Source organism: Nakamurella endophytica, assembly GCF_014646215.1.
Taxonomy (GTDB): Bacteria; Actinomycetota; Actinomycetes; order Mycobacteriales; family Nakamurellaceae; genus Nakamurella; species Nakamurella endophytica.
The window spans coordinates 1-57091 of sequence record NZ_BMNA01000008.1 but is presented as its reverse complement, the minus strand read 5'-3'; the positions used below and the strand labels follow the sequence as shown (position 1 = coordinate 57091).

At 75.1% G+C, this 57091-nt stretch carries 52 protein-coding genes and 1 pseudogene (1 of these 53 cut by a window edge); 29 read left to right on the top strand and 24 right to left on the bottom strand.

Features of this window, described 5'->3' with window-relative positions; translation table 11 throughout:
* On the bottom strand, positions 1-36 hold the 5' portion of the coding sequence (locus IEY37_RS16390) for an Fpg/Nei family DNA glycosylase (RefSeq protein WP_188943457.1). 849 nt of this gene lie to the left of the window's left edge; 36 of the gene's 885 nt are visible here — the first part of the coding sequence; the start codon lies at positions 34-36; its stop codon lies beyond the left edge, outside the window.
* Between the two features lie 52 nt (positions 37-88).
* Here IEY37_RS16390 and IEY37_RS16385 point away from each other — a divergent pair, with 52 nt between their 5' ends.
* Entirely contained in the window at positions 89-931 is an 843-nt protein-coding gene (locus tag IEY37_RS16385) for a PhzF family phenazine biosynthesis protein (RefSeq protein WP_188943456.1), read from the top strand.
* A gap of 22 nt (positions 932-953) precedes the next feature.
* Here the strand turns inward: IEY37_RS16385 and IEY37_RS16380 are convergent, their stop codons facing one another.
* A complete protein-coding gene (locus IEY37_RS16380; protein ID WP_188943587.1) occupies positions 954-1769 on the bottom strand; it encodes an EamA family transporter in 816 nt (271 codons plus the stop codon).
* 140 nt (positions 1770-1909) lie between these two features.
* Between IEY37_RS16380 and IEY37_RS16375 the strand changes: the two genes are divergently transcribed.
* Entirely contained in the window at positions 1910-2851 is a 942-nt protein-coding gene (locus IEY37_RS16375; protein ID WP_188943455.1) for a LysR family transcriptional regulator, read from the top strand.
* On the opposite strand, the gene IEY37_RS16370 is transcribed toward IEY37_RS16375, so the two are convergent.
* Positions 2801-3085 (bottom strand): helix-turn-helix domain-containing protein, encoded by a 285-nt coding sequence (locus tag IEY37_RS16370; protein ID WP_188943454.1) that lies wholly within the window; start codon positions 3083-3085, stop codon positions 2801-2803. The two genes, IEY37_RS16375 and IEY37_RS16370, sit on opposite strands and share 51 nt — an antisense overlap.
* A gap of 67 nt (positions 3086-3152) precedes the next feature.
* Here IEY37_RS16370 and map point away from each other — a divergent pair, with 67 nt between their 5' ends.
* Positions 3153-3917 carry a type I methionyl aminopeptidase gene (gene map, locus IEY37_RS16365; protein WP_188943453.1) on the top strand — a complete coding sequence of 255 codons (765 nt, stop codon included), beginning with the start codon at positions 3153-3155 and terminating at the stop codon, positions 3915-3917.
* Between the two features lie 96 nt (positions 3918-4013).
* A complete protein-coding gene (locus IEY37_RS16360) occupies positions 4014-5237 on the top strand; it encodes a GNAT family N-acetyltransferase (RefSeq protein ID WP_188943452.1) in 1224 nt (407 codons plus the stop codon).
* Positions 5238-5266: 29 nt separating this feature from the next.
* Here IEY37_RS16360 and IEY37_RS16355 read toward each other — a convergent pair whose 3' ends face one another.
* Positions 5267-5716 (bottom strand): hypothetical protein, encoded by a 450-nt coding sequence (locus IEY37_RS16355; RefSeq protein ID WP_188943451.1) that lies wholly within the window; start codon positions 5714-5716, stop codon positions 5267-5269.
* A 161-nt stretch (positions 5717-5877) separates the two neighbouring features.
* Here IEY37_RS16355 and IEY37_RS16350 point away from each other — a divergent pair, with 161 nt between their 5' ends.
* The 3 genes from IEY37_RS16350 to IEY37_RS22270 all read left to right on the top strand — a co-directional run bounded on the left by IEY37_RS16350 (position 5878) and on the right by IEY37_RS22270 (position 9854).
* Entirely contained in the window at positions 5878-6891 is a 1014-nt protein-coding gene (locus IEY37_RS16350) for a chemotaxis protein CheB (protein WP_188943450.1), read from the top strand.
* Positions 6884-8866: a CheR family methyltransferase gene (locus IEY37_RS16345; protein ID WP_188943448.1), complete on the top strand. Its 1983-nt coding sequence runs from the start codon at positions 6884-6886 to the stop codon at positions 8864-8866. Before IEY37_RS16350 ends, IEY37_RS16345 begins: the two co-directional genes overlap by 8 nt.
* Positions 8867-8963: 97 nt before the next feature.
* Positions 8964-9854: an ANTAR domain-containing protein gene (locus IEY37_RS22270; protein ID WP_229674520.1), complete on the top strand. Its 891-nt coding sequence runs from the start codon at positions 8964-8966 to the stop codon at positions 9852-9854.
* Positions 9855-9876: 22 nt separating this feature from the next.
* Here the strand turns inward: IEY37_RS22270 and IEY37_RS16335 are convergent, their stop codons facing one another.
* The gene (locus IEY37_RS16335; protein WP_188943447.1) at positions 9877-10374 is read right to left on the bottom strand and encodes a hypothetical protein; all 498 of its coding nucleotides are present in this window, start codon (positions 10372-10374) and stop codon (positions 9877-9879) included.
* A gap of 65 nt (positions 10375-10439) precedes the next feature.
* Between IEY37_RS16335 and pip the strand changes: the two genes are divergently transcribed.
* The 3 genes from pip (at position 10440) to IEY37_RS16320 (ending at position 14587) form a co-directional block, all read left to right on the top strand.
* Positions 10440-11405, top strand: coding sequence for a prolyl aminopeptidase (gene pip / locus IEY37_RS16330; RefSeq protein WP_188943445.1), 966 nt, complete (start codon positions 10440-10442; stop codon positions 11403-11405).
* A gap of 163 nt (positions 11406-11568) precedes the next feature.
* Positions 11569-13257, top strand: coding sequence for a glucose-6-phosphate isomerase (gene pgi / locus IEY37_RS16325; protein WP_188943443.1), 1689 nt, complete (start codon positions 11569-11571; stop codon positions 13255-13257).
* Positions 13258-13420: 163 nt separating this feature from the next.
* The gene (locus IEY37_RS16320) at positions 13421-14587 is read left to right on the top strand and encodes a S53 family peptidase (protein WP_188943441.1); all 1167 of its coding nucleotides are present in this window, start codon (positions 13421-13423) and stop codon (positions 14585-14587) included.
* Positions 14588-14669: 82 nt separating this feature from the next.
* On the opposite strand, the gene IEY37_RS16315 is transcribed toward IEY37_RS16320, so the two are convergent.
* Both IEY37_RS16315 and msrA read right to left on the bottom strand, forming a co-directional pair.
* Positions 14670-15248, bottom strand: coding sequence for a mismatch-specific DNA-glycosylase (locus tag IEY37_RS16315; RefSeq protein WP_188943583.1), 579 nt, complete (start codon positions 15246-15248; stop codon positions 14670-14672).
* Positions 15249-15303: 55 nt separating this feature from the next.
* On the bottom strand, positions 15304-15981 hold the full coding sequence (gene msrA, locus IEY37_RS16310; RefSeq protein ID WP_188943438.1) for a peptide-methionine (S)-S-oxide reductase MsrA: 678 nt from the start codon (positions 15979-15981) through the stop codon (positions 15304-15306).
* 245 nt (positions 15982-16226) lie between these two features.
* On the opposite strand from msrA, the gene IEY37_RS16305 reads away from it, so the two are divergent.
* Complete coding sequence (locus IEY37_RS16305; RefSeq protein ID WP_188943435.1) at positions 16227-17660, top strand: SAM-dependent methyltransferase; 1434 nt, start codon at positions 16227-16229, stop codon at positions 17658-17660.
* 39 nt (positions 17661-17699) lie between these two features.
* On the opposite strand, the gene IEY37_RS16300 is transcribed toward IEY37_RS16305, so the two are convergent.
* Positions 17700-19034 carry a UDP-glucose dehydrogenase family protein gene (locus IEY37_RS16300; RefSeq protein WP_188943433.1) on the bottom strand — a complete coding sequence of 445 codons (1335 nt, stop codon included), beginning with the start codon at positions 19032-19034 and terminating at the stop codon, positions 17700-17702.
* A 152-nt stretch (positions 19035-19186) separates the two neighbouring features.
* On the opposite strand from IEY37_RS16300, the gene IEY37_RS16295 reads away from it, so the two are divergent.
* Entirely contained in the window at positions 19187-20194 is a 1008-nt protein-coding gene (locus IEY37_RS16295; RefSeq protein WP_188943431.1) for an aldo/keto reductase, read from the top strand.
* 78 nt (positions 20195-20272) lie between these two features.
* Here the strand turns inward: IEY37_RS16295 and IEY37_RS16290 are convergent, their stop codons facing one another.
* Entirely contained in the window at positions 20273-21382 is a 1110-nt protein-coding gene (locus IEY37_RS16290) for a glycoside hydrolase family 76 protein (protein ID WP_188943428.1), read from the bottom strand.
* Between the two features lie 389 nt (positions 21383-21771).
* Between IEY37_RS16290 and IEY37_RS16285 the strand changes: the two genes are divergently transcribed.
* Together IEY37_RS16285 and IEY37_RS16280 are read left to right on the top strand one after the other, a co-directional pair.
* Positions 21772-22635, top strand: a complete 864-nt coding sequence (locus tag IEY37_RS16285) for a sugar ABC transporter substrate-binding protein (protein ID WP_188943426.1) — start codon at positions 21772-21774, stop codon at positions 22633-22635.
* Positions 22632-23795: an ABC transporter permease gene (locus IEY37_RS16280; protein WP_188943423.1), complete on the top strand. Its 1164-nt coding sequence runs from the start codon at positions 22632-22634 to the stop codon at positions 23793-23795. The genes IEY37_RS16285 and IEY37_RS16280 overlap by 4 nt, the downstream gene beginning before the upstream one ends.
* Positions 23796-23860: 65 nt before the next feature.
* Here the strand turns inward: IEY37_RS16280 and IEY37_RS16275 are convergent, their stop codons facing one another.
* Positions 23861-25054: a calcium:cation antiporter gene (locus tag IEY37_RS16275; protein WP_188943421.1), complete on the bottom strand. Its 1194-nt coding sequence runs from the start codon at positions 25052-25054 to the stop codon at positions 23861-23863.
* On the opposite strand from IEY37_RS16275, the pseudogene IEY37_RS22850 reads away from it, so the two are divergent.
* Positions 25048-25575, top strand: a pseudogene (locus IEY37_RS22850) (nucleoside hydrolase); the annotation flags it as partial. The gene IEY37_RS16275 and the pseudogene IEY37_RS22850 sit on opposite strands and share 7 nt — an antisense overlap.
* 61 nt (positions 25576-25636) lie before the next feature.
* Positions 25637-25972: a hypothetical protein gene (locus IEY37_RS22260; RefSeq protein ID WP_505850484.1), complete on the top strand. Its 336-nt coding sequence runs from the start codon at positions 25637-25639 to the stop codon at positions 25970-25972.
* Positions 25973-26054: 82 nt separating this feature from the next.
* Here IEY37_RS22260 and pruA read toward each other — a convergent pair whose 3' ends face one another.
* Complete coding sequence (gene pruA / locus IEY37_RS16265) at positions 26055-27677, bottom strand: L-glutamate gamma-semialdehyde dehydrogenase (RefSeq protein WP_188943420.1); 1623 nt, start codon at positions 27675-27677, stop codon at positions 26055-26057.
* A gap of 116 nt (positions 27678-27793) precedes the next feature.
* Complete coding sequence (locus IEY37_RS16260) at positions 27794-28735, bottom strand: proline dehydrogenase family protein (RefSeq protein WP_188943581.1); 942 nt, start codon at positions 28733-28735, stop codon at positions 27794-27796.
* A 300-nt stretch (positions 28736-29035) separates the two neighbouring features.
* Here IEY37_RS16260 and IEY37_RS16255 point away from each other — a divergent pair, with 300 nt between their 5' ends.
* Positions 29036-29539, top strand: a complete 504-nt coding sequence (locus IEY37_RS16255; RefSeq protein WP_188943419.1) for a YflT domain-containing protein — start codon at positions 29036-29038, stop codon at positions 29537-29539.
* A gap of 108 nt (positions 29540-29647) precedes the next feature.
* Here IEY37_RS16255 and IEY37_RS16250 read toward each other — a convergent pair whose 3' ends face one another.
* From IEY37_RS16250 to IEY37_RS16235, 4 genes are all read right to left on the bottom strand, one after another.
* Positions 29648-30544, bottom strand: a complete 897-nt coding sequence (locus IEY37_RS16250) for an anti-sigma factor (RefSeq protein ID WP_188943417.1) — start codon at positions 30542-30544, stop codon at positions 29648-29650.
* The gene (locus IEY37_RS16245; RefSeq protein ID WP_229674516.1) at positions 30531-31097 is read right to left on the bottom strand and encodes an RNA polymerase sigma factor; all 567 of its coding nucleotides are present in this window, start codon (positions 31095-31097) and stop codon (positions 30531-30533) included. The genes IEY37_RS16250 and IEY37_RS16245 overlap by 14 nt, the downstream gene beginning before the upstream one ends.
* A 131-nt stretch (positions 31098-31228) precedes the next feature.
* The gene (locus IEY37_RS16240) at positions 31229-31699 is read right to left on the bottom strand and encodes a class F sortase (protein WP_188943415.1); all 471 of its coding nucleotides are present in this window, start codon (positions 31697-31699) and stop codon (positions 31229-31231) included.
* A gap of 539 nt (positions 31700-32238) precedes the next feature.
* Positions 32239-33048 (bottom strand): DUF4397 domain-containing protein, encoded by an 810-nt coding sequence (locus IEY37_RS16235; protein ID WP_188943413.1) that lies wholly within the window; start codon positions 33046-33048, stop codon positions 32239-32241.
* Positions 33049-33443: 395 nt separating this feature from the next.
* On the opposite strand from IEY37_RS16235, the gene IEY37_RS16230 reads away from it, so the two are divergent.
* Positions 33444-34046 carry a TetR family transcriptional regulator C-terminal domain-containing protein gene (locus IEY37_RS16230; RefSeq protein WP_188943412.1) on the top strand — a complete coding sequence of 201 codons (603 nt, stop codon included), beginning with the start codon at positions 33444-33446 and terminating at the stop codon, positions 34044-34046.
* Positions 34047-34060: 14 nt separating this feature from the next.
* On the opposite strand, the gene IEY37_RS16225 is transcribed toward IEY37_RS16230, so the two are convergent.
* Positions 34061-34213, bottom strand: a complete 153-nt coding sequence (locus tag IEY37_RS16225; protein ID WP_188943410.1) for a VOC family protein — start codon at positions 34211-34213, stop codon at positions 34061-34063.
* Between the two features lie 182 nt (positions 34214-34395).
* Between IEY37_RS16225 and IEY37_RS16220 the strand changes: the two genes are divergently transcribed.
* Positions 34396-36582, top strand: a complete 2187-nt coding sequence (locus IEY37_RS16220; RefSeq protein WP_229674515.1) for a bifunctional lysylphosphatidylglycerol flippase/synthetase MprF — start codon at positions 34396-34398, stop codon at positions 36580-36582.
* 24 nt (positions 36583-36606) lie between these two features.
* Here IEY37_RS16220 and arr read toward each other — a convergent pair whose 3' ends face one another.
* Positions 36607-37014, bottom strand: coding sequence for an NAD(+)--rifampin ADP-ribosyltransferase (gene arr / locus IEY37_RS16215; protein WP_308426397.1), 408 nt, complete (start codon positions 37012-37014; stop codon positions 36607-36609).
* A 598-nt stretch (positions 37015-37612) separates the two neighbouring features.
* On the opposite strand from arr, the gene IEY37_RS16210 reads away from it, so the two are divergent.
* Together IEY37_RS16210 and IEY37_RS16205 are read left to right on the top strand one after the other, a co-directional pair.
* Complete coding sequence (locus IEY37_RS16210; RefSeq protein ID WP_188943406.1) at positions 37613-38428, top strand: SDR family NAD(P)-dependent oxidoreductase; 816 nt, start codon at positions 37613-37615, stop codon at positions 38426-38428.
* Positions 38429-38560: 132 nt separating this feature from the next.
* A complete protein-coding gene (locus IEY37_RS16205) occupies positions 38561-39661 on the top strand; it encodes an inositol-3-phosphate synthase (protein ID WP_188943404.1) in 1101 nt (366 codons plus the stop codon).
* Between the two features lie 106 nt (positions 39662-39767).
* Here the strand turns inward: IEY37_RS16205 and IEY37_RS16200 are convergent, their stop codons facing one another.
* Positions 39768-41684: a TM0106 family RecB-like putative nuclease gene (locus IEY37_RS16200; RefSeq protein WP_188943402.1), complete on the bottom strand. Its 1917-nt coding sequence runs from the start codon at positions 41682-41684 to the stop codon at positions 39768-39770.
* Positions 41685-41881: 197 nt separating this feature from the next.
* Between IEY37_RS16200 and IEY37_RS16195 the strand changes: the two genes are divergently transcribed.
* The 4 genes from IEY37_RS16195 (at position 41882) to IEY37_RS16180 (ending at position 44829) form a co-directional block, all read left to right on the top strand.
* Entirely contained in the window at positions 41882-42400 is a 519-nt protein-coding gene (locus tag IEY37_RS16195; protein ID WP_188943400.1) for a DUF6474 family protein, read from the top strand.
* Positions 42401-42492: 92 nt separating this feature from the next.
* On the top strand, positions 42493-43038 hold the full coding sequence (locus IEY37_RS16190) for an MFS transporter (protein ID WP_188943398.1): 546 nt from the start codon (positions 42493-42495) through the stop codon (positions 43036-43038).
* Between the two features lie 307 nt (positions 43039-43345).
* On the top strand, positions 43346-44170 hold the full coding sequence (locus IEY37_RS16185) for a YcnI family copper-binding membrane protein (RefSeq protein WP_188943395.1): 825 nt from the start codon (positions 43346-43348) through the stop codon (positions 44168-44170).
* Positions 44167-44829, top strand: a complete 663-nt coding sequence (locus tag IEY37_RS16180) for a copper resistance CopC family protein (RefSeq protein WP_229674514.1) — start codon at positions 44167-44169, stop codon at positions 44827-44829. Before IEY37_RS16185 ends, IEY37_RS16180 begins: the two co-directional genes overlap by 4 nt.
* A 107-nt stretch (positions 44830-44936) precedes the next feature.
* On the opposite strand, the gene IEY37_RS16175 is transcribed toward IEY37_RS16180, so the two are convergent.
* From IEY37_RS16175 to IEY37_RS16165, 3 genes are all read right to left on the bottom strand, one after another.
* Positions 44937-45998, bottom strand: a complete 1062-nt coding sequence (locus IEY37_RS16175) for an LLM class flavin-dependent oxidoreductase (protein WP_188943392.1) — start codon at positions 45996-45998, stop codon at positions 44937-44939.
* Positions 45999-46014: 16 nt separating this feature from the next.
* Positions 46015-46629 (bottom strand): DUF6069 family protein, encoded by a 615-nt coding sequence (locus IEY37_RS16170; protein WP_188943390.1) that lies wholly within the window; start codon positions 46627-46629, stop codon positions 46015-46017.
* Positions 46630-46776: 147 nt separating this feature from the next.
* Positions 46777-48090 (bottom strand): sensor histidine kinase, encoded by a 1314-nt coding sequence (locus IEY37_RS16165; RefSeq protein ID WP_188943388.1) that lies wholly within the window; start codon positions 48088-48090, stop codon positions 46777-46779.
* Between the two features lie 105 nt (positions 48091-48195).
* On the opposite strand from IEY37_RS16165, the gene IEY37_RS16160 reads away from it, so the two are divergent.
* The 3 genes from IEY37_RS16160 to IEY37_RS16150 all read left to right on the top strand — a co-directional run bounded on the left by IEY37_RS16160 (position 48196) and on the right by IEY37_RS16150 (position 51163).
* On the top strand, positions 48196-48876 hold the full coding sequence (locus IEY37_RS16160; protein ID WP_188943386.1) for a response regulator: 681 nt from the start codon (positions 48196-48198) through the stop codon (positions 48874-48876).
* A gap of 213 nt (positions 48877-49089) precedes the next feature.
* The gene (locus IEY37_RS16155; RefSeq protein ID WP_188943573.1) at positions 49090-49581 is read left to right on the top strand and encodes a cation:proton antiporter regulatory subunit; all 492 of its coding nucleotides are present in this window, start codon (positions 49090-49092) and stop codon (positions 49579-49581) included.
* A 145-nt stretch (positions 49582-49726) separates the two neighbouring features.
* Positions 49727-51163: a cation:proton antiporter gene (locus IEY37_RS16150; protein ID WP_268238026.1), complete on the top strand. Its 1437-nt coding sequence runs from the start codon at positions 49727-49729 to the stop codon at positions 51161-51163.
* Positions 51164-51231: 68 nt separating this feature from the next.
* Here IEY37_RS16150 and IEY37_RS16145 read toward each other — a convergent pair whose 3' ends face one another.
* Positions 51232-54414, bottom strand: coding sequence for a VWD domain-containing protein (locus tag IEY37_RS16145; RefSeq protein WP_188943384.1), 3183 nt, complete (start codon positions 54412-54414; stop codon positions 51232-51234).
* A gap of 139 nt (positions 54415-54553) precedes the next feature.
* Positions 54554-55687 (bottom strand): cobalamin-independent methionine synthase II family protein, encoded by a 1134-nt coding sequence (locus tag IEY37_RS16140; RefSeq protein ID WP_188943382.1) that lies wholly within the window; start codon positions 55685-55687, stop codon positions 54554-54556.
* Positions 55688-55926: 239 nt separating this feature from the next.
* On the opposite strand from IEY37_RS16140, the gene IEY37_RS16135 reads away from it, so the two are divergent.
* Positions 55927-57030, top strand: coding sequence for a hypothetical protein (locus IEY37_RS16135; protein ID WP_188943380.1), 1104 nt, complete (start codon positions 55927-55929; stop codon positions 57028-57030).
* The last annotated feature ends 61 nt before the right edge of the window (positions 57031-57091 follow it).

The following is a 57091-nucleotide window of genomic DNA, read 5'->3' as shown; positions in this document are numbered from 1 at the left end:
CTCGGCGAGCGCCGTGACCTCGGGCAGTTCGGGCACGCGCCCATCCTGCCAGCGGACGGTGCGCCGCGCGTGCCGCAGACTGTCCGGCATGCAGGTGCTGCGCTACGCCGCCTTCACCGCGGACCCCGCGGGCGGCAACCCGGCCGGTGTGGTGCTCGACGCCGCCGGGGCGGCGGACGCCGACATGCTGGCCGTGGCGGCCGAGGTCGGTTTCTCCGAGACCGCGTTCGTCACCGGGCGGGACGCCGCCGGCCGGCTCGAGGTCCGCTACTTCAGCCCGCTGGCCGAGGTGCCGTTCTGCGGGCACGCGACCATCGCCACCGGGGTCGCGCTGGCGGAGCGGGACGGTCCCGGCGCGGTCACCCTGGTCACCCGGGCCGGCGTCGTCGAGGTGTCCACCCGGCGCGGACGGGACGGAGCAACGTCGGCCACGCTGGTCAGCGTGCCGCCGCGGACCCGGCCGCTGCCCGACGACGTGCTCGGCGACCTGCTGGCCGCGCTGCGCTGGCGAGTCGACGAGCTCGACCCGGCACTGCCGCCCAGGGTCGCGTACGCCGGCGCCCACCACCCGGTGCTCGCCGCGGCGACCCGCCGCCGGCTCGCCGAGCTGGACTACGACTGGACCGCGCTGCAGGCCCTCATGGCCCGGCACGACTGGACCACGGTGGACCTGGTGTGGCGGGAGTCGCCGACGGTGTTCCACGCCCGCAACCCGTTCCCGCCGGGCGGTGTGGTCGAGGACCCGGCGACCGGTGCGGCGGCGGCCGCGCTCGGCGGCTACCTGCGCGAGCTCGGGCTGCTCCCCGTCCCGGCGACCGTCACCGTGCACCAGGGCGACGACCTGGGCAGACCCGGCGTGCTGACCGTCGACATCGGCGCCGACCCCGCTGCTGGCATCGCCGTCACCGGCGCGGCCGTCCGGATGCCCTGATCCCCGGACCGGGCCGTCGGGGTCAGGCCACCGTCGCCGGTTCGGCCGGCGCCCGACCGCCGGCCCGCTCGGCGCCGATCCCCGCCGTCACCACCAGCAGCAGGCCCACCACCGGCAGCAGGCCCGGTGCCTGGTGCAGCAGGAGGAACCCGACGAGCAGGGCGATCGCCGGCTCCAGGGACATCAGCGTCCCGAACGCCGCGGTGGTCAGCCGCCGGAGCGCCAGCATCTCCAGCGCGAACGGCACCACCGGCAGCAGCACGGCCAGGGGCAGGCCGAGCAGCAGCACCGGCAGCGAGATCCGGCCGAACACCGCCGGTCCGGCCACCGCGGTGGCGACCAGACCGGCGACCGTCATCGACACGGCCAGCCCGGACAGGCCCGTCACCTGGTCCCCGACCCGCTGGGTCAGCAGGATGTAGGCCGCCCAGCACACCGCCGCGCCCAGCGCGAAGCCGACCCCGACGACGTCGACGCCCCCGTGCCAGGGCTCGGTCAACAGCACGACGCCGGCCGCGGCGACCGCCGGCCACGCCCGTCCCGCGCCGCGGGCCCGGGTGACCGCGACGCCGAGCGGCCCGAGGAACTCCAGCGCGCTGGCCGTGCCCAGCGGCAGGTGGTCGACCGCGGACATGAACAGCAGGGTGACGCCCGCCGTCGCCACCCCCAGCAGCGCGCAGGCGCCGAGCGCGCCGCGGGTGAAGGACGACGGCCGGGGGCGCACGAGTGCCAGCAGCACGACGGCCGCCCAGACCAGCCGCAGCCAGGCGGCGCCCTCCGGGCCGATGCGGTCGAACAGGCCCACGGACAGCGCCAGCCCGAGCTGCACGCAGGTCATCGACGCGACGGCCATCCCGGCGCCGGTCCGGCTGGAGCTGCTCACGGCACCCACTCCAGCACGGGTCGACCGTTCACGTCCACGTCGTCCCGGCGAGCACACCGTTCACAGAACCCGAACGATCAGGCAGAGTGGCCGCCGTGGAGACCCGGCGGCTGCGGTACCTGCGCGAGCTCGACCGGCTCGGTTCCATGCGCGCCGTCGCCGCGGACCTCGGGGTCACCACCTCCACGGTCTCGCAGCAGATCGCCGCCCTGGCCCGCGAGGTCGGCGTCCCGCTGCTGGAGCCGGTGGGCCGCGGGGTCCGGCTGACCGCGGCGGGCCGGCGGCTGGCGGACAGCGCGGTCGGGATCCTGGCGGCGGTGGACGGCGCCCTCTCCGACATCGATGCGCGCGCCGGGACGCGGGGTGTCGTGCGGGTGGCCGGCTTCGCCACGGCCATCCGGCGGGACCTGCTACCCGCCGCGGGCGCGCTGGCCGACCGGCACCCGGGCGTCCGGCTGCGGATCGCCGAGCACGAGCCGGCCGAGGCCCTGGCCCTGCTGGCCTCCCACGACGTCGACCTGGCACTGGTCTACGACTACGACCTGGCCCCGGCACCGGCGGACCCGGCGACGACCGCCGTACCGCTCTGGACCGCGCCGTGGGGGCTGGCCGTGCCGGCCGGGACGGCGACGCCGGTCGACTCCGGTCCGGCCCCGGACGCGGTCGAGGTGTTCCGCCGGCACGGCGACCGACCCTGGATCGGCAACTCCCGGAACACCGCGGACGAGCAGGTCATCGGCACGGTCTGCTCGATGGCCGGGGTCGAGCCGGTGATCGCCCACCGGGCCGACAGCCTCGAGCTGGTCCTCGATCTCGTGCTGGCAGGCCTGGGAATCGGTCTGCTGCCGGCCGAGTGGCCGGTACCGGCCGGGATCGCGTTGCTGCCCTTGCGGTCCCCGGACGTGCGACTGCGTGCCCGTGCGGTGACGGTGCGCGGCAACCGCTGGCCGCCGCTGACCGTGGTGCTGGACCTCCTGGCGCAGACCTCAGGCGGTCCGCGCGCCCGGCTCGGGCAGCGGCCGCAGGCCCGCGGGTAGCACCAGCTCGGCCAGCTCGCCGAGGTCCAGCCCGACGACCCGGGCCAGCACGGCCACGGTCCCGAAAGCCGGCGTCGGGATGCGCCCGGTCTCGATCTTGCGCAGCGTCTCGACCGACACCCCGGCGGCGACGGCCACCTCCACCGGACTGCGCTCGCCGCGGGCGCTGCGCAGCGCGGCGCCCAGCGCGCGGCCCCGTTCCCGGTCCTGCTCGGTCAGCGGCGGTCGCACCATGCCCGTGATACTAATACCGGGATACTTATACCGAGATGACGACACCGACAGTCCGGAGGGACCGGCCGTGATCCACCTGAAGACACCGGACGAACTGGCCGACATGCGCGCCGCCGGCCAGGTGGTCCGCGAGATCCTCGACACCGCACGGGCGGTGGCGGTCCCCGGGGCCACGCCGGCGGACCTGGACGCGGCCGCCCGGGACGTCCTGGCCCGCCGCGGTGCCCGCTCGCCGTTCCTGCACTACCGGCCGGCGCCGGCCATGCCGCCGTTCCCCGCCGTGCTGTGCGTCTCGGTGAACGACGCCGTCCTGCACGGCATCCCGGGTTCCGTGCCGTTCGCCGACGGCGACCTGGTCAGCGTCGACGCCGGCGCGACCCTGGGCGGCTGGACCGGCGACGCCGCCGTCACGTTCCCGGTCGGCACCCCGCGGCCGGCCGACATCGCCCTCGTCCGGACTGCGGAACAGGCCCTCGCGGCCGGTATCGGCGCCGCGGTGGTCGGTGGCCGGATCGGCGACATCTCCGCCGCCATCGGCGCCGTCGTCCGGTCGGCCGGGTACCAGGTGAACACCGACTACGGCGGTCACGGCATCGGCCGGACGATGCACGAGGCGCCGGCCGTGCCCAACGACGGGCGTCCCGGACGCGGGTTCCGGCTGCAGCCGGGACTGACCCTGGCCATCGAGCCGTGGTTCCTCGCCGGCGGCCGCAAGGCCTACCGCACCGACGGCGACGGCTGGACGCTGCGCAGCACGGACGGCAGCCGGACCGTCCACGTCGAGCAGACCGTCGCCGTCACCCCGGACGGCCCGGTGGTGCTGACCGCCTGAGCTCCGACCCGGCAGCCTCCGGCCGGCCGAGCAGGGCGGTGCCGCACCCCCGGAAATGCACGGGCGTCCGCCGGCCGGTCTCGCTACGGTCGCGGCGTGGCCGTCGACGTGCGCACCTTGCGGGACGAGGACATCCCGGCCTGGTCGGCCGCCGCGCTGACCGGGTTCCACAACCCCGCCGGCGACGTCGACGCCGAGACCCGGCGACCCTGGACCATTCTCGAGCGGACCTGGGCGGGCTTCGACGAGGACCGCATCGTCTCCACGCTGCGCAGCTTCCCGGTGGGCCTGCGCATGCCCGGCGGCGGTGACGTGCCGACGTCCGCCGTCACCGCGGTGACCACCTCCGGGACGCACCGCCGCCGGGGATACGCCACCGCGATGATGACCGCCGACCTGCGGGCCGCGCGTGACCGCGGCGAGCTCGCGGCGGCCCTGCTGGCCGCGGAGTGGCCGATCTACGGCCGGTTCGGCTTCGGGGCGGCCACCCAGGTGCAGACCTGGACGGTGCAGAGCCAGGGTGCGCAGCTGCGCCACCGGGCGCCCGGCACGGTGGAGTTCGTCGACCGGGCGACGGCCCGTGCGCTGGTTCCGGCCGTGTACGAGGCGCAGCGCAGCCGGCGCTGCGGCGACCTGTCCCGCGACGACCGGCTCTGGGACCTCGAACTCGACGTGGTGCGGTTGCCCAGCTGGCCGGCGGCCAGGCCGGCCTTCCACGTGGTGGCCCGGGACCCGGCGGGCTGCCCGGTCGGCGTGCTGCGCTACCGGGTCGAGGAGGCCGAGGAGTACCGCCGGTCGACGTCGCAGCTCACCGCGGACGTGTTCGTCACCGCCGACCCGTCCGCGGACGCCCTGCTCTGGGGTTTCCTGCTCGACCTCGACCTGGTGGCCACGGTGTCGGTCGGCAACCGGCCCGTCGACGAGGCCCTGCCCTGGCTGCTCACCGATGCGCGGCGTGCCCGGCCGTCCGACCGCGTCGACCTGCTCTGGGTGCGCCCGCTGGACACCGCCGCGTTCCTGTCCGCCCGGCGCTACGACGTCGAGGACGTCCTGGTGCTCGAGCTCGCAGACCCCGTGGGTCTCGCCGATGGCCGCTTCCGGCTGGACGCCGGGCCCGACGGCGCCGCCTGCGCCCCGACGGACCAGGAGCCGGACCTGACACTAAGCCTGTCGGCGCTGTCGTCGGTCTCGCTCGGCGGGTTCCCGCTCCGCCAGCTCGCCGACGCTCGGCTGGTGGACGAGCACCGGGCCGGCGCCGTCACCCGCGCCGACCGGCTGTTCCGCACCGCGGTGGCGCCGTACTGCAGCACCTGGTTCTAGACCGGCCGCCGGGGGCGCGTGGGACGACGCTAGAGCGCGTGCTCCATCTCCCACAGCGCCTGGTCGAGGCGGCGGTACTCGATGCCGGGCAGCACCAGGGCACCGTGCAGCGCAGCGTCGAGCTCCAGCGGGGAACAGGTGCCGCACAGTCCGAGGTAGGCGGCCCACAGGTCGACGAGCGGGCACCCGAGGGCGTCCATCCGGGTCCGCAGATCGGCAGGACCGAGCACGTCGACGGCCGTCACGCGCCGGGCACCCTCGTCCAGAACACGCGCCGCAGCCTGCTGCTCGGCCAGCGACCGCGCCCGAGCCGCGGCGACCTCCTGCCGCCGACGTGCCACAGCGAGCCGCTCGCGGGCCTGCGCCGCGTCGTCCGGCGTCGCCCCCCCACCGGCCCGCAGCCGCTCGGAGCGGGCGCGACACTCCGCGGCCCGCAGCGCCGCCGCCGTCGACGCCTCGGCGTAGACTTCTTGCCTCATTCCACCATTGTGCACAACGCCACGGCCCCCAGGGCAGCGGGCTCGCCCATCCGGCGCCCCCCCGTCCGGACCGACCGACCCTCGGCACGGACCGGGACCGAGCAGCCAGCCGGCCGACCCTCGCCGTTAGGGTGGATCCCACCGGTGATCGGAGGAACCCAATGCGGCGGGACGTGGTGGTGGTCGGCGCCTCGGCCGGCGGGGTCGAGGCCCTGCAGGCCATGGCGGCCGGTCTGCCGCCGGATTTCCCGGGCACCGTCCTGGTCGTCCTGCACCTGCCGGCGGCGAGCAGCAGCGCGCTGCCGGCCATCCTCGGCCGCGCCGGACGGCTGCCGGCGCGGCACGCGACCGCACACACCCACCTGCGACCGGGCGAGATCGTCGTGGCACCGCCGGACTACCACCTGGTGGTCACCGACGACGGCCAGGCGTCGATCGTGCGGGGACCCAACGAGAACGGGCACCGACCCGCCGTCGACGTGCTGTTCCGGTCGGCCGCCCGCGCGCTGGGTCCCCGAGTGGTCGGCGTGGTGCTGTCCGGCGTGCTCGACGACGGAACGGCCGGAATGCGGGCCATCCAATCCCGCGGGGGGCTGCTGGTGGCCCAGACCCCGGACGACGCCCTGTACCCGGACATGCCGACGAGCGCCATCGAGCACGCGCGGGTCGACCACATCGTGCCGGTCCGGGAGCTGGGCGCCCTCCTGGACCAGGTCTGTCGACTCGACGTCGTGGCGCCCGACGTCCCCGCCGGCTCCGATCTGCTGACGATCGAGACGGACATCGCGACGATGGAGGAACACGCGATGAACGCGCCGGACCGCCCCGGCACTCCTTCGGGGTACTCCTGCCCGGACTGCAACGGAGTGCTGTTCCAGATCGAGGACGGCGAGCTCACCCGTTTCCGGTGCCGGGTCGGGCACGGATGGACCACCCGGGGCCTGATGATCCAGCAGTCCATCGCCCTGGACAGCGCACTGTGGATGGCGCTGCGCGGGCTCGAGGAGAAGGCTGCGCTGTCCCGGCAGCTGGCCGACAGCGCCCAGCGTCGTGGGAACCTGTTGACCGCAGAGCGGTTCCGCGCCCAGGCGGACGACGTGACGCATGCCGCGGACCTCGTCCGACAGCTGCTCGAGACGGTGCCCGAGACCAACGAGGCCGTGCCCGATGCCTGACGACTCCGCCGCCCCGGACCCCGTGGACCTCGAGGACGACATCGCCGACGGCTCGGACGACGAGGACCGGTCGGCGCCCGACGACGCCGACAGCAGCACGGGCGATCCCGGGCCGGAGGACGCGGCCTTCGAGGCGCTCGTCGCCTTCCTCGCCGAGACCCGCGCCTTCGACTTCACCGGGTACAAGCGCCCGAGCCTGCAGCGGCGGGTGCGACACCGCATGCAGACGGTCGGCATCACCTCGTTCGACGTCTACCACGACTACCTGCAGGCCAACCCCGACGAGTTCGTCGCGCTGTTCAACACCATCCTGATCAACGTCACCAGCTTCTTCCGGGACCGCGAGTCCTGGGAGTACCTCGCCGATCGGGTACTGCCGACGCTGCTGCACCGGTCCGCCCCCGAGCCGATCCGGGTGTGGAGCGCCGGCTGCTCCGCGGGCCAGGAGGCCTACAGTCTGGCCATCGTGCTCGCCGAGGCGATCGGTGTGGAGGCGTTCCGGGAGCGGGTCAAGATCTACGCGACCGATGTCGACGAGGACGCGCTCGCCTATGCCCGGCAGGCCACCTACAGCGACCGGGAGATGGCGAGCGTCCCGGCGGAATTCCGGGACAAGTACTTCGACACCGGGTCCAGCGGCGCGACGTTCCGACCGGACCTGCGGCGCAGCGTCATCTTCGGCCGCAACGACCTGACGCGCGACGCGCCCATCTCCCGCATCGACCTGGTCACCTGTCGGAACACCCTGATGTACCTCAACGCCGAGACCCAGGCGCGGGTGGTCGGACGGCTGGCCTTCGCCTTGCGTCCCGAGGGCGTGCTGTTCCTCGGCAAGGCCGAGATGCTGCTCAACCATGCGGACACCTTCCAGCCGATCGAACTCAAGCGGCGGTTCTTCCGCCGGGCGGCGACCGCGGTGGCCGAGCCCCTGGTGCTGTCCCCTTCGCACGGGGTCGTCCCGCGCCGGACGTCGGTGGACGAGCTGAACCTCCTGCGGGCCCATGCCCTGACGGCCAGCACGGTCGCGCAGCTCGTGGTCGACGCCGACGGCTACCTCTCCGTCGCCAACGCCCGCGCCCTGGAGCTGACCGGGCTCAGCGCCCGGGACATCGGCCGGAAGTTCAGCGACCTGGACCTGTCGTTCCGGCCCGTGGAGCTCCGCCCGTACCTGGAGTCGGCGCGGGAGAGCCGGTCGCCGCGGTCGTTGCGGGACGTGGCCTGGAACCGCGGACCCAGCGGTCCGGGCAGCCCGCGGTTCGTCGACATCGAGTTCGTGCCGATGCAGGACGAGCGCGGCCGCTCGGCCGGGACGTTGCTGGTGCTGACCGACGTGAGCCGGTACCAGCTGGTGCAGGACGAGCTCGAGCAGGCGACCAAGCAGCTGCAGGCCGCGTCGGAGGAGCTGCAGTCCACCAACGAGGAACTCGAGACCACCAACGAGGAGCTGCAGAGCACCGTCGAGGAGCTGGAGACCACCAACGAGGAGCTGCAGTCGACGAACGAGGAACTCGAGACGATGAACGAGGAACTCCAGTCGATGAACGACGAGCTGCAGGGCGCCAACGACGAGTTGCGGGAGCGCAGCGCCGAGGTCGCCTCGCTGAACACGTTCATGCGCTCGATCCTCGGCAGCATGAACTTCGCGGTCGTGGTGGTCGACCGGGAGCTCACCGTCCGGGTCTGGAACGAGCTGGCGGAGGACCTGTGGGGGGTCCGGACGGACGAGGCGGTCGGCACCCACCTGCTCAACCTCGACATCGGCCTGCCGGTGGGCGAGTTGCGGCCCCTGCTCCGCAACGCCATGGCCGGGGACGGCGGGCGTGCCGAGATGCACGTGTCCGCAATCAACCGCCGCGGCCGGCCGGTCGAGCTCTCGGTCAGCGTCGCGCCGCTGGAGATCCCGGACGACGTGCAGCGCGGCGCGCTGGTCGTCATGCGTCCCGGCGTCCCGACGGCCGGCGGCGTGGCCGATTGACATCCCCGCCCTCGCGTCCTGGCCGCGAGGTCACCCGTACCGGCACAATGACGCAAGGTCGCGCCCGGTGGCCCGGTGTGAGCTCGAGGGGTCGACGGTGAGTGCGGACGACAGGGGTCTGGTGGAAGCGTTGCGCCAGGCGCTGGGCAACCGCCCCGAGGTCCGCGACGACGGCGGCGCCGCGGCGGCGATCCGGGTGGACAGCGCCCTGAGCGTCGTCGGCACGCTGCTCGAGCTCGGTTGGATGCCGCCCGGTGAGCTGACCGACGCCCTGGTCGTCGCCGGGGCGCAGGAGTTGGAGCACGGCGTACGCCGCGGCGCCGCACCTCGGACGGCCGACGCCGCGGATCCGCAGGGTGATCCGGACCCTCACGGCTCGACTCCTGTTGCTGCGGTCGACGACATCGCCCAGCTCGCCGGTGCCGTCGACCGGGACGAGGCGGTGCGGTCCCTGACCGAGGACCTGGCCACCACCCGAGCCCACCTGGTCCGGGTCACCGAGGACTTCCGCAGGTCCCGCGCGCGGATGCGGGCCGTGCGCGAACGGGCCGCCCGGATGCAGGAGCTGGCGCGCTCCACCCGTCGTGCCGCGACCCCGGCACGGACCGACGACATCGGCACGGACGGCGGCCGAGCCACCAGCCCGGACGTCGACGCCCCGCGGCGACAGACCTCCGAACAGCGGCTGGAGCAGCAGGTGGCGCAGCTCCGGGACGCCCTCGCCCACCGGCCGGAGACCGAGCACGTCGTCGGCATGCTCATGTTCCTGCTGGGGTGCGACCGGGACACTGCCTGGTCGGTGCTCGTCCAGGTGTCGCAGCTGTCCAACCGCAAGGTCCGGGACATCGCGGCGGCCGTCGTGGCGCACGTGGTGGACGGCCACCCGCTCGATGCCCAGCTGTCCGGGCTGCTGCGGGACGCAGCCGGACCAGTGTCCGGGAACAGGTCCGGCCGATCGGACCTGGCGCCCCCGTTCCGCGGCCGCTGACAGTGGGCCCTACCCCGGCGGATCACGGCGTCGGGTCCCCGGACCCCGTCCCGGTGTCGTCGTCGGTCGCGCCGTCCTCTGCCGCGGTGGCGGCGTCGCGGGCGCGCTCCACGATCAGCTGACGATCGGACTCGGCGGCCCGCCGGTCCTCTTCCGCCGCGCGCCGGTGCTCGCGGATCCGTCCGACCAGCTCCGCGTCCGGCGACGCGCCGCGGTCGGCCTGCGCCTGCAGATGGTCGGCGACGTCGTCGTGCATCTGCGCCGCCGCCTCGTGCGCCACGGCCGAGCGACGCAGGGCGTCGGCGGCGCGGCGCCGCGCTTCTCGCAGTGACGACTCGTCGCTCGCGGCGGGATGTCCTCCGCCGCCCCCGGCGCGACGCATCTCGAGATCGAAGAGCTCACGGGCACGCTGTCCGGCGCGCTCCGCAGCCTGCCGCGCGCGCTCGCCCTGCTCGGCCTGCCACCGTTCCACGTCGCCATCTTCCCAGGTGCGCGGCGTGGTGACGAGAGTGCTCGACATCCGTGTCGACGACACCGACGTGCCACGGCCCCGCTGGCTGGTGCCCGGGCGCCTAGGCTGCCGCGATGCGCACCCTCTACCCCGAGATCGAGCCCGACCGGTCGGGGATGCTGGACGTCGGCGACGACCAGCAGGTGTACTGGGAGGTCAGCGGCAACCCCGCGGGTGCACCGGTGGTGTTCCTGCACGGCGGACCGGGCGCCGGGACCACTGCGCGGCACCGCCGGTTGTTCGACCCGGCCCGCTACCGCATCGTGCTCTTCGACCAGCGTGGCTGCGGCCGCAGTACCCCGCACGCCGGCGCGCCCGACGCCGACCTGTCGACGAACACCACCTGGCACCTGGTCGCCGACATGGAACGGCTGCGCGAGCACCTGGGCATCGACCGCTGGCACGTCTTCGGCGGCAGCTGGGGCAGCACGCTCGCGCTGGCCTACGCGCAGACGCACCGGGACCAGGTCCGAACCCTGGTGCTGCGGGGCATCTTCACCCTGCGCCGCAAGGAGCTCGACTGGTTCTACGAGGGCCCGGCGGGGTTCCTGTTCCCGGAGCGGCGGGAGGCGTTCCTCGCGCCGGTCCCTGTCGCCGAGCGCGACGACTGCATCGCCGCCTACCACCGGCTGCTGTCCGATCCCGACCCGGCCGTCCACGTCCCGGCCGGCCTGGCGTGGTCGATGTGGGAGACGGCGACCATCCGGCTGCTCGAGCGGGCGGACCTCGTCGCCGCGGAAGCCGACAGGCCGCTGGAGGCCGTGGCCTTCGCCCGCATCGAGAACCACTACTTCCGGCACGGGGGCTGGCTCACCGAGGGGCAGCTCGTCGACGGCGCGGCGGCGCTGTCCGGCATCCCGGCCGTGATCATCCAGGGCCGGTACGACGTCTGCACCCCGGCGGTCACGGCCTGGGAACTGCACCGGGCCTGGCCGGGATCCGAGCTGGTCATGGTGCCCGACGCCGGTCACGCGTTCGACGAGCCCGGCATCCTCGATGCGCTGGTCACCGCCACGGACCGGTTCGCCGATCTGGGCTGACCGAAGGCGCCGCCGCATCCGCGGTGTCCGCGGACCCCGCCGCGGACCGGTCCCCGGCGATCCGCGCGGCCACCGCCGACCCCGGCGCGCGCACACCGCGGTCCGCGCGGGATGCTGTCCCGACGTCCCCAGCCCGTCCGAGCCACATCCGTAGGAGCGCCTCATGACCACCCCGGACCTGGCGATCGACGCCACGGCATCGCCCGCCTGGGCCGCCCTGCGCGAGCACCACGAGCAGGTCAAGGACCTGTCGTTGCGGTCGCTGTTCGACAGCGACCCGGCGCGGGGCAGCGAGCTCGCGGTCACCGCGGTCGATCTGTACGTCGACTACTCCAAGCACCGGGTGACCCGGGAGACCCTCGGACTGCTGCAGCAGCTCACCGAGGCGGCCGACCTGCGCCGGCACATCGACGCCATGTTCGCCGGCGTGCACATCAACGTCACCGAGAACCGCGCGGTGCTGCACACCGCGCTGCGGCTGCCGTCGGACGCGGAGCTGTCGGTCGACGGGCAGGACGTGGTCGCCGAGGTGCACGAGGTGCTCGACCGGATGGGCACGTTCGCCGACTCGGTCCGCTCCGGCAGCTGGACCGGGGCCACCGGCAAGCCGATCACCACGGTGATCAACATCGGGATCGGCGGGTCCGACCTCGGACCGGTGATGGCCACCGAGGCCCTGCGCGACTACTCGGACCGCCGCATCACCAACCGGTTCGTGTCGAACATCGACCCCACCGACATCTGGGAGAAGACCCACGACCTGGACCCGGCGCAGACGCTGTTCATCGTCGCCAGCAAGACCTTCACCACGCTGGAGACCCTGACCAACGCCCGGCTCGCCCGGACCTGGCTGACCGACGGCCTGCAGGCCGGCGGGATGTCGGCCGAGGACGCCGCCGCGGCGGTGGCCAAGCACTTCGTCGCGGTGTCGACGAACGCCGAGCTGGTCTCGGAGTTCGGCATCGACACCGACAACATGTTCGGCTTCTGGGACTGGGTCGGCGGGCGCTACTCCTACGACTCCGCGGTCGGCCTGTCGCTGATGGTGGCGATCGGTCCCGACGCGTTCCGCGAGATGCTCGCCGGGTTCCACGCCATGGACGAGCACTTCCGGACGGCGCCGTTCGAGGCCAACGCGCCGGTCCTGCTGGGCCTGCTCAACGTCTGGTACGGCGACTTCTTCGGCTCGGGATCCCATGCGGTGCTGCCCTACTCGCAGTACCTGCTGCGGTTCCCGGCCTACCTGCAGCAGTTGACCATGGAGAGCAACGGGAAGTCGGTGCGGCTGGACGGTTCTCCGGTCCTGGTCGACACCGGGGAGGTCTTCTGGGGCGAGCCGGGCACCAACGGCCAGCACGCCTTCTACCAGCTGCTGCACCAGGGCACCCGGATCATCCCCGCCGACTTCATCGGCTTCGTCGAACCGAACCACGACCTGCACGACCTCGCCGGCGGCGACGCGGACGTGCACGACCTGTTCATGAGCAACTTCTTCGCCCAGAGCACGGCGCTGGCCTTCGGCAAGACGGCCGAGGAGATCGCGGCCGAAGGCGTCGCCGCGGCGGTGGTCCCGCACAAGGTCATGCCGGGCAACCGCCCGTCGACGTCGATCCTGGCGCAGCGGCTCACCCCGTCGGTGCTCGGACAGCTGGTCGCCCTCTACGAGCACACGACGTTCGTCCAGGGCGCCATCTGGGGCATCAACTCCTTCGACCAGTGGGGTGTCGAGCTCGGCAAGGCGATGGCCAAGCAGCTGGCGCCGATGCTGTCCGCCGAGACGTCGACCGAGGGCCAGGACTCCTCCACGGCGACGCTGATCGGCCGGTACCTCGCGGGCCGCGGTCGCGGCTGACGGTCATCCTGCAGGCCCGGACCGCTCACTGCGGTCCGGGCCCGCGGCGTCTTCGGGGTGCGAAGTGCTGTACGGCTCAACAAGTGTCACGGACTGTTGTTTCATCGCAACTGAGTGCATGATGAGGCCGCTGCACCTCCGACCCACCTCATCAGGAGGCACCATGCGTCGCCCGGCGGTCCTGTTCGTCCTCGCGGCGGTCGCCGCGGCCCTGCTCGTCCCGGCCACCTCCGCGTCGGCCGCCGCCCGACCGATGACCCGACATGCCGGGCGCGTCTGCAGTGTCGCCTCGCGCGGCACCGCGGCGTGCTCCGCGCTCGTCCGGCTCGACGACCAGGGGCGCCCGGCGGCCACCACGGGCCCGTCCGGCTACAACCCCGCCGACATCCAGTCGGCGTACAAGCTGGCCGGCTCGTCCAGCGGCGGGCGCACCGTCGCCATCGTCGACGCCTACGACGACCCGACCGCCGAGGCCGACCTGGGGGTCTACCGCTCCCGCTTCGGCCTGCCGGCCTGCACCACCGCGAACGGCTGCTTCCGCAAGGTCGGGCAGACCGGCAGCACGACCAGCCTGCCCAGGACGAACGCCGGCTGGGCGCAGGAGATCAGCCTGGACCTGGACATGGTCTCGGCCGCCTGCCCGGACTGCCACATCCTGCTGGTGGAGGCCTCGTCGGCGTCCTTCGCCAACCTCGGCGCCGCGGTGAACGTCGCCGCCCGGCAGCCCGGTGTGGTGGCCATCAGCAACTCCTACGGCGGATCCGACTCGTCCGCGTCCTCGGCCTACGACCACCCCGGCATCGCGGTGACCGCCTCGACCGGCGACTCCGGGTACGGCGTGCAGTCGCCGGCGTCCTACCCGTCCGTCGTCGCGGTCGGCGGGACCAGCCTGACCAAGGCGTCCACCGCCCGCGGGTGGTCCGAGAGCGCCTGGAGCGGCGCGGGTTCGGGCTGCTCGACGATCAACGCCAAGCCGAGATGGCAGACCTCGGTCACCCAGTGCGCCAAGAAGGCGAACGCCGACGTGTCGGCCGTGGCCGATCCGAACACCGGGGTGTCGGTGTACGACTCGACGTCCTACCAGGGCGCCAAGGGCTGGATGGTGTTCGGGGGCACCAGCGCGTCGTCGCCGATCATCGCGTCGGTGTACGCACTGTCGGGCAACACCGCCGGATACCCGGCCTCGTACACCTGGTCCCACGCCACCGGCCTGTTCGACGCCACCGGCGGGTCGAACGGCTCCTGCACGCCGGCGCTGTGGTGCCACGCGGTCGCCGGCTGGGACGGCCCGACCGGGCTCGGCACGCCCAACGGCACCAGCGCGTTCTGACCGGCCGCCCGCGGCACCGCCCCGGTGGACGGTGCCGCGGGACCGGCGCCGGCGGCACGCAACTCGCGGTGCGGCGGCGGCCTCAGTCCGGCGGCACCAGGCCCGCCGCGACGCCGGCGTCGCGGTAGGCGGCGGCGAGGGTGTCCACGGTGTCGTGGGCGTTGAGCCCGCTCGGGTTCGGCACCACCCACAGCCGGGCTCCGGCCAGGTCGTCCGGCTGCCGGCCGGCCCTGGCGGTGCGCCGGCCGAAGGCGGCCCGGTAGGCGGTGATCCCGGCGACCGCCACCACCGCGGGCCGGACCCGGGTCGCCGTGTCGCGCAGCCGGTCCGCACCGGCCAGCAGTTCGGCCGCGTCGAGCTCGTCGGCTCGGGCGGTGGCCCGGTTGACCAGGTTGGTGAAGCCCAGCCTGCGGCGCAGCAGCATCTCCCGGTCCCGGTCGGTCAGCCCGCCGCCGGCCGACACCGCCCAGTCGATCAGGCCGGCCCGGAACAGCGCCGGGTAGAACCGGTTGCCGGGGTGCGCGAAGTGCGTCCCGGTCGCCGCCGTCCACAGCCCGGGGTTGATCCCGACGAACAGCAGCGCGCAGTCCGACCCGATCAGGTCGTCGACGGGGAGGTCGCGGAACGTCTCCAGCTCCGCCCTGGTCCAGCCGCGGCGCACCGCGCCGCGCGCCCGGCCGCGCCGGACATCGCCGTCGCGGGCGGGCACGGCCGGGTCAGGAGGCAGCGACACCCAGTCCCTGAGTCCCGGTGATCGAGCAGGCGATGCCGGTGCCGTGCATGTCGCAGTAGCCGCCGGGGTTCTTCTGGAGGTACTGCTGGTGGTAGTCCTCGGCGTAGAAGAAGCCGCTGGTCGCCTCGAGCGGTTGGATCTGGGTGGTGATCTCGCCGTAGCCCTCGGTCCGCAACGCGCCCTGGTAGGCGTCGCGGCTGGCCACCGCCGCGTCGAACTGGGCCTGGTTGCTGGTGTAGATCGCGGACCGGTACTGGGTGCCGACGTCGTTCCACTGGCGCATGCCCTGGGTCGGATCGTGGTTCTCCCAGAACGCCTTGAGCAGCACGTCGTAGGTGACCACCGACGGGTCGTACACCACCAGCACGACCTCGGTGTGCCCGGTGCGGCCCGAGCAGACCTCCTGGTAGGTGGGATTCCGGGTCCAGCCGCCGGCGTACCCGGCGGCGGTCGTCCACACCCCGGGCATCCGCCAGAACAGCCGCTCGATCCCCCAGAAGCAGCCCATGCCGAAGACGGCGATCTCCGTGCCGTCCGGGTACGGCGGCGTCATCGGGTGGTGCAGGACCAGGTGTTCCGGTGCCACCACCAGCGGCTGGTCCCGCCCGGGCAGCGCGGTCTCGGCGGTCGGGAGCGCGGTCGATCGGCCGAAGAGGTTCATGACCCCACTGTACGAGCGTGGGCGCCGCCGTGACCGGTGGCGCAGGACCCGGCGGCGCTCCCGGACGGCCGAACGGCGACCCGTCCCGAACGGCGCAACCCCCGGTCCTGCCCGCGGTGCCGGCCGGCCGCACAATGTCCCCGGTCACGAGCCTGCGGGGGCCACCGAGCGGCCCGCGCCGCGGCTCGTGCCGATGCCCGCTCATCCCGCCGTCGCCGCACGGCGGCCGCCCCGAAAGGCCGACCATGACCCTGCTGTCCACCGGCCGCCCCCGCACCGTCCCGCAGCCCTCGGCCGGGGTCTGGCCCGGACTGGACGACGTCCCGCGCCGCCCGCTGCACGCCGCGGTGGCCAGGACCCTGGTGGAGCGGGCGGTCCGCCGGCTGCCGCTGACGCTGGTGCTCCCGGACGGCACCCGCTGGGGACTGGGCGGCCCGACCCTGCAGCTGGTGCGTCCGGAGCGGTTCTTCCGGCGGCTCGGCGGCGACGGGTTGATCGGGCTGGGCGAGGCCTGGATGACCGGGGACCTCACCGCGGGCGACTGGCGGGCCGAGGTACCGGTCACCGGCGACCAGGTGAACCGGGCGACCGACGAGCTGGTCGCCGCGTTGACGGTCCTGGCCCGCCGGATGACCCGGCTGGTCCCCGCTCCGTTGCACTGGCTGCGCCGGGTGTGGCAGGCCCGGCCGCCGCGCGAGGAGGAGAACACGCCGAGCGGGGCGCGGGAGAACATCCACCGCCACTACGACCTGTCCAACGACCTGTTCGAGCTGTTCCTTGATCCGTCGATGACCTACTCGGCCGCCTGGTTCGAACCACGCGACGGTGCAGCGGGCGAGATCAGCGTGACGGACGCCGTGGCGGGCGGGGCGGTCAGCGCCGCGACCGGCGGCGCGACCGGCGGCGCGACCGGCGGTGGCCTCCGTCCCACCGAGGACCCGGACGCCGCCGACCTCGAGCGGGCGCAGCTCCGCAAGATCGACGGCGTGCTCGACCTCGCGCGGGTACGGCCGGGCGATCGGGTGCTCGAGATCGGATCCGGCTGGGGGGCGCTGGCCATGCGGGCCGCCACCGAGCGCGGCGCCACGGTCACCACCCTGACGCTGTCCACCGAGCAGAAGGACCTGGCCGAGCGCCGCATCGCCGCCGCCGGTTTGTCCGACCGCATCGACGTCCGGCTCGAGGACTACCGCGCGCACGCCGAGCGGCACCGCGGACGGTACGACGCCGTCGTCAGCGTCGAGATGATCGAGGCCGTGGGCGAGAAGTACTGGCCCGCCTACTTCACCAGCGTCGACCGGCTGCTGGCCCCCGGTGGGCGGTTCGGTCTGCAGGCCATCACCATCGACCACGACCGGATGCTCGCCACCCGCCGCGGCTACACCTGGATCCACAAGTACGTGTTCCCCGGCGGGATGCTGCCCTCGCTGCCGGCGATCGACCAGGTGCTGGCCCGCTGGACCTCGCTGGGCGTGCTGGAGACCCGGCGGCTGGGCGTGTCGTACGCCCGGACGCTGCGACAGTGGCGGCACCGGTTCAACGACCGGCTCGCGGACGTCCGCCGGCTGGGCTTCGACGACGTCTTCGTCCGGATGTGGAACTTCTACCTGGCGTACTCCGAGGCCGGCTTCACCGCCGGCTACATCGACGACTGGCAGCTCGGCATCGGCCGGGGGTGACCCGCCGTCGGGCGGGCCTGCGTGGGGGGTGACCCCGCGTCAGGCGACGGCACCGCCGGCCGGCTCCGGCGACCGGTCGGGGTCGAACCGGCCCCGCCGGCCGAGCGGCACCACCGCCAGCCCGGCCGCGGCCGCGACGTCCTCGTCGACGACCCCGCGGGCGTCGACCACCGTCCGGCCGTCCAGCACGGCGGCGACCCTGGCCAGGTCGACGGTGCGGAACTCCGGCCACTCGGTGAGCACCACCAGGACGGCGGCCCCCTCGGCGGCCCGGTACGGGTCCGCGGCGACGCGGATCGCCGGTCGGTCGGCGGTGGCGGGCAGGTCCGCGCCGATCGCCGGGTCGTACGCCGTCAGGACCGCACCCTCGGCCGCGAGCCGCTGGGCGACCGCCAGGGCCGGCGAGTCGCGGAGGTCGTCCGTGCCGGCCTTGAACGTCAGCCCCCACAGCGCGACCGGCGCCCCGGCCAGCGAGCCGCCGGCCGCGCGCCGCACCTTGTCCGCGACGTGGTCCTTGGCCAGCTCGTTGGCGGTGACCGTGGCGGCGAGCACGGGGAACGGCACCCCGTGGTCGTCGGCGATGGTGGCCAGCGCCCTGGTGTCCTTGGGGAAGCAGGAACCGCCCCAGCCCGGTCCGGCCTGCAGGAAGCGCGGGCCGATGCGCTCGTCGAAGCCCATCCCGTGGGTCACCTCGGCGACGTCGGCGCCGACCGCCTCGGCCAGCGCGGCGACCGCGTTGACGAACGACAGCTTGGTGGCCAGGAACGCGTTGAAGGCGTACTTGATCAGCTCGGCGGACGCGGCCGAGGTGACCACCGCCGGCGCACCGAGCGGCGCGTACAGCGCAGCCACCGCCGCCGCGGCGGCCCGGTCGTCGGAGCCGACGACGATCCGGTCCGGGTGCAGGAAGTTGCGGACCGCGGAGCCCTCCTGCAGGAACTCCGGGTTGGACACGACGGCGACATCGGGCCGGTCGACCGCGGCGGTGATCTCCGCGGCCGTGCCCACCGGCACCGTCGACTTGGTGACCAGCACCGCGCCCGGACGCAGGTGCGGGGCGATCTCGGCCACCACCGCGTGCACGATCCGCAGGTCCGCACGGCCGTCGCCGCCGTCCGGCGTCGGGAGGCACAGGAAGACGTACTCCGCCCGCTCCGCGGCGGCCACGGCACCGTGCACGAACTCGAGCGTGCCGGCCGCCAGCCCCGCGTGCAGCAGCTCCGGCAACCCGTCCTCGAGGATCGGCACCTCGCCGCGCTGCAGCCGCTCGACCTTGTCCAGGTCGACGTCGCCGCACACCACCGGGTGGCCCAGCGACGCCAGGCAGGCGCCGGTGGTCAGGCCGACGTAGCCGCTGCCGATCACCGCGATCACGCCAGGGGTTCCTCTCGGTCGCCGGGACGCGGGCGGAGGGACCCGCGGTGCCGGAGCTGCCGGTGCCGCAGAGCGGCCGGCGCGGCCGGTGCTGCCGGGCCGGCCGGATGCGGCCGGATGCGCGCCGGAGCGGCCATCGTACGCTGCCGAGCATGGCGGATCGGGTGCTGCGCAGGGTCGGACGGTCGGGGCTGTCGGTGTCGACGGCGGGGTTGGGCTGCAACAACCTGGGGCGGGCCGGCACTGCGACGGCAGACCTGGACGGCAGCCGGGCGGTGGTCGAGGCGGCGCTGGACGCCGGCGTCACGCTGTTCGACGTCGCCGACATCTACGGCGCCGCGCCCGGGGTGTCGGAGAGCATGCTGGGCGCCGCGCTGGGCAGTCACCGCGCCGACGTCGTGGTGGCCACCAAGTTCGGGATGGACGCCAAGGGCGCCAACGGCCCGGACGACGGCGCCCGCGGGTCCCGCCGCTACATCCGGCAGGCGGTCCGAGCCTCGTTGCGCCGGTTGGGCACCGACTGGATCGACCTCTACCAGCTGCACCAACCGGACCCGGCGACGCCGCTGGAGGAGACCCTCGCCGCGCTGGACGAGCTGGTGCAGGACGGCCTGGTCCGCTACGTCGGCCACTCGAACTTCGCCGCCTGGCAGCTGGCCGACGCGGACTGGCTGGCCCGGACCGCCGGCCGCACCCGGTTCGTGTCCGCGCAGAACGAGTACTCGCTGCTGGAGCGGCGCCCCGAGCTCGAGCTCTTGCCGGCCGCCGAGCGTTTCGGCCTGGGCGTGCTGCCGTTCTTCCCGCTGGCGAACGGGCTGCTGACCGGCAAGTACCGGCGGGACACGGCCCCGGAGGGCTCGCGGCTGCGGGAGCTCAAGCCGGCGCTGCTGGAGTCCGCGCCGTGGGACGTGGTCGAGGGACTGCAGGCCTTCGCCGACGACCGCGGCATCACCATGGTCGAGCTGGCGTTCGGCTGGCTGCTGTCCCGCCCGCAGGTGCCGTCGGTGATCGCCGGCGCGACCCGGCCGGAGCAGGTCGCGGCGAACGCCGCCGCGGCGGTGGCGTGGACGCCGACCCCGGAGGACCTGGCCGCGATCGACGGGATCGTCGTGCCGCCCGACCCCATGGGCTACCGACCGACGCCCGCGCCGCAGCGCTGACGCCCCCGACGCCCCCGACCGCGGCACTGCGGACGGTTGCCGACGCGGACCCGCTCCGGCGGGCGGGGTGGTCCGCCGTCAGGGCGTCGGTGACGGCGACGGTGACGCGGTCGGGGACCCGGTGTCCTGCTCGATCGGCCGGGCGGCGACCAGGAGGTCGACCGCGCTCTGCTGGGTCGCGCCGTCGATGTGCTCCACCGGCCCCGCCCAGTGCAGGCCGTACTGGTTGTCCGGCGTGCGGTCGTTCTCCAGCGCGGTGGCCGCCTGCACCAGGATGTAGGTGCGGTACGGGTGGTCGTCCAGCGCCCGGTCGAGCTGGACGAGGTTGCGGATGTAGATGCCCTTGAAGCTGGGCCCGTTGATGTCGCACCCGGTGTCCTCGCAGGGCTCGGTGAGGATCCGGTCGACGTTGAGCACGGTGGACGTGGTGGAGGCGTCGGCCAGCTGGCGGGCCCGGGTCAGGTAGGCGTCGTCCCCGGTCGCCTCCGCGAGCGCGACGAGCCCGCCCAGAACGACGCCCTGGTTGTAGGTCCACGTCGTCTGGCCGTTGTTCCGGCAGGTCGCGGGGTCGAGGCCGTCGTTGACCAGGCCGTCGTCGTTGATCAGTCCGGATCCGTCGAACCACGTCCACACCTGCTGCGCGCGCTGCAGGTAGATCGGACCGTCCCCGCCGACCCGCGTGGCCAGCTGGGCAGCCGCCTGGACGAACAGCTCGTTGGAGATGGCGTTCTTGTAGCTGCGGTTGGTGGTCCACCACAGCCCGTCGCCGCAGCTGTCGTCGCGCCGCTGCCACATGATGTCGACGTCGCGTCGTGCTGTACCCAGGTACCTGCGGTCACCGGTCAGGTCGTAGGCCCGGATCCAGGCCAGCGCCCACCACCCGGTGTCGTCGGTGTACTCGTTGACGAAGTTGCCGAGAGCGGCGTTGCGCTTCCGGGTGAAGGTGTTCTCGACCACCCAGGAGTAGCGGCGGTCGCCGGACTCGATCATGTAATCGATCAGCGCGGTGAGCGCGTTGGCGCTGTTCCACCACCCCGTCGTCGGCCAGACACCGCTGCGCTGGTCGTAGAAGCCGACGAGGGCGTCGACGGCGGGCTGCTCGGACGGCGCCCGCGCGCCGCACCCGGTGAGGCCCAGGGCGGCGGCGACGATCGACGCCAGCAGGCGGGCGAACCGACGGCGTCGCATGACCCTCCTCGGAGTCTGGTTCAGTGGACGGCACCGCGGGTACCCGGGCCCGTCGGCAGGTGGGAACGGGGGTGAGGACGACGCCAGTGTCACCGATGCCCCGCCCACCCCGACGCGGCGGCCGCCGCCCCGGGAGGGCCGGCTGGTGCGCCCGGCCGGCCCGCGGGTGGGCGCTGCTGGCCGTGGCGGTGGCCGGAACGGCGTTGTCCGGCTGCACCGGCGGCGGTGCCGTCGCACCGACGGGCGGGACCGGCGTGACAACGCCGTCCACGGCGTCGTCGACCGCATCCGGTTCCACGGCGGGTACGTCCGCCTTCACACCCCCACCGCCGACCGTGGTCCCGTTCCGGACCGTCGCCGCCGACAGTGCCCGCGGACAGCGTATCGGCGTGCTGCTGCCCGTGGCCTCGGATCCGTTCGCCCGGGAGGTCGCCGCATCCATCACCCGGCAGGCCGACCTGGCCGGTGCGGAGCTGATCGTGTGCGACCCGGGTGACAACGCCGCGCTGCTGCTGGACTGTGCCCGGCGACTGGCCACGCAGCATGTCGACGGCTGGTTCGCCCGGGTGCCGGCCGACCTGGGCGACGCGATGTGCGAGGCGGGGCCGCAGCAGGTGCCGCTGATCACCGTCGGGCTGGCGCCGGTCCGCTGCGAGACGGCCGCCATCGGGGCGGACGACCGGCAGGCCGGCGAACTGGTCGGGACGGCGCTCGGCGTGCGGGCCCGGCAGGGCTCCGGCTGCGCGGGCGACGCCCTGCTCATCCTCACCGACCGTGCCGAGGAACCGGCCAGCGGCCACCGGGTCGAGGGCATCCGCGCCGGCTTCGCCGCCGCGTGTCCCGGCCGCACCCAGGACGATGTCGTGCTCGACGCCGGGTCCCAGGAGAGCGCGCACCGCGCCGTCGCCGGCGCGCTCGCGTCGGTCCCCGACGACGGGGACGTGCTGGTCGCCGCGGTCGACGACGGCAGCGCGCTCGGGGTGGCCGCCGCCGTTCCGGCCGGCCGGGAGGGCCGGGTCACGCTCGCCGCGGTGGGCGCCGACCAGCGCGCCCGGTGCGCGATGGCCGCCGACACCGGCTGGGCCGGGGACGCCGCGCTGTTCCCGGACCGGTACGGCGAGGTGGCCGTGCCGGCGCTGCTCGACGCCCTGCACGGGCGCCCGGTGCCCGGCGCCATGGTGGTGCCGTCGAGCTTCGTCACGGCGGCGACCGTGCGCGCGCTCTACCCGGCCGACGAGTGCCCGGCCCGGTGACCGCTTCCCCGCAGGTGCCGGCCGCGACCGCGCCGGACCGCGCCGCGACGGTGACCCGCACCGTCCTGGCGGTCGTCGGTGTCCTGGCGGTGGTCGTCTTCGCCCTGAGCAGCCCGTTTTTCCTGTCGGTCGACAACCTGGTCAACCTGCTGGACGACATCGCGGTGACCGGCATCCTGGCCGTTCCGGTGACGTTCCTGGTGATGAGCGGGCACGTCGACCTGTCGGTCGGCGCGGTCGCCGCGTTCACCGGGATCGTGGTCGGCGCGACCGCGCCGGAGGTCGGACTGCCGGTCGCCGTGCTGCTGGGCGTGGCGACCGGCGCGGTCGTCGGGCTGGTGAACGGGCTGGTGGTCACCGTCGGCGGGGTGGACAGCCTGGCCACCACGTTCGCCGCCATGGCGCTGCTGCGCGGGCTGGCGTACTGGGTGCCGAGCGGGCTCGCCGTGGCGGTGTCCGGCTTCCGGGCGCTCGGCGGCGCCGGGCCGGTGCTCGGGCTGTCGGTGCCCACCCTGGTGTTCGCCGGGCTGGCCGTGCTGGGCGGGGCGTTGTCGGTGACGGCCGTCGGCCGGGACGCCCGCGCGGTGGGCGCACTGCCCGCCGCGACCCGGTTGGACGCGCCCCGGGAGCGGCGCTGGGTGCTCGGCCTGTTCGTCGTGACCGGTCTGGCCGCGGCGCTGGACGGACTGGTCCGCACGTCGCAGCTCGGCACCGGCCTGCCGACGTCCGCCACGGGCGTCGAGGTCGTCGTGCTGGCGGCCGTGCTGTTCGGCGGCGGCCGGCTGGGCGGTGGGCGCGGCTCGGTCGGCGGCACCGTGCTGGCCGTCGCCGTCGTCGCGGTGATCGACAACGGCCTGTCGCTGGCCAACGTGACCGCCTACGCCGCGCAGGTCTTCCACGCGGCGCTGCTGGTGCTGGCGCTGGTGCTGGACCGCAGCCGGCGTCGGCCGCGTCGCAGCGCGGCCCGCCGCGCGGCGGCCCGTGCAGCGGCCTCCGGCGCCGGTGCTGGGGCCGGAGGTGCTGATGGTTCCGGTGCGGAGGCCGTCGGGGCCGGCGGCGCCGGTGCTGCTGTCCGTGCGGTCGCTGCCGACGGTGCCGCGGACGCCGCCGTGGACCCCGCCGCCCTCGACGGTCGCGTCGACGCCGAGGCAGGCCGCTAGTCACTGGTCCGGCTTGGTACCGGCCACCGGCGGACCGGCTCGGCGGCCGGCCAGGCGGGGCCGGCTCAGGGGCTGGCCGCCAGGAACACGAACGCGGCCAGCAGCGTGAGGTGCACGGCCGCCTGCAGCCGGGTCGCGCGTCCGGGGACCACCGTCAGGGCGCTGACGGCGACGGTCAGGACGAGCAGCACCAGCTGCGTCGGGCCCAGACCGAGGTTCAGCGGGCCGTCGAGCCAGGCCGACGCGGCGGCGATCACCGGGATGGTCAGGCCGATGCTCGCCATCGCCGAGCCGTATGCCAGGTTCATGCTGATCTGCACCCGGTTGCGGCGGGCGGCGCGCACCGCGGCGAGGGTCTCCGGCGCCAGCACCAGCAGGGCGATCACCACGCCGACGAACGACTGCGGGAACCCGACCGCGGCGACGCCCGACTCGATGGCCGGCGACTCGACCTTGGCCAGGCCGACCACCGCGACCAGCGACACCAGCAGCAGCGCCAGGCTGAGCAGCGTCGCCCGGTTGGTCGGCGGCGGGGCGTGGTCGTCCTCGTCGTCGCCCCGGTCCGCGACCTCGCGCTCGGAACCGGGCTCGGCTGCCGGGGCGTCGTCGCCCGCGGCCGTGCGGTGCACCGGCCGGCCGGCCGGCCCGGAGGCCCCCGCCCCGACGGGCACCGGCAGGAAGAAGTCGCGGTGCCGGACCGTCTGGGTGAGGACGAAGGCGCCGTACAGCAGCAGGGACGCCACCGCGGCGAACGCCAGCTGGGCCGGCGAGAACTCGGGGCCCGGGCGGCTGGTGGTGAAGGTGGGCAGCACCAGGGTTAGCCCCGACAGCGTGGCGACCGTGGCGAGTGCGGCGCCGGTGCCCTCCGCGTTGAACACCGCGAGCCCGTGCCGGACCGAGGCCACCATGAGCGACAGCCCGACGATGCCGTTGCTGGTGATCATCACGGCGGCGAACACGGTGTCCCTGGCGAGTTCCGGCGCACCTTCGCCGCCGGAGGCGGTGAGCGTCACGATCAGCGCCACCTCGATCACCGTGACCGCGACCGCCAGCACCAGGGAACCGAACGGCTCCCCCACCCGGTGCGCCACCACCTCGGCGTGGTGCACCGCGGCCAGCACGGACCCGGCCAGCACCACCGCGACCAGCACCACCAGCGGTACGGGTAGCTCGCGGCCGAAGGTGAACACCATCACGACGATGGCGACGACGGGGACGACGGTGGTCCAGGTCAGGAGCGGCCGGGCCGGGGATGCCATGGCTCCACCCTGTCAGACGACGTCCGGCGCCCCGGCCGCCTCGCGACCCGGCCGGGGCGCAGCACGCCGCAGGGCGTGGGCTCCGCGGCGGAGACCCGCACCGGCGGCAGGATGACGACGCCGGGCGGGGGGTCTGCCCGAGCGCCCGTCCACACCCGTGCCCCAGCCCGCCACACGCACCGATCGCGCGTCGACACCCGGGAGGCCCCATGCGACTGCTGATCGACAGCGACGGCGGGATCGACGACGCCGCCGCGCTGCTCTGGGCCTGCGGCCGGCCGGACGTCGAGCTCGCCGCGGTGACGGCCGTCGGCGGCAACGTCGGGGTGCGGCAGGCGGCGCGGAACCTGCGGGTGGTGCTGGAGGCCGCGGGCCGATCGGAGGTCCCGGTGTACGTCGGCGCGGACCCGACAGACCCGGCGCCACCGATGGGCCCGGCACCCGCCATCCACGGGTACGACGGCCTCGGCGACGTCGGCTACCCCGACCCGCTCCGGGCCGCGGACACCGTCACGCCCGCGGTCGACGTGCTGCTGCGCGAGTTGCGTCGCGGCGCCTCGATCTTCACGCTCGGCCCGGTTCCTGCACCGGCCGCTGCTGCACTACCGCCGCCACGGTGGCGCGTTCTGCGCCCCGGGCGAGACGCCGTGCCACGACCTGCTGGCCGCGATGGCGGCGGTGACGCCGGACATCGTCGGCAGCACGGTGCTGCCGGTGGCCGTGGACACCGGCGGGAGCGCCGCGTGGGGGCAGACCGTCGTGGACCTGCGGCAGCTGGCCTGGCGCGCCCGGCCGGAGATGCGGATCCCGGACCCGGCCGGCGGCAACGCCCCGGCCGACGGGCTCGGGGACGTCGTGGTGGCACTGGAGGTCGACGTCGAGCGGTTCCGGGCCCAGGTCCAAGCGCTCGCCGGCTGACCCGCCGCACCGGACCTCGGCCCGGCCCACGGTCCCGTTCGCACCCGGCGGGCGCTCTGGATGCGAACGGGACCCGCGCGGATCAGCCCTGGTGCGGGTAGCCGACCGAGGTCGGCGCCACGAAGGTCTCCTTGATGGCCCGCGCGGACGTCCACCGCATGAGATTGGCCGGGGAACCGGCCTTGTCGTTGGTGCCGGAGGCGCGCGCACCGCCGAACGGCTGCTGCCCGACGACGGCGCCGGTGGGCTTGTCGTTGATGTAGAAGTTGCCGGCGGCGTACCGCAGCGACCGGGCCGCGGCGGCGACCGCGGCGCGATCCCGGGCGATGATCGACCCGGTGAGACCATAGGCCGAGCTGTCGATCTCGGTCATGACCTGCTCGAAGTCGGCGTCGTCGTAGACGTACAGGGACAGGATCGGCCCGAAGTACTCGGTGCAGAAGATGTCGTCGCGCGGGTCCGTCCCCTGCAGCAGGGTCGGCCGGACGAAGTACCCGGCCTCGTCGTCGTAGCTGCCGCCGGCGAGCACGCTGACCGAGTCGGTGGTCCGGGCCCGGTCGATGGCGCCCTTGAGCCGGGCGAACGACCGGTCGTCGATGACCGCGGACGTGAAGTTGCGGAAGTCCTCGACCGACCCGATGGTCAGCGACTCGACCTCGGCCACCAGCGGATCGCGCAGCTGCGCCCAGACCGACGACGGGATGTAGGCCCGGGAGGCCGCCGAGCACTTCTGCCCGGAGTACTCGAAAGCGCCGCGGACGAGAGCGGTGCGCAGCACGTCCAGGTCGGCCGACGGGTGCGCGAGCACGAAGTCCTTGCCGCCGGTCTCCCCGACCAGCCGGGGATACCCCTTGTACCCGGCGATGTTCTCGCCGACGGTCCGCCACAGCTGCTGGAACACCCGGGTGGACCCGGTGAAGTGCACGCCCGCCAGCTCGGGGTGGGTCATCAGCACCTCGGAGATCTCCGGGCCGGCCCCCGGCAGCATGTTGATCACGCCGGCCGGCAGCCCGGCCTCGGCCAGGAGCTCCATGGTCAGCGACGCGGCGAGCTGCTGGGTCGGCGACGGCTTCCACACCACGACGTTGCCCATCAGCGCGGGCGCGGTCGGCAGGTTGCCGGCGATGGCGGTGAAGTTGAACGGCGTGATCGCGTAGACGAAGCCCTCGAGCGGCCGGTGGTCGGTGCGGTTCCACACGCCCGGGGCGTTCGCGGACGGCTGCTCGGACAGCACCTGCCGGGCGAACTGCACGTTGAAGCGCCAGAAGTCGGCCAGCTCGCAGGCGGCGTCGATCTCCGCCTGGTACGCCGTCTTGGCCTGGCCGAGCATCGTCGCGGCGTTCATCCGGGCCCGCCACGGGCCGGTGAGCAGGTCGGCGGCACGCAGCAGGATGGCCGCCCGGCTGTCGAATTCCAGCTCGCGCCAGGCCCGGGCCGCGGCCAGTGCGGCCTCGACGGCCGCCTTGGCGTCGTCCTGCTGGCTGTGGGCGCTGTGCCCGAGGACGCGGGCGTGGTCGAAGGGCGCCACCACGTCGAAGTCCGGACCCGACGGCCGGTGCCGCTCACCGCCGATGACGGCGTCCAGCTGCCGCGGCGAGCCGAAGGTGCCGAGCGCCGCGACGAGCTCGTCGCGCTCCTTGCTGCCGGGCGCGTAGGTCAGCACCGGCTCGTTGACGGGCAGCGGCGGTCGGGTCACGGCGTCCATGACGGCTCCTCGGGTGGTGCGGCGGTCGGTGGTGGTGCGGGGCGACTGCGGGCGGTGCCGTCCGGGCACGGGGTGGCACGAGGTGGCACGGGACGGCACCTGACTGCACGGGACGGTCAGGAACGGGTGGCCAGCGCCCGCAGGAAGAACAGGAGGTTGGCGGGACGCTCGGCGAGCCGCCGGGTGAAGTAGCCGTACCAGTCCGTCCCGTACGGCAGGTACACCCGCACGGTCCGGCCGGCGGCCGCCAGCCGCCGCTGCTCCTCGGGCCGGATGCCGTACAGCAGCTGGTGCTCCCAGCTGTCCGGCGTCCGGCCGTGGTCGGCGGCGAGCCGCTCGGCGATGGCGATCATGCGCGGGTCGTGGGACCCGATCATCGGGTAGCCCTGGCCGGCCATCAGGATCTTCATGCCCCGCACGTAGGCCAGGTCGACCTCGGCGCGGTCGGTGTACGCCACCTCGGCCGGCTCGTCGTAGGCGCCCTTGACCAGCCGGACCCGCGAGCCCGGCCCGGTGAGCGCGCGCAGGTCGGCCTCCGAGCGGCGCAGCATGGCCTGCACCGCCACGGCGACGTCCGGGTGCGCCTCGCGCAGCTCCCGGAGGATCGCCAGCGTGGAGTCCACGGTGGTGTGGTCCTCCATGTCCAGGTTCATCCGGGCCCCGCACCCGTAGGCGGCGTCCGCGATCTTGCGCGCGCCGACGGCCGCGTACTGCTGGCCGTCCACGCCGGAGGACGCCGGCAGGGCCTGGCCGATGGCCGACAGCTTGACCGACACCTCCGCGCCGCGGGCCAGGCCGGCGGCCGAGAGCGCGGCCAGCACCTCGAGGTAGGCGGCGACGGTGGCGTCGGCCTGTGCGGTGGTGACGGTGTTCTCCCCCAGGTGGTCCAGGGTGACCTGCAGCCCGGCGTCGTGCAGCGACCGGACGGCAGCGACCGCCGAGGCGGTGGTCTCGCCGGCGACGAACCGCTGCACCACCGTGCGGGTCACCGGCAGCCGGGTGCTCAGATCGCGGACCGCGGCACTGTCGGACACCACCAGGATCGGCTTGCGCAACAGGTACACCAGGGTCTCCTCGGTGTCGGCGGCCATAATCGTGCGAACGTACGATTATGGCCGCCAGGGTAGCAGGGGCCGGGGGTGCCGTCACGGGTCGGCCCCGCGGCCCCGGCGGGCTCATCGGGCCGCGACGGCCCGGCGCCGGACCAGCGGACGGACCCGCTGTCCCCCGGCCGGTGGACGGCCGGATTCCACCGCGGCGTCCACCGGTCCGCGGACGGCGTGCGACCGTCCCGGCCACCAGAGTGGTCCTCAGCGACAACCGCCGCAGGTCATCAGCTCTCGAGAGAGGCACCCGCCATGAGCACCACCACCTACCCGTCCGCCGACACCGTTCTCGACCTGCAGTACCCGATGCCGGTGGCCACCTACGGCAGCTACACCCAGGCCCAGCGCGCGGTGGACTACCTCGCCGAGCGGCAGTTCCCGGTCGCCAACGTGCAGATCGTCGGCACGGACCTGCGGTCGGTCGAGCGCGTCACCGGCCGGCTCACCCGCGCGCGCTTCACCCTCGCCGGCGCGCTGTCCGGCCTGTGGATGGGGCTGTTCGTCACGCTGGCGTTCGTGCTGCTGACGGGCCACCTGTCCTGGGCGCTCGTCGCCGTCACGCCGCTGATCGGCGCCCTGTTCGGCCTGCTGTGGAGCGCTCTGGGCTACAGCGCGGTGAGCCGGAACGGTGCCCGGGACTTCACCTCCCGCACGGAGCTGCGGGCGACGAGCTACCAGATCCTGGTCGAGCACTCGCTCGCGGCCCAGGCGCACGCGCTGCTCAGCGAGCTGACCCCGCCGGCCACCGCCCGGTGAGGCGGCGGACGGCCCCGCAGCACACCACCACTGCCGCGGACCGGTCCTGCAGCACACCGGCACCGCGCCGGGACCCGGCCGGGCGGACACTGTCCGCCCGGCCGCTTCTCACGTCAGGCGACCCCGCAGGATGCTGATGCCCGAGTGCGCCGGGTTGCCGTCCGGCGGCTCGTCCGAGATGTCGACGGTCGAGTACTGGGACACGTCGATGCCGTGCGGCACGGCGAAGCTGCCGGAGCCGTCGGTCAGGGCACCGAGCGTCACCATCCGCCCGTCGGACCCGAGCAACCAGACCACGTAGGACCCGTTCACCGGCGGCAGGCCGGTTGCGGCGACGGTCACCGTCATGCCGTCGGACGTGCGGAACATCCGCGCCACCCCGGTCTCGGCCGGCGTGCCCGGCCCGCCGGGGACGGCCGCCAGCGCGGCCGTGGCCGCCGGCGCCGGCTGCCCGGTCCCGTCCGCGCCGCGGACGGCGTAGCCGATGAGCGCGCCCACCACGCCGACCACGACGGCCGCCGCCAGCGAGAGCAGCGCCTGCCGCACCCGGCGCGGACCGGCCGCCGGGCGACCGCCGGCCACCCGCCGGGGCGCCGTCGCCGGGGCGACCACCCGGTCGCGGTCGCCGCGGCGGTCGGGGCCCGCTTCCAACGCGTCGCCGGCACGCCCGGTCCCGGCCGGCTCGGCGACCGGCGTCGGGCGGTCGGGGGACGCTCCGGCACGGTCCTGGTCGTCCAGACCGAGCTCCGCGGCGATGGCGGACCAGACCCGCGGCGGTGGCGGCACGAGGTCGCCCAGGTCCTCCAGCCGGGCCAGGTCGACGGCGCGGGCCAGCTCCGCCACCTCGGTGCGGCACTCGTCGCACCCGACCAGGTGCTGCGCGACCGACTCGTCGCCGGCACGCCGGTCCCGGTCCCCGGGTCGTGCGGTGTCTGCGGCGCCGGGGACGTCCGGGTCGATGCCGAGCGCGAGCAGCGCGAGGTCGGCGGCGTCAGGATGTTGCACCGTCCACCTCCCACAGCTTGCGGAGCCGGGTCAGCCCGCGCCGGATGTGGCTCTTGACCGTGCCCAGGGGCAGTCCGGTGGTGCTGGCGATCTCCGTGTGCGTCAGCCCGTCGTAGAAGGCCATCCGCAACACTGTTCGTTGCTCGACCGGCAGACGATTGATGCCGTCGGTGACGACCACCTGATCCACGACCTGTTCCTGCGCCACCGGCTGCGTCGGCTGTGCGAGACCGCCCACCCTGGTCTGGATGCGCAGGATGCGCTGCCGGTCGCTGAGCCGATCGGCGAGCTGCCGGCGGGTGATGCCGAGCAGCCACCCGCCGAGCGACCCGCGCTCCGGGTCGTAGCCGGCGCGGCCGCGCCAGGCCCGGACGAACACCTGCTGCACCAGATCCTCGGCGTCGTGGTGGTCGTGCAGGGCCAGCAGACCGATGCGGTAGATCATCCCGCCGAACCGGTCGTACGCCTGGCGAAGTGCACCGGCATCCCCCGCGCCGAACTGACGTTCCAGTTCCGGGTCCCGCTCGGGGCCGGGACGCCCAGCGGACCCCACACCGGCAGCGTAGTGGACCACCGGGGCGCTCGGTCCCGGCCACTGCCCGGGCACCGACGACCCCACGGACGGCGCCGACGGCACCGAGGACGCCGACGGGGCCGCGGCCGCGATCGGGTGCTCCGGCGGCGTCACGTCCCGGCCGGGACGGCGGTGACCGCGACGTTGTCCTCGTAGCTCAGGGTGTCGCGGTCGAACTCGCCGCCACAGGTCATCAGGACCAGCCGGGAGGCGCCGCCGCGGTCGAACAGCCGGTCCATCGGGACCGCCGTCTTGTGCCACTCCTCGCGGGCGACGACGGTGAACCGCCGGACCGCGCCGGACGCGTCGACGGTCTCGATGCGATCGCCTGGTGCCAGGTCGCCGATCCGGGCCAGCACCCCGACCCCCTGCTCGTGGTCGTCGACGTGGCCGGTGATCACCGCCGACCCGCGGGCCGACCCGGGTGCGGGGCCGAAGCGGTACCACCCGGTGCGGCGCACGTCCCGCGGGATGTCGACGTTGCCGTCGCCGTCCACGCCGACGGCGTCCACCGGAGCCGACACCCCCAGCGCCGGTATCCGCAGCCGCTCCGGTGGGGCGGGCGGTGCGACGTCCCGCACGGCGGCCGGACGGTCGGCTGCCGCCGGACGGTCCGCGATTCCCGGCGGACGCTCCCCGGTTGCCCGCGGACGGGCGGTGGCAGTGCTGCGGGTCGGCGCGGGGCCGGTGCCGGCGGTGTCCCGACCCGGCGTGGTCGCCGTCGTCGCCGGGGTCCGGGACGGTCGCGGGCGGCCCGCGGCCGCCGGCCGGGACGTGGTCGCGGCGGCCGCCGCGCCGGTTGGCACCGTAGCCGTAGAAAGGTTCGAGGTGGTCGGCGTTGTCGTGGCTCCGGCGGCGAGACCACCGGTGGCGCCGGTTGCGTCGGGGCCGGGGTCACCGGACTCGAGTGCCAGCGCCTCGGCCGCCGCGGCGCCCACCTCGGTCACCGTCTGCCCGGCCGGCGCCGGCCCCGGCAGCAAGGCGATCACACCGGCGCAGAGCAGCAGGACCAGGCCCGCCGCCAGGCCGGTCCACGCGGCCCGGCGACGGGTGTCCCGGGAGTGCGCCCGTCCGGGGTCCCGCCCGGTGGAGGGGCCACCGGGCGGGACGTCGGGGACGGTCAGCGTGCCCGCCCGGCGGTCAGCCGGCGGGCGCTGACCAGGGCGAGGCCGGCGCCGACCACCACGAGGGCGGCCACCACCGTGCCGGGGACGGCACTGTCCTGCGGGCCGGTGCCTGCAGGGACGCCGGACGGAGCGGAGCCGAGCCCGTCGACGGTGAAGCTGACCAGCGCCAGCGTCTTGTCGGACGCGCTGCCGATGGCGTGCACGAAGGTCGCGGTGCCCTCGGCCAGGTCGACGTCGGCCGGGCCGATGGCCACGGTGTCGGTCCCGGCGAGCACGACGTCGGCGGAGACGGTGCCGGCCGGCACGACGAGCGCACCCTGCTGGCCGTTGGTCACGTCGGACAGCACCACGGTGCCGCCGGCCCGCACGTCCACCGCTGGTGCGGCCGCGGTGTGCCGGACCACGAGTCGCGCCTGCCCGGCGGGCACCGCCGACACGTCGTCGTTGAACGCGGTGAGCGACGGCGCACCGTCGGCGTCCAGGTGGGCGACCAGCGAGACGTTGCTCCCGGCAACGACGTCCGCGGTGCCGGACAGTACGGGCGAACTGTCGTCCGCGGCATCCGCTGCAGTGATGGCGATCTGGTGCGCGCCTGCCGGAACCTGCAGCGGCCCTTGCGCTGTCGCCGGCTGGAAGTCGTCGAGAGCCTTGGTGCCGTCCACGTAGACGTCGACCGGGGTGCCCGGGATGCTGTGGACCACGTAGACGGTGCCGGTGTCGGCGGCCGATGCGGTCCCGGCGCCGAGCACGGCCGTCGCACCGGCGATGCAGGCAACTCCGGCCAGGGAGATCCAGCGCTTCATGCGTCCTCCTCGAGTGGGGTGCAGTGCCTTCTCGCTCCCCCTACCCCGACCTCACCGGGAATGGATGCGGGCCGTTGACCCAACCTTTACCGCGACATTCCCGAGGCGGCGGGTCAGGAGGACGCCCCCGCCTCGGCCACCAGCGCGACGGCGTTCACTACCATCCGGACGGCGAAGAAGCACTCCCAGCGATCACGCACCAGCGCAGCCCTGCTCGGCTGACCGCAAAGGACGCACGCCGAGCAGCGCTCGGCCGGTGCGCGGCAGGGCCGACACGGCCGTCGACGCTCCCCGGGTGCGCCGACCGCCCCGCCCCCGCAGGCGCGCGCCCCGGGATGCCAGCACCCCGGCACGCCGTCGGCCCGCTCGTAATCGGACGGTCGTACGATCACCCCGTGACCTCGGCGACCCGGCGGCAGCCGCCCGACGTGCGGCGGTCCATGCTGCTCGAGGCGGCGCGGTCGGTGATCGCCGACCGCGGGTTGCACGCGACGACGGTGCGCGACGTCGCGGCGGCCGGCGGGGTCGCGGTCGGCACGGTGACGTATCACTTCTCCGGCATCGCCGAGGTGCTGGCCGGGGTGCTCGAGCTGGAGATGCAGAGCTACTCGGACCCGATCTGGGCACGCGCGGCGCAGGCGGCCAGCGGCCGGGACGGTCTGGCCTCGCTGCTGGACGGGCTGCTCGCCCCGGACGACCGCGCGCACGAGCACTGGAAGCTGTGGCTGGACTTCTGGACCCTGGCCGCGCACCAGCCGCGGTACGCGGAATGGCAGTCCCGCGTCTACCGGCAGCTGCACGAGCTCGTCGAGCGGTTGCTGACCAGGGGCGTCGAGGACGGGTCGCTGACGGTGGACGACCCGGCCGAGACGGCCGTCGAGCTGGTCGCCCTGCTCGACGGGCTGGTCGTCCAGGCCTACCTGCCCGGATCGCGGCTCGACCCCGCGCGCGCCCGCGCGGTGATCCGACGGCACCTGCAGCGGTACGCCAGCTCCTGATCCGGCCCCTCCCATCACGGCCTGGCGACGACGACCACCCCGTTGCCCTCCGGGTCCGCAGCCCGCCACCGCTCCGTGGATCCGTCCAAGGGCCGACCACCGGCGGCGACGGCCGCGGCGACGCGCGCTGGCGCCACGTCCACCGGCAGCGCCAGCTCGAGCTCCACCGGGGCGGCGCCCGGCGGTCACTGCCCTACCGCGACCCACCGCGCTGCTCATCACGGACCGTCGCGTGTACACATCGGGGAGTCACCGGGTGCCGTCGGGGCGCCGGCTCCTAGACTTTGCGGAACATCGCCCGGCGGGGTCGGCCCGCGCCCGGGCGTCGGAGCCCATCGACAGGACCGACGTGGACGACGAGACCGCCCCGGCAGCAGCGACGATCACGACGGCGGAGCCGCCGCCCGACCGGCAGCAGCACAGCGGCGCCCAGCCGGTCGAGCCCGCCCGGCAGCCACCGAGGATCCTGGTGCTGGCCCGCCGGTTGCCGTTCACCACGGCCTACGTCGTGATCACGCTGGTGCTGTCGGTCGCGTTCGGCACGCTGTGGTCCGGGATCGAGCAGAAGTCCTGGTACGGCTGGGTGGCCTACGGCCTGCCGGCCTTCGAGCAGGGCCGGTGGCACACCCTGGTCACCGGTGTGTTCTTCGCGCTCTACCCCGTCTACTACGTGTTCGTCGCCGGTGCCTTCGCGCTGCTCACCGGTTTCGCCGAGTGGCGGCTGGGGACGGCGCGCACCGCGGTGCTGACGATCGTCTACCAGCTCGCTGCCGTGCTGCTGGTCGCGCTGTTCTTCCTCGCCTTCCGCAACACCGGCTGGGACTGGGTGGCGCAGCGCAGCACCGAGACCGACGTCGGGTTCTCGGCCGGGATGATGGCGGTCGTCGGCGTGGCCAGCGCCACCGTGCCGCCGCCCTGGCGGCTGCGGCTGCGGCTGGCGATCTGGGCCTACGTGCTGTTCTCGATCGCCTACATCGGGCAGATGGCCGACGCGGAGCACCTGGCCGCGGTCTGCCTGAGCCTGCCGTTCTCCACCCGGCTCGCCGGCCCGCGCGCCCGGCGCGCCCGGGCCTGGCCCACCCGTCACGAGGTCCGGCTGCTGGCCTTCGTGACGGCCGTGGTGGTCGCCCTGTCCCAGCTGCTCGGCGCGCTGCTGCCGGACCGGCTCACCCCGTTCGGGCCGGCCGAAGACGGCAGCGACGGCGTGTGGTGGGCGCTGGCGCTCAACCTCCTGATCGCGCTACTGATCGCCAACGGCCTGCGCCGCGGCTACCGGTGGGCGTGGTGGGTCGAGGTCGTCGTGCTGGCGATCCCGCTGCTGCTGGCGCTCGGCGTCATCGTGCTGCTCGTGGCGGCGCAGTTCGTCGACGACGCCGACATCACGCTCGACGACGTCCTGCAGTTCGCCGCCAGCTCGCTGTTCTCGCTGGCCTTCTTCGTGCTGCTGATCGCCGCCCGGCGGTCGTTCGCGGTCCCGCGGCGCGGCAAGCGCAAGCGGGCGACGGGGTCGTCGCAGCCCGACGCGGCCAAGGCGCTGCTGCGGCGGTGGGGCGGCGACACGATCTCCTGGATGACCACCTGGCCGGAGAACCGGCACATGATCACCCAGGACGGCGAGTCCTACATGGCCTTCGTCCGGCACGCGGGGGTCGCCGTGGCCCTGGGCGACCCGGTCGGCCCGCCGGAGGCGCTGGCATCCACGCTCGACGAGTTCGTCGCGCTGTGCGACCGGGCCGGGATGGTGCCGTACATCTTCTCCTGCACCGCGCGGACGGCGGCGGAGACGGAGCGGCTGGGCTGGCAGAGCGCGCAGGTGGCCGAGGACAACCTCGTCGACCTGCCGCAGCTGGAGTTCAAGGGCAAGAAGTGGCAGGACATCCGGACGGCGCTGAACAAGGCGCCCAAGGAGGGCATCGAGTTCCGGATGGTCACCCTGGCCGAGCAGCCCTGGTCGCTGGTCCGCCAGGTCGAGCACCTGTCCCAGGAGTGGCTCGGCGACAAGAAGCTGCCGGAGATGGGCTTCACGCTCGGCGGTCTCACCGAGGCGCTCGACCCGGACGTCAAGGTCGGCCTGGCTGTCGACGCGGCCGGCAAGGTGCACGGCGTGACGTCGTGGATGCCGGTCTACGGCGGCGACGACCGCATCGTCGGGTGGACCCTGGACCTCATGCGGCGCGCGGACGGTGGCTTCCGGGCGACCATGGAGTTCCTGATCGCCTCGTCCTGCCTGTACTTCAAGGAGCAGGGCGCGCAGTTCGTGTCCCTGTCCGGGGCGCCGCTGGCCCGCTCCACCCCGGACCCGGACCGCGGCGAGTCGGCCGTCGACAAGCTGCTCGACAGCCTCGGCGGCACCCTCGAGCCGGTCTACGGCTTCCGGTCGCTGCACGCCTTCAAGGCCAAGTTCCAGCCGCGGCTCTCGCCGATGTACATGGTGTTCCGGGACGAGGCCGACCTGCCGCGGATCGGCGTCGCCATCACCCGCGCTTACCTGCCGACGGCCGGCCTGGGCGACATGCTGGCGGTGGTCCGGCACTGAGTTCGGCGCGGGTCGCCCGGACCGTCAGTCCTCGATGACGTCCCGGCCCTCCCGGCGCAGCCGGGCCAACCCGTCGAGCATCCGCTGGAGCACCTCGGGTTCGTGGCCGGGCCAGTCGGCCACCTCGCCGACGACGCGCAGGGGGTCCCGGGACCGGTAGGACCGGGTCGGGTTGCCCGGGAACCGCTTGTCGGTGACGTTCGGATCGTCCTCGAACGGGCCGGACGGCTCCACCACGTAGATGCGCCCGGGCCGGCCGTCGCGGGCCAGCGCCGCGGCGAGTTCGGCGCCCCAGACGGCCGTCTCGAGCACCGAGGTGAAGTAGACGTTGTTGGACACCCGGCCGCGCTGGAAGTTCGACTCCCGTCCCGGGACCAGCTCGTCACCGACGGCCAGCGCCACCCGGGTGCCGTGGAAGAACGGGCCCGGCACGCGCCCGCAGGTGGCGAAGGTGACGGGCCGATCGGCGGCCCGGGCGGGACCGGTCGCACCGGTCGTCTCCGGGCTCCCGGTGCCGGCCGTGTCGCTGATCCCGGCCGTACCGCCCGTGCCGGCAGTGCCGCCTGTGCCGCCCGTGCCGGCCGTGCCGGCGGTGCCGGCCGGGTTCTCGGTGTCGGCGGTGTCCGCCATCGGTCCGTCCCCCGTCCCCTCGCCCGATCTGGTGCTGGCGTCCGCCGGGTCCCTGGCCGTCGGCCTCACGGTCCCGGCGCGGTGTCGGTGTCGCCGACCGGCAATCCGCGCCGCCCACCCGCGCTGCCCACCCGCGCTGTCGCGGACGGCGCGGAGGCCGGGTGACACCGGACGCGCCGTCCGACCGGGACGATTGTGCCGCCGACCCACCCCGCGCCGGGGCCGGTCGCTGCTCCCGGACGCCGGGACTGCCTCGGTCGTCGCCCGGTCCCCTGCCGCCCGGTCCGCCCGCCGCCGGGTCGTCCCGTCCCGCGCCTCTGGTAGACCGTTCCCGTCCCGCCCACGTGTGCGCCGGGTGGCAGGTGTCGGCCCGGCGCACCCCCGCCGTCAGGAGTCGTGCATGCAGGTCGCCGGTATCTCGGCCGTCGTCACCGGAGCCGCGTCGGGGTTGGGGGCCGCCACCGCCCGGGCGCTGGCCGACGCCGGCGCCGCCGTCGTCGGGCTGGACCTGGCGGCCGGGTGGGAGCGGGCACCGCTCACCGACGCCGCGGGCGGCGGGGACACCCCCGGTGCCACCGACCGCACGGCCGCGCCCGGACGGGTGCTGCCCGTCGCCGGGGACGTGCGCGAGCCGGACGACGTCGCCGCCGCCGTCGCCGCGGCCACGGGCAGCGGGTCTCCGCTGCGGATCGCCGTCAACTGCGCCGGGGTGGCGACGCCCGGGCGGGTGCTCTCACGCCGCGGCGTGCACGACCTCGACCAGTTCGCCCGCGTGGTCGGCATCAACCTGATCGGCACGTTCAACGTCGTCCGGCTCTGCGCCGAGGCCATGGCCGCCACCGACCCGGTCGACGACGAGGGCCAGCGCGGGCTCGTGGTGAACACCGCCTCGGTAGCGGCGTTCGACGGGCAGATCGGCCAGGCCGCCTACTCGGCCTCCAAGGGCGGCGTCGCCGCGATGACCCTGCCGCTGGCACGCGACCTGGCGGGGAGCGGCATCCGGGTGATGACGATCGCCCCGGGCATCCTGGACACGCCGATGATGGCGGGCATCACCGAGGAGTTCCGGACCGCGCTGGCCGCGACCGTGCAGTTCCCGCGGCGGTTCGGCCGGCCCGACGAGTACGCGGCGCTGGTGCTCGCCTTCGCCGCGCAGGACTACCTCAACGGCGAGGTGGTGCGGCTGGACGGCGGACTGCGCATGCCACCGCGCTGAGCGGCTCCGAGGGTGGTCGAGTGGGCCGGCATCGACGGCCCGCGCCGGGTTGACATGGTGCAGTCTTTGTTCGCTGACATAGCTGCACGTTTGTATGGTGGGGCCGCCACCCCATCACCCAAAGGACCCCTCATGACGACTGCATCCCCGCCGGCGCACCCGATCCGGGTAGCCATCATCGGCGTCGGCAACTGCGCCAGCTCGCTGGTCCAGGGCGTCGAGTACTACCGCAACGCCGACCCGGACACCCGTGTCCCCGGCCTGATGCACGTCCGGTTCGGCGACTACCACGTCGGCGACGTGCAGTTCGTGGCCGCGTTCGACGTGGACGCCAAGAAGGTCGGCCTCGACCTGGCCGACGCGATCGGCGCCAGCGAGAACAACACCATCAAGATCGCCGACGTGCCGGCCACCGGCGTCACCGTCGCCCGGGGCACCACCCTGGACGGCCTGGGGCGGTACTACCGGGAGACCATCACCGAGTCCGACGCCGAGCCGGTCGACGTGGTCGCGGCGCTCCGCGAGGCCGCCGTCGACGTCGTCGTCTGCTACCTGCCCGTCGGGTCCGAGCAGGCCGCGAAGTTCTACGCGCAGTGCGCGATCGACGCCGGTTGTGCCTTCGTCAACGCGCTGCCGGTCTTCATCGCCGGCACGCCGGAATGGGCCGAGCGCTTCCGCGCCGCCGGGCTGCCGATCATCGGCGACGACATCAAGAGCCAGGTCGGCGCCACCATCACGCACCGCACGATGGCCAAGCTGTTCGAGGACCGCGGCGTGGTGCTGGAGCGCACCATGCAGCTGAACGTCGGCGGCAACATGGACTTCATGAACATGCTCGAGCGCGACCGGCTCGAGAGCAAGAAGATCTCCAAGACGCAGGCCGTCACGTCGCAGGTGCCGCACGAGATGGGCTCCGGCAACGTGCACATCGGCCCCAGCGACTACGTGCAGTGGCTCGACGACCGCAAGTGGGCCTACGTCCGGCTGGAGGGCCGGGCCTTCGGCGACGTGCCGCTGAACCTGGAGTACAAGCTCGAGGTCTGGGACTCGCCGAACTCGGCCGGCGTGATCATCGATGCCGTCCGCGCCGCCAAGATCGCGCTGGACCGCGGCATCTCGGGCCCGCTGTACTCGGCGGCGTCGTACTTCATGAAGTCCCCGCCCCAGCAGTTCCCGGACGACCTGGCCCGGGACAACGTCGAGCGCTTCATCCGCGGCGAGCTCGACGCCTGATCGCGCGCGCGGTGCGCCCGCCCACCGCGGGCGCACCGCGCGCCGGTCAGCGGCAGTCAGCGGTAGGCGGCCGCCGCGCGCGGTGCGCGGCGGGGCGACCGGCAGGTCAGCGGCCGGCCGCGGCCGGCACCGCTGCGGCCGCCGGACCGTACTGCTGCAGCCCCGCAGCCGCAGGGCCGTCCAGGTCCGCGGCGGACGGCACCGACCAGGACCGCTCGGTGATCCACCGGCGCAGCGCCAGGGTCGCGCGCACGTCGTCCTCGTTGTACTGCAGGATCCGCCGCGCCATGGCAGCGTCGACCGGCTCCACCGGACCGGCGCCGGCGTGGGCGGTCGACCCCGTGCCGGCCGTGCCGTTCATGCCGTCCGTGCCGTCCGTGCCGAGGCTCCCGGCCGCGCCGACCGCCACCCGGTACCAGGCCATCGAGTTCTCGCCGCCCGGCTCCCGGTCGCGCCAGCCGAACCCGGTCAGCGGGGCCAGCACCTTGAGCTTCATCGATCCCGGGACGACGAACTGGTCGCGGATCTCCTGGTAGATGTCGACCCACTGGCCACCCGAGCAGAACGCGTCGATCTCCGCAGCCGGCGGCATCCCGGGCTGGTCGGGGAAGCGCCGGGGCGCGGACCGCAGCCAACGTTCCTCCGCCTGCCGCGAGTAGCAGTACGCCGCGAACGTCAGGCCGTGCGCGGCCGCCGCGGACCGGATGCCTTGCAGGTACGCCCAGAACTCGGCGAAGGCGCGGCCCTCGTCCCTATCCGGCAGAGGCCGCCAGGTCACGAACGGGCGGTAGCCCGGCCGCAACCCCAACCGCTGCACGGCGGGCCCCGACAGGTAGGTCCCCCACAGGTAGGCGCCGTCGTCGAGGTAGGACTCCATGTCGACGTCGAGTTCCAGGTCGGCGCGGGGCACCGACGCGGACGCACCGCGACGCACCAGCTGAGCGCCGCTGATCCAGGCCTTGGCGCGCACCCGGGCGGTGCCGGCCAGCCCGTTCGACAGCGGCAGCGACCCGAGCAGCTCCGCCGGCGCCTGGGCGAGCTCGTCGACCGTGCGCACGCCGGCCGTCCGCAGCGCGCTCACGTCCGTCCCGGAGACCAGCAACGACACGTCGCGCAAGGCGACGAGCTGCGACTCGCACACCGGCCACCAGGGGCAGCGCCGGCACTCCGCGATCCGCGACGGTTCGGCCAGCGCGGCCGCGCCGGTGGCCGCGGTGGCGGCCACGGCGAGCCGGTCCGCGAAGCGGCTGTCGTACTCGGCCAGCACCCCGCTCGCCGACAGCTCGTGCCAGAGCACGTACCCGGCGTCCTCGTGCGGGGACTCGTCGGTCCCGGGGCCCCGCCCGATCACCCCGCCCGCGGGCAGGGCGGTGGCCAGGCCCAGCTCCTGGAGCAGCCGCACGTGGTGGGCCAGGGCCAGCGCGTCCTCCGGGTGCGAGCGCATGCGCCGCCCAGTGTGCTCGAACCGGCCCGGCTCGACGGGATCCGCTCCCGACGACCCCGCTGCGGCGGCGACGGCGGCGGCCGCCATCGACGCCACCGCCGACAGCCGGGCACCGGACCCGGCGTCGGTGGTGCGGTGGTTGCGCACCAGCACCGGCAGGTAGCCGCCGTCGGTGGCCCGCAGGAGCAGGTCCGGGCTGCCGTCCCGGGTGGCCGAGGACAGCTGGGGGCGGACGACGACGGCCGGGCGGTCCCCTGGATCGCCAGGGTCCCAGTCGGCGCCGGCGACGGCGCCGGGCTGGGCCAGGACGCCGGCCAGGATCCGGTTGCGGTGCTCGGCCGCGTCGGCCCACCGCTGGCGCACGCCGTCGTCCGCGGGGAGCTGCCGCTCGCGGGGAGCGGTCGGGTCCGCGTCCAGGTGCACCCGGCGACGGCACCGGGCGGCGGCGACCGCGCCGAGCCGGGGTGGCCGGGCCTCCCGAGCCGACCCGCCGACCAGCACGGCGGCCGGGACCTGCACCGGCACGGACCCCGCCGCGGCCACCTCCGCCCCGAGCTGCGCCACCGTGTCTGCCTGCATGCCGATCAGGGTAGGAGCGCCCACCGACAGCCCGGGTGCAGCGCGCGGGGCGAGTCCGGGCTGGGCCACCCGGACCGCCGCCTCTAGGCTGGGCGGACCACAGGTCGGGCCGTGCTGCCCGGGGGCGCCGATCGGCCGGCGACCCGGCAACGATCCGGCGCGGGACACCGCACGCACAGGAAGCAGAGGTCGGCCCCATGCTCCGTTCGAAGAAGTCCCGCCGCAGCGGCAAGAGCGGTAAGGACGGCAAGCAGCGGGCACCCGAGCAGCCGCGTGGGGCCATCGCCACGCTGACCGATCCGAAGACCGCGCGGAACGCCGTCGCCGTGGCGCGCCTGGCCGGCCCGGCGCTGGCGCCGCTCGCCCTGCGGGCGTCCACCGCCGCCCGCAGCCTCATCGACCACCGGCGCGCGGCGAAGCTGGGCGTGCCGGTCGACCAGGTGGCGGCCTACCGGGGGCCGGCCGGGCCGTCCCTGGCCCGCATCGACACCCTGGAACAGGCCGTCGAGGACCTGCGCCGCCGGCGCGGTGGCGACACCAGGGTCGCCGGCTTCGCCGACACCGCGCGCGGCCGGTTCGCCGACCTGCGGGCCGCGGCGCACGCCGCCGCCCCCATGCCGCCGGGACGCCGCCGGGTCACCCTGCGCGCCATCGGCGGCGAGATCAGCCGGCTGGAATCGGCCCTGCTGACGTACCTCGTCAACACCTCGGCCTGAGGCCACTCCCGGTGCCGGTCGCCCCGTCCCGCCGTGCGGCCGCGCCGCCCGGTCGGTCGGGGCTCCCCGGACCGTCCCCCCGCGATCGCGCGGTGCCCCGGCGCCTCGGTGACGCGGATCCTGCGGCGGTCCGGCTCGCCCGCACCGCCGTCTTCGCCGCCACCAGCACGGTGACGGCCGCCATGGGGCACGCGCTGGGCGGCGGCGGGCTGCCGGACCCGGCCGTGCTGGTGACCGCGGGTCTGGGGGTCGGGACCTTGACCGCAACCGCCGCCCGCGGCCGGCGACGGTGGATTGAGACGGTCGCCCTGCTGGCCGGTGCCCAGCTCCTCTTCCACGTCCTGTTCTCGCTGCACCACGGGCACCCCGCCGGCCACCCCGCCGGGCTGCTCGCCTTCCACGCGGTCGCCGCGCTGGTCACCGGGGTGGTGCTGGCCCGCGGCGACGCCGCGGCTGCGGCCCTGCGCCGCGCCGGCCGCGCCGTCGTCCGTGCGCTCACCGCGGCACCGCCCGTCGCGATCCCCGGGCCGAGCGCGCTGCCGGCTTCCCGGCCGGCCGCGGCCGCCCGGACCGCGCTGCTCGCCCGGTGCGCGCCCCGGCGGGGTCCGCCGGCCGGCGCGCGCCCGCTGCCGGCCTGATCCCGGCCGCGGCTCGCCTCCCGTCCCGCCCGCCGCTCCGGCAGGCCGGCGGTTGCCTGCTGCCCGACCTCGGCGGCGTCACCCGCCCTCGGCCGCGCACCGGCCGGCGGCCGATGTCACCGCGCGTGCACCCGGAGACGGACAGCGTCTGCGTGCTGCTGCCGTCCGTCGCTGACAGCACGCCACCGCACGGCACCGCAGGCTGGCCGGCGGCCCGGCGGCACCGGCTGCGGCCCGGGCCGGGTCCGTCCGGCCGGCACCGCGGCACCGATGTCCACTCGTCCACAGACCTGAAGAAGGAACTCTCGTGTCGCATCCACCCCGGCGGCGCCTCGGCGCCCGCCTGCTCGCCCTCTCCACCCTGACCGTCCTGGGGCTGGCCGTCCCGGCGACCGCCGCGCTCGCTCACGTCACCGTCGGCCCGGCGTCCATCACGGCCGGCACCTACTCCGTCCTGGCGTTCAAGGTGCCCAACGAGTCCGCCACGGCGAAGACCTCGGAGGTCGCCGTCACCCTGCCGTCCGACCACCCGTTCGCCTCCGTCTCCGCCCGGCAGTTGCCCGGCTGGACGGCAACCCTGACCCGCACCAAGCTGCAGAACCCCGTCACCGACGACGACAACGCCACCATCACCGAGGCCGTCACCACCGTCACCTGGCGGGCCGACGCGTCCTCCCGGATCGCGCTGGGCCAGTACGTCGAGTTCGATCTGAGCGTCGGCCCGGTGCCCGACGTGCGCGAGCTGTCCTTCCCGGCCGTCCAGACCTACGACGACGGCACCGTCGTCCGGTGGAACCAGCCGACGCCGGCCTCCGGTGAGGAGCCGGAACACCCGGTGCCGACCCTCGCCGTGACGCCGGCGGCGGCCTCGTCGACCGCGCCGGGGTCCGCGACGTCGTCCCCCGGGACGGGCGCTGCGGCCACTTCCTCGGGTGCCGCGAGCAGCTCCTCCGGGGCGGACACGGCGGCGGCCGGGCCGACCGTCACGGTGACCGCGACGCCGGCCGCCGCTGCCGGGGACAGCGACGGGGCGGCCCGTACCCTCGGCGTCGTGGGGATCGTCGTCGGCGCCGCAGGAGCCCTGCTGGCGGCCGTCGCGCTGCGCAGTCGCCGCGGAGGTGCGGGCTCGTGAGGCCCAGCGCCGCCGCCCAGCGGCCGCACCGCCGGGCTGCAGCCACCGTCGCCCGGCTGGTCGCCGTGGTCGCCGCCGTGCTGGCGACGACGGTCGTCGCCGCGGGCCCGGCGTCCGCCCACGACGTGCTGATCTCGAGCAGCCCGGCGGCGAACTCCACGCTGGCGACCCCGCCCTCGACGGTGACCTTCACCTTCGACCAGCCGGTGCAGAACTTCGAGCCGGTGGTGTCGCTGATCGGACCGGACGGGCAGCAGCACCGCAGCGGGCCGGTCCAGGTCGACGGCAACGTCGTGAGCAGTGCGGTGTCGGGCGGTCCGGCCGGGCAGTGGGTTGCCGCCTACCGCGTGGTCTCCGCCGACGGTCACCCGGTCACCGGCGAGGTCCGGTTCACCGTCACCACCGGGTCGACGGCAGGGCCGGCCGGGTCGGGCGGTGCGACGGCGGCCACCGATCCCATCGCGTCCGCGTCGGGCACCACCGGGTCCGCGGGCGCCACCACCGGTCCGGCCGGCTCCGCCGCGCCGTCCGCGGCCGCCTCGTCCGGCCTGTCCGCGTGGCTGTGGATCGGCCTGGCGGTCGCCGTCGTGCTGCTCGGCGCGGCGGTCGTGGTGCTCGTCCGCGGCCCGCGCCGCCGGACGGGAGCCGCCGGCTCCTGACGGTCCGCGCACGGGCCGCCGCTCGACGCCGCCGCCCCGGAGGTGGCGGTGCCGGGCGGCGGCCGCGGGTCGGGGGGTGGCTGCCCGCTCGGCAGCCCGACGCCTTGTCAGCCGCGGAGGCCGTGCAGCTCCGGGAGCACCTCGCGGGCGAACAGCTCGGTGGTCCGGGCGACGAGCGCCGGGTTGGCGTCGCGGGACCCGGCCACCACGACGATCCGGTCGAGCCCGAGGTCCAGCAGCGCCCCCAGCCGCTCCAGGCAGCGCTCCGGCGGCCCGACGACGGCGAACCGGGCGACGAAGTCGTCGTCCAGCACGGCGGTCTGCCGGGACCCGCCGAGCCCGTGCCGTGCGGTGTCGTAGCCGGCACCGACCTGCTCGATCACCCTGCGGTCCGCCGCGGCAACGTCCCGCCCGGCACCGGCGGACATGCTCGAGAAGTGGGCGAAGATCGCGGTGCTGCCGCGGACCAGGTCGCAGGCCGTCGCGACGTCGGGGTGGCAGGCCACGTTGACGTAGGCGCCGAGCCGCAACCCGGCCGGGTCGAGTCCCGCCGCGGTCCTGGCCGCCCGCGCCGCGGCCACCGCCGCCGCGATCCGGGCGGTGTCCGCGCCCACGGTGAGCAGCACCCCGTCGGCCCGGACGGCGCCCACCGCGACGGTGCGTGGGCCGGTCGCGGCCACCTCCACCGGAACCGGTGACAGACCCAGCCCGGCGATCCAGCCGATCGCTGCACCGGACCCGCTCGGCGGCGGCTCCCCGCGCAGCAGGGCGCGGACGTCGGTCAGGTACCGCTCCAGCTCTCCGGTGGTGGTGGCTGGCAGCCCGGCCTGCACCAGCGCGGAGTCGCCCCGGCCGATACCGAGCACCGCCCGGCCGCCGGACTCGGCGTGGACCGTCGCGATGGCGGCCGCCGTCACGGCCGGGTGCCGGGTGGCGGGGTTCGTGGTGCCCGTGCCCAGCCCCAGCCGGCTGGTCGTGCGGGCGCTGAGCGCCAGCTCGACGTACGGGTCGGCGACCAGGTGCTGGCTGTCGGCGAGCAGCATCCCGTCGAAGCCCTGCTCCTCGACGGACGCGGCCGCGGCCGCGGTGCGGCCCGGGGAGGGGAATCCGTGGATCCAGACCTCGGGCCGCCGCGGCCGCGGCGACGTGTGCGGTGTCAGCGGTGTCATCCGTCCCTTCCCGGGGTCAGCGGGGCCGGGCGTTGGAGGCGGCCACCGGGACCAGTGTCATGATCACCACACCGACCACCAGGTTCGTGCCGGCCAGCACCAGCTGCGACACCAGCGACGCCGTGGTGGTGAACGGCAGCAGCACGGCGAGCGCGGTGAGCAGGCCGGTCAACCAGCCGTAGTACATCGTCGGCCGCGGCGCGAACGCCACCATCCCGTCGTAGACCAGCGCCGCGAGCATCGAGATCAGCGCGGCAATCATGCCGTAGGTCCCGATGTGCAGCGCGGCGTCGGTGTCCGGCAGGACCACCGGGACCCGCAGCACGCCCTGGGCCACCACCATGCCGATGACGCCGGCCATGCCGGCGACCGCGGCGGTGAGGATCGACCCGACCCAGAAGCGCGCCTGGTCCAGCCGGGGACCGCGGCTGATCGGCAGGTCCACGGGCTCCGGCCGGTAGCCCGGCTGGCTCCAGGTGGTCGGCACGTACAGCGGGTCGCCGGCGGGCGGCGCCGGGCGGTAGCCGGGTGCGGCCGGCGGCTGGCGCAGGTCGGCCTGCGGCGCGGCGGGACGCAGCAGCTCGGTGTGGTCGGGCGTCCAGGGCGCCCGGGGGTCGACGGTCTGGGTCATGGCACTCACCTCGGAAGGGATCCGGCGCTGGTATCGGCCGGTTGCATCGAGTCTGTTCCGCGGCCGCGCACCGGACCGTCGGCCGGCCGGTGGTCCCGGCGGTGGAGCTGCGCCGTCCCCCGACCGGTGGACACCGCTGTCCCCCGGCTACGCGGCCGGCAGGCTCACCGTGGCGACCGTGCCGCCCGGCGTGCCCCGGTCCAGGGTCAGCCGGCCGCCGGCGGCCTCGATCCGCAGGCGGTGCGAGGCCACGCCGATGTGCCCCTCCGCCAGGCGCTGCGCCAGCCGGTCCGGGTCGACGCCCGTCCCGTCGTCGGTGACCGTCACGGTGCTGCCACCGGCGTCCCGGCGCAGTTCGATCCAGGCGTGCCGGGCCCGGGCGTGCTTGACGACGTTGATCAGCATCTCGCGGGCCGCCGAGTACAGCAGCAGGTCGTTGGGCAGCCGGCGGTCGTCGTCGGGCGGCTCTACCCGGACCTGCACGGCCACCCGCCCACGCACCTCCGGTGCGGTCGCCAGGTCCCGCAGCGCCTGGGCCAGCCCCGCCTGGGCCAGCACGGCCGGGTGCAGCTGGCTGACCGTCGACCGGAGCAGCTCGGCGGCCGTGACCAGCGCCTGATCGACCCGGTCGAAGGCGCCGGGATCGCCGGTGTCGCGGGCGTCCTCGAGCTCCAGCCGCGCCCCGAGCACGTACTGCAGGGCACCGTCGTGCAGGTGCTCGGCCATCTCCCGACGCTGCCGGTCCGCCAGGGTGGTCAGCTGCGCCAGCAGCTCGGCCCGCTGACCCGCCAGCCGGCCGATCTCGGCCACCCGGTGGCGCTGGATCGCCGACAACCCGACGGCGCCGGCCGAGAGCGCGGCCACCACCACCGTGCGCAGCACCACCGACGACCACGGCTCACCGTCGGTGCCCGGCGAGCCGTTGTAGCTGCGCGCGGCGACGCTGGACAGCAGGTACAGCACGGTGGTGACCACGCCGATGACCACGCCGGTCGCCACCCGCAGCTGCGCCGCCGCCAGCACCGGGATCAGCACCAGGCCGTTGGACAGGATGTACGGGGTCCAGCTCAGCGCGTCGGAGATGCCGCTGACCTGGTTGAGGATGCCGAAGAAGAGCAGGTCGACGGTCAGCACCAGCCACGTCAGCCCCACCAGGTGCTCGGCGTCCAGCCGCAGCCACAGACCGACGGCGACCGCCCACACCGCGTACGCCACCGCGATGGCCAGGCACAGCTCGCTGTAGTACTGCGGCGGCTCCCACAGCACGGTGACCACGGCGAACACCGCCAGCACGGCCCGCAGGCACACGTGCAGCAGGGCGCCGCGCACCGCGTGCTCGGCTACGATCCGCTCCAGGTCGGACCGCGGCGCCCGCCGCCCGGGCCGGCCGGCACGGGTGGTCGCAGGTGCCGACGGCGCGGCGGTCGCACCGGCGGTCGCGGAGTGGGTCGACGCGGTCATCTGTCGGGTCCTGTCTGGAATCCGCGTGGCGTCGGTCCGGCGCCGCACCGATGGTCGCACGGGTCCCGCGGCGGCCGACGGACACGAGAGGGAGCGGTGGCGACGATGGGCCATCCGACGGGGGCCGGGCCGTCCCGGTCGTCGGCGACCGGGGAACGCGTGACCGTCGTCGTCGCCGACGACCACCCCTTCTTCCGCGACGGGGTGACGCGGGGGCTGCAGCAGAGCGGTTTCGTCGACGTCGTCGGGCAGGCCGAGGACGGCCGGCAGGCCGTCGAGATGATCACCGAGCTGCGCCCCGCCGTCGCCCTGGTCGACTACCAGATGCCGGACATGGACGGCCTGGCCGTGCTGCACGCGGTCGTCCGGGACCACCTGCCGACCCGGGTGGTGCTGCTCTCGGCGGTCACCGACGCCGGCGTGGTGTACCGGGCCCTCGAGGAGGGCGCCGCCGGCTACCTGTCCAAGGACGCGCGCCGGGCCGAGATCGTCGACGCGGTGCAGCAGGCCGCCCGGGGGCAGACCGTGGTGCCGCCGGCGCTGGCCGCCGGCCTGGTCGGCCAGATCCGGATGCGGGCGCAGTCGTCCGCCCCGGTGCTGTCCGAGCGGGAGCAGCAGGTGCTGCGCGCCTTCGCCGCAGGCCGGTCGATCCCGGCCATCGCCGGCGAGCTGTTCCTCGCGCCGAGCACGGTGAAGACCCACACCCAGCGGCTGTACGAGAAGCTCGGGGTGTCCGACCGGGCCGCCGCCGTGGCCGAGGCCATGCGGCAGGGCCTGCTGGACTGACCGCTCGCGGGCCTTTTGGACGGACCGATCGGGGGCCTGCGGCCGGCCCCGGTCGACCGTCCGCGCCCCGGCCACGGCAGGACTAATCTGGTCCCGTCCGGCGTTGCACCGGGCACGTCGGAGCAGGTCAGGACAGCCGGGACGGCTGTCACCGGGCCGCCGGCGGGGCGGAGCGGGACGCCGCGACGCCACTTCCGAGCAGAAAGGCACGTGATGTTCGACGAGGACGTCGAGGTCTCCGAGACCCGGCTGCCCGGGGTGGGCATCCGGCACGACTTCCTCACGGACGCCGGCCGCCGGGTGGGCGTGGTCGCCCACCGCAACGGCAAGCGGGACCTCGTGGTGTTCAGCAAGGACGACCCGGACTCCTGTTCCCAGGTCGTCACCCTCTCCGGCCCGGAGGCCGACGCGCTGGCCGGCTTCCTGGGCAACCGGCGCGTCATCGAACGCCTGGCGAACCTGTCCGAGCAGGTGGCGGGCCTGGCCGTGGGCAAGGTCAAGGTCGCCCACGGCTCCCGGTTCGACGGCCTGGCCCTCACCGCGATCAAGGCCAAGCGCACCGGGGCGTCCGTCGTGGCGGTGCTGCACGACGGCGAGATGGTGCCGTCGCCGGACCCCGAGCGCAGCCTGACGGGCGGCGACGTGCTGATCGTCGTCGGGACCGCCGAGTCCATCGAGACGCTGCGCGACCTCGTCGCCGGCTGACGTCCGCCGGTCCGGACACCGGCCGACCCGACCCGTGCCACCGGCACGGGTCACCGACCCCGTCCGCAAGGGGTGATCGACGCCGATCCCCGGACGCCGCCACCGCGGCCGACCGGCCGCGACGCGGCGATCTGGAGGGAGCGACGTGCACTCGGCCGTCATCTTCATGGAGCTGGGCGCCGTCATCCTGGTGCTCGGCCTGCTGGGCCGGCTGGCCGGGCGGATCGGCCTGTCCCCGGTGCCGTTCTACCTGCTCGCCGGCCTGGCCTTCGGCGACGGCGGCCTGCTGCCGCTGGGCGCCAGCGAGTCGTTCATCTCCACCGGCGCCGAGATCGGCGTCGTGCTGTTGCTGCTCCTGCTGGGACTGGAGTACTCCGCCCCGGAGCTGATGACCAACCTCCGGCAGCAGGCGCCGGCCGGCATCGTCAACCTGGTCGCCAACTCCGCGCCCGGCGTCGCCGTCGGGCTGATCCTGGGCTGGTCCGCTCCGGCGGTCGTCGCCATGGGCGGCATCACCTACGCCACCAGCTCCGGGATCACCGCCAAGCTGCTCGGCGACCTCGGCCGGCTCGGCAACCGGGAGACCCCGGTCGTGCTGTCGCTGCTGGTCCTGGAGGACCTGTCGATGGCCGTGTACCTGCCCGTGCTCACCGCCCTTCTCGCCGGCGCCGGGCTGCTGTCCGGGACGATCTCGGTGGGCATCGCGCTGGTCGCCATCACGGTGGCGCTCGTGGTCGCGTTGCGGTTCGGGCAGCAGCTCGGCCGGCTGATCTGGACCGAGAGCTCCGAGGTCCTCCTGCTCATCGTCTTCGGCCTGGCGCTGCTGGTGGCCGGCGCCGCCCAGCAGCTGCAGGTGTCCGAGGCGGTCGGCGCCTTCCTGGTGGGCATCGCCCTGTCCGGCCGGGTCGCCCAGAGCGCCTACACCCTGCTGGCGCCGCTGCGCGACCTGTTCGCCGCGGTGTTCTTCGTCTTCTTCGGGCTGCAGACCCATCCCGGCGACATCCCCGGCATGCTGCTGCCCGCGCTGGCTCTGGGCGCCGTGACGGCGCTGACCAAGATCGGCGTCGGGGTGTGGGCGACGCGCCGGACCGGCATCGGCCCAGCCGGCCAGATCCGCGCCGGCACCGTGATCGTCTCGCGCGGCGAGTTCAACATCGTCGTCGCCGGCCTGGCCACCGGGGCGGCCGGTGTGGTGGCTCCCGGCCTGGGCGCGCTGGCGGCCACCTACGTGCTGATCATGGCGGTGGCCGGGCCGCTGGTCGCCCGCGCCGGCGACCCGCTGGGCCGCTGGGTCGCCCGCCGCGCCACCGCCCGCCGGGAGGACCGGGCCACCGGACGGGTCACGACGGCGGCGGACCCGGCCCGTACCAGGGCGGCCACCGCGGTCGCGACGGACCCGGGTTCCGACGCGGAGGCGGTCGACGGAATCGACGGGATCGACGGGATCGACCGGGCGGACCGCGTCGACGGTGAGGGAACGATCGACGGGGTCGCAGGGGTCGGCGGAATCCGGCCGCGACGGCTGCGCGGCCTGGACGGCCTGGACGGCCTGGACCCAGCCGGCGCCGACGGTGCCCGCTGATCGCGCCGTCCCGGTCCCGTCCGCGCCGCTGTCCTCGGCGCTGTCCTCGGTGCCGTCCCCGGCCGCGGTCAGGACCGCGTCGCCGTGAACCCGTAGCGGTACGGACCCGCGGTGTCGGTGTCGTTGACCACCACGACGCTCCACCGCCCGTCGGAGGTCAGGGTCTGCGGGTTCGGGTCGTCGCAGATGCCGGTGCGCAGGGTCACCACGGTCCCGCCGGGGTCGGCCAGTCCCCACGTCACCGCGCTGCCGGCCGGGCAGCCGTCCGCGGCCCGCAGGGTCACCACGTCGCCGGCGAGACCGTCGAACGTCCAGCGGTCGGTCGCGCCGGCCCCGGCGAGCACCGCGTCGCCGGCGGCGACGGTCAACGGCAGCGTCGACGGCCGGGAGCGCTCCGGTCCGGCCGCCACGACGTGGAACGCCCAGCTGCCGCCGTCGCTCGAGCCGGCGTCGACGAACGCGTCGACCCGCCACGTCCCGGGCGACCCGGTGGTGATCCGGCCGCCGTCCTGGCACCCCGGGATCTGCAGGCTCTCCGTGCCGTCCGGCGCGGTGACCCGCCAGAAGACCGGCACGGACGCCGCGCACTCCGCGTCGGAGGCCCAGTAGAGCGCCGTGGCGGCCGGGTCGTCGACCGTCCAGCTGCGGGTCTCGCCCGGTCGCAGCGTGACGGCCGGGATGGAGCCGCCCACCCGGACGGCGCCGGCTGACGCCGTGGTGGCCGGGTCGGACGACGGGCGCGACGACGGGCCGGTCGGGGACGCGGTGTCCGGCGCCACCGTCTGCAGGACCCGGTAGCCGTCCGCGAACGCCTCGTCGCCGCTGACCGCCACGTCGTAGACGCAGGCGTCCCGCCGCGCTGCGGGGGTGAGCGTCCCGCAGGCCCGGTCGGCCGCCGCCCGGACGTCGGCGGGCAGGTCCTCCAGGGTGAGCACCCTGGACGGCATGTCGGTGCGCTGGTAGTCCGCGGTGGACCGGCCGGCCGGGTAGTCGAACAGCGACGTGCCGGCGGTGACCCGCCAGCTCGCGCCGAACCGGGTGTACAACGGGTCCGTCGGCGCCGACGCGGCCGGGTCCGGGTACGCCGTGCCCGACCGGTCGAGGAGCGTGGAGCCCGGTCGGCCGGTGTACGGCCCGAGCAGCCCGGACAGGGTGCCGATGCGGCCGCGGTCGGGTTCCAGCACGACGTTGAGGCCGGCGTCGCCGATCGGCAGCACCCGCAGCACCGTGCCGTCCGGCCAGGTCAGCCGGTAGCCGCCGGTGTCCGGCGCCACGGTGCCGCCGCCGGCGAGGGCGACGGGCTGCCGCGGGCGGCGGCCGGCGCCGTCGATCCGCAGCTCCGGCCGGAGGGCATCGGCGACCGCGACGGTCACCCGGCTCCGGCCGATCCGGACCGCCACCGCCGTGGTGATCGACGCGTCGAGCCGCTCCGCGCCGTCCGCGGCCCGCACGGGTTCCTGCCGGGCCTGCACCTCGAGGTCGCCGGCACCGGCGGTGGCGAGCACGAACTCGCCGCCGGCCTGGAAGTCGTACCGGTAGCCGTCGAACGTCACCAGGTGCGGGTCGCCGTTGCTGGAGCCGGATGCCGGGTCGTCGTCGGGGCCGCCGGATCGGGCGTGCGGATTGGCCGGCGGGGCGGAACCGGGCTCCGCGGGGTAGCGCGGCACCGGCGGCCGGCGGGCCGGCTGCTCGCGGCAGTACTCGTCCAGGTCCACGACGTCGGTGGCGACCGTCGCGCCGGTCGCTCCTCCGGTGACGCCCAGGTACAGCGGCAGCTGCGCCGGGGTGACGTCGAGTCCGGCCGCCGCCGACCCGTCCGGGCACCGGCAGTCGCCGCTGACGCAGTAGTCGCCGCGGGTGATGTGCACGTCCTCGAACGTCGCGGCGTCGTGCACCCGCACCGGCCGGGACGAGGTGACCCGGACGATGCCGTCGGCGACGCCGCCCGCCAGCCCGCCGGCGGTGACCACCGCGGCCCTTGCGTCGTACGGCTCGACCACGAACCGGCCGCCGACCGCGCCGACGGTGGTGCGGGGCGGGACGGTGTCGGTGACCGCGACGCCGTGGACCTGCCAGGCGTCCCCGAACTCCGGCTGGCGCAGCAGCGACGATCCCCAGCTGTCCTCGACGTCCTGGGCGGCGCCGCCCGCCTCCCGGTACGCGTCCGCCCCGGCCAGGCCGAGCGACCAGATCCGCCCGAGGACCTTCCACGGATCGTGGCCGGTGTGCTGCAGGTGGAACCACCAGCCGAACGCCGAGTAGGTCCGGACGAACAGCGGCGCCTGGTCGCGCAGGTAGAACAGCCAGTTCGACGGCTCGCCGTGGGTGGTGCCGGCCAGGTCTGCTCCGCCGAACTCGGCGGTGCCCTCGATCAGCCAGCCCGGCGCCGTCCGGTATGCGCCCAGGTCGGGGTAGGCGAACCCCTGGAAGCAGTGGATCAGCTCGTGGTACAGCACGTTGCGCCGTCCCGCGTCCAGCGCGCCGCCCTGCCACATCGACGGCGGCAGGAACACCTCGCACCGGTCGGCGGCGCCGCCCTGCTCGTCGACCACGGTGCTGCCGTCGGCCGTGCGGCCCTCGCCGGCGGCCAGCACCTGGGTCCACGCCGCGGCGCCCGGCCGCTCCGCGTCGACCAGGTACAGCTCGACGCGGTCGGGCACCGGCCGGCCCAGCCGGGTGGCCATCTCGCCGGTCATGGTGTCCAGCTGCGGCCTGAGCCGGGCCGCCGCGTCGTCCTTGGGGTCGGCCAGCGCCCACCGCGCCGCACCGCGCAGCCGCGGCGCGTCGGCCGGCCCCGGGAGGACCAGCGCGGCCACCGCCGACCGCTGGGCGGCGGACAGCTCCGTCCAGTGCCCGAGCAGCTCGCGGACGACGTCGCCGGCCGGGACCTTGGCGGGCGGGCGGGGCAGCCCGGCCGGCAGCACGACGCCCGGCAGCGGACCGAACAGGTACGCGGCCGCCTGCAGGGACCGGTCGACGTCCCGCCGTCCGTCGGGCGCCCGGTCGAGCAGCGCCGTGACCGGGTCGGCGGGCGCGCCACCCGCCGGCGGCGTCGACCCGGTGGACGCCCTGGACGCCGCGGACGTGGGCGCTGTGCCGGACGTGCCGGGCCCGGGCGGCGCAGCCGCCGGTGTGGACCTCGCCGGGGCTGCAGGGCCGGACGTGCGACCGGAGGTGCGTACGAGCACCACCACGGCAGCGGCCAGCAGCACGGCGCCGACGGCGACCAGGGCGGTGGTGCGTCGGGTCATGCGGTCTCCCGGGCGGGTGTCACGGCGGGCCGGCGGACGCCAGGAGCGGCGGGCGACGGCGGTGATACGGCCGCTCCGGCGGCCGGCAGGACCGACGGACCGGGCGGACTCCGGGGCCCCGGTGCGGGCCGCCGGCCGGTCAGACCAGCGCGGCGCCCTCGGCGAGCGCGGCCAGCTTGGCGTAGACGATGTCCGGGTCGACCGCGCCGAAGCCGGCGAAGGTCGAGAACCCGCAGTCGGTGCCGCCGATGACCCGGTCCCGCCCGACGACGTCGGTGAACAGCCGGAGCCGCTGCGCCACCACCTGCGGGTGCTCGACGAAGTTGGTGGTGGAGTCCAGCACGCCGGGGATCAGGACCTTGTCGTCACCGATGGCGGCCGCCTGCTCGCGGAAGTAGGTCCAGTCGTGCTGGTGCCGCGGGTTCGACGTCTCGAAGAGCAGGCCGGCCGGCTTGGCGCGCAGCAGGGTCGGCAGGATGACGCCCATCTCGACGTCGTGGGTGTGCGGGCCCTCGTAGTTGCCCCAGCACACGTGCATCCGCACCCGATCGGCGGGCACGTTCCGCAGCGCGTGGTTGAGGACCTCGACGTGCACGGCGATGAGCGAGATGTACTCCTCGTCGCTGCGGCCCTTGTACATCATGTGGCGGCCCAGCCCGAGGTCCGGCGAGTCCAGCTGGAGGATCAGCCCGGCGGCGACGATGGCCTCGTACTCGGGCCGCATGGCCTCCGCCAGGGCCTCCAGGTACTCGTCCTGCGACGGGTAGTACTCGTTCGGCTGGAAGAGCGCGATGACGCCGGGCGACGCGGAGTTCATGAACGCGCCGGCCGACGGGTGCGCGGCGGTCGCCGCGGCGAACCGGCGCACGTCGTCGTGCAACGGCTGCAGCGTGCGGGGTGCGACCGGCCCGACGCACTTGGGACGCCGGTAGGTCGGCGTGCCGCCGCCCTTGGCCTGCCGCTGCAGGAACGACGGGAAGTCCTCGAGGTCGGCCGGTGGCTCGCGGGGGCTGTCGCCGTCGAAGCCGGTGATCCGGTCCTTGATGTACGTGGCGTAGGAGATCTTCGACATCTCGCCGTCGGACACCAGGTCGATGCCGGCCTCGACCTGGCGCCGGACCGCCTCGTCGACGGCGGCACCGATGACGGAGTCGAACCGGTCCGGGTCGACCGGGTCGCCGCGCTCGGCGGCGAAGATCAGCTCCGTCACCTCCGCCGACCGGGGCAACGAACCGACGTGGGTGGTGAGGAGTCCGTCCGACACGAGCGGCACTCTAGGGGCAGGTCCCGACAGTCGCGCGGCTGGCGGGGTGACGCCACCCGATCAGCGCCGCCACCGGCCGGCAGGCGGATCGCCCGTCCGCCCAGTGCCCGTCCGGGGACAGATGCCCGGATGCCCCCGTGCCGGTGCGGCTCCGCGGCTTCGCCCCGCCGGCTGCACCAGCCGGCGGGCCGGCCTCCCGCGGGTCTCACCCGGCCGCCCTCTCCGCCGGCCGCCGTACCGTCGGTGCGGTGCAACGGGTGATGCAGGGCGTGGCGGTGCTGGCCGTGACGGTGGTCCTGGCCGCCGTCGCGCCCGCGGCCCTGCGGCCGGACGTCGCCGGGCGGCCGCTGCCCCCTGACCTCTCTGCGCCTGCGGTCGGCGACTGCGTGGTCCAGCTGCGTCCCGAGTCGGTGGTGGTGGTGCCCTGCGCCGAGCCCCACACCGCCGAGGTGACCGCCCTGGTCCCCGCGCCGGCCGGCGGGTCGCCGGGGTCGTCCGGATCGCCGGGGTCGTCCGGGTCGCCGAGGTCGTCCGGTGGCGGGGGCAGCCGGTCGTGGAGCTGGAGCGCCCGCTACCCGTGTTTCGCCGGCCTGCCCGGGTACGTCCGTGACGCCGCGGCCCTCGCCGCCGCCACCGGCGACACCGGGTGGGCGGTCGCCGACGTCGACTACCGGGTCCGCGTGGTGCCGGGTCCCGTCACCCCCGGCGAGCCGGCGACCACCGCGCTCGCCTGCCTGGTGGTCCCGACGCCCGGCGGCACCGGCGGCGGCGGTGCCGTCACGGGGCGGATCGCCGCGCTGACCCCGGCCGAGCCCGCGCCGACCGGTGCCGGATCCGCCGAGGGCTCCGACTCCGCCGAGGGCTCTGCCTCTGCCGACGGCACCGGCTCCGCCGAGGGCACCGGCTCCGCCGAGGACTCCGGCGCCGGGGCTGCGACCGGTGTGCACACGCTGCACGAGTGCTACCGCAGCGCCCGCAGCCGCCTGCTCACCGGTTGCACCGCACGGCACGCCGGCGAGTTGATCGCCGGCCGGGTCCTGCCTCCGGCGCCCCCGGTCGCGTCGGGCGGCGCGGGCGTCCCGGGCACGGGCCGCACGGGCCCCGGCGGTATAGACCGGGACGACCTGCTGCAGCAGTGCCGGACCGCGGCCCGTGCCGCGGTCGGCGTCGCCGACGAGACCTTCGGCGGCCGCACCAGGGTCGAGCTGGCGATGGACGCGGTGTCACCCCCGCGACCCGGACCCGCCGCGACCCGGGTGACCTGCACGCTGTGGGCCGCGGACGGGACGGCCCTGACCGGGTCGCTGCTCGGCCTGGGCGCGCGCCCGCTGCCCGCGGTCCCCACCGGCTAGCTGTACTGACCGGACAGGTTGGTTAAGCGGGTGACCGGGGCCTGGTTCCCGATTGCGGTGT

Coding starts and splice junctions, on each gene's coding strand:
- IEY37_RS16385 (WP_188943456.1), top strand. CDS start 89: ATGCAGGTGCTGCGCTACGCCGCCTTCACCGCGGACCCCGCGGGCGGC.
- IEY37_RS16345 (WP_188943448.1), top strand. CDS start 6,884: ATGCCTGACGACTCCGCCGCCCCGGACCCCGTGGACCTCGAGGACGAC.
- IEY37_RS16145 (WP_188943384.1), bottom strand. CDS start 54,414: ATGACCCGACGCACCACCGCCCTGGTCGCCGTCGGCGCCGTGCTGCTG.
- IEY37_RS16335 (WP_188943447.1), bottom strand. CDS start 10,374: ATGTCGAGCACTCTCGTCACCACGCCGCGCACCTGGGAAGATGGCGAC.
- msrA (WP_188943438.1), bottom strand. CDS start 15,981: ATGAACCTCTTCGGCCGATCGACCGCGCTCCCGACCGCCGAGACCGCG.
- IEY37_RS16195 (WP_188943400.1), top strand. CDS start 41,882: ATGCTCCGTTCGAAGAAGTCCCGCCGCAGCGGCAAGAGCGGTAAGGAC.
- IEY37_RS16350 (WP_188943450.1), top strand. CDS start 5,878: ATGCGGCGGGACGTGGTGGTGGTCGGCGCCTCGGCCGGCGGGGTCGAG.
- IEY37_RS16170 (WP_188943390.1), bottom strand. CDS start 46,629: ATGACCCAGACCGTCGACCCCCGGGCGCCCTGGACGCCCGACCACACC.
- IEY37_RS16160 (WP_188943386.1), top strand. CDS start 48,196: ATGGGCCATCCGACGGGGGCCGGGCCGTCCCGGTCGTCGGCGACCGGG.
- IEY37_RS16380 (WP_188943587.1), bottom strand. CDS start 1,769: ATGACCTGCGTGCAGCTCGGGCTGGCGCTGTCCGTGGGCCTGTTCGAC.
- IEY37_RS16355 (WP_188943451.1), bottom strand. CDS start 5,716: ATGAGGCAAGAAGTCTACGCCGAGGCGTCGACGGCGGCGGCGCTGCGG.
- IEY37_RS16275 (WP_188943421.1), bottom strand. CDS start 25,054: ATGGCATCCCCGGCCCGGCCGCTCCTGACCTGGACCACCGTCGTCCCC.
- pruA (WP_188943420.1), bottom strand. CDS start 27,677: ATGGACGCCGTGACCCGACCGCCGCTGCCCGTCAACGAGCCGGTGCTG.
- IEY37_RS16370 (WP_188943454.1), bottom strand. CDS start 3,085: ATGGTGCGACCGCCGCTGACCGAGCAGGACCGGGAACGGGGCCGCGCG.
- IEY37_RS16305 (WP_188943435.1), top strand. CDS start 16,227: ATGACCCTGCTGTCCACCGGCCGCCCCCGCACCGTCCCGCAGCCCTCG.
- IEY37_RS16200 (WP_188943402.1), bottom strand. CDS start 41,684: ATGCAGGCAGACACGGTGGCGCAGCTCGGGGCGGAGGTGGCCGCGGCG.
- IEY37_RS16235 (WP_188943413.1), bottom strand. CDS start 33,048: ATGAAGCGCTGGATCTCCCTGGCCGGAGTTGCCTGCATCGCCGGTGCG.
- pip (WP_188943445.1), top strand. CDS start 10,440: ATGCGCACCCTCTACCCCGAGATCGAGCCCGACCGGTCGGGGATGCTG.
- IEY37_RS16175 (WP_188943392.1), bottom strand. CDS start 45,998: ATGACACCGCTGACACCGCACACGTCGCCGCGGCCGCGGCGGCCCGAG.
- pgi (WP_188943443.1), top strand. CDS start 11,569: ATGACCACCCCGGACCTGGCGATCGACGCCACGGCATCGCCCGCCTGG.
- IEY37_RS16295 (WP_188943431.1), top strand. CDS start 19,187: ATGGCGGATCGGGTGCTGCGCAGGGTCGGACGGTCGGGGCTGTCGGTG.
- IEY37_RS16165 (WP_188943388.1), bottom strand. CDS start 48,090: ATGACCGCGTCGACCCACTCCGCGACCGCCGGTGCGACCGCCGCGCCG.
- IEY37_RS16290 (WP_188943428.1), bottom strand. CDS start 21,382: ATGCGACGCCGTCGGTTCGCCCGCCTGCTGGCGTCGATCGTCGCCGCC.
- IEY37_RS16155 (WP_188943573.1), top strand. CDS start 49,090: ATGTTCGACGAGGACGTCGAGGTCTCCGAGACCCGGCTGCCCGGGGTG.
- IEY37_RS16255 (WP_188943419.1), top strand. CDS start 29,036: ATGAGCACCACCACCTACCCGTCCGCCGACACCGTTCTCGACCTGCAG.
- IEY37_RS16205 (WP_188943404.1), top strand. CDS start 38,561: ATGACGACTGCATCCCCGCCGGCGCACCCGATCCGGGTAGCCATCATC.
- IEY37_RS16320 (WP_188943441.1), top strand. CDS start 13,421: ATGCGTCGCCCGGCGGTCCTGTTCGTCCTCGCGGCGGTCGCCGCGGCC.
- IEY37_RS16210 (WP_188943406.1), top strand. CDS start 37,613: ATGCAGGTCGCCGGTATCTCGGCCGTCGTCACCGGAGCCGCGTCGGGG.